This is a genomic window from Peribacillus sp. NPDC046944 (assembly GCF_050272735.1).
In the GTDB taxonomy this organism is placed as follows: Bacteria; Bacillota; Bacilli; order Bacillales; family DSM-1321; genus Peribacillus.
On record NZ_JBNNML010000002.1, the window covers coordinates 1 to 57,671 of the forward strand.

Annotated in this window: 63 protein-coding genes (1 of these 63 running past the window's edge); 3 read left to right on the forward strand and 60 right to left on the reverse strand. The window is 42.3% G+C overall.

Annotation, left to right across the window (positions count from 1 at the left end):
- Positions 1–242: 242 nt before the first annotated feature.
- On the reverse strand, positions 243–515 hold the full coding sequence (locus tag ACQKIC_RS02970; RefSeq protein WP_402954828.1) for a hypothetical protein: 273 nt from the start codon (positions 513–515) through the stop codon (positions 243–245).
- Positions 516–533: 18 nt separating this feature from the next.
- The gene (gene ssb, locus ACQKIC_RS02975; protein WP_402990445.1) at positions 534–899 is read right to left on the reverse strand and encodes a single-stranded DNA-binding protein; all 366 of its coding nucleotides are present in this window, start codon (positions 897–899) and stop codon (positions 534–536) included.
- A gap of 319 nt (positions 900–1,218) precedes the next feature.
- Here ssb and ACQKIC_RS02980 point away from each other — a divergent pair, with 319 nt between their 5' ends.
- A complete protein-coding gene (locus ACQKIC_RS02980) occupies positions 1,219–1,665 on the forward strand; it encodes a YwpF family protein (RefSeq protein ID WP_402870411.1) in 447 nt (148 codons plus the stop codon).
- A 64-nt stretch (positions 1,666–1,729) separates the two neighbouring features.
- Here the strand turns inward: ACQKIC_RS02980 and ACQKIC_RS02985 are convergent, their stop codons facing one another.
- From ACQKIC_RS02985 to ACQKIC_RS03020, 8 genes are all read right to left on the reverse strand, one after another.
- Positions 1,730–2,044, reverse strand: a complete 315-nt coding sequence (locus ACQKIC_RS02985; RefSeq protein ID WP_402990451.1) for a hypothetical protein — start codon at positions 2,042–2,044, stop codon at positions 1,730–1,732.
- A 274-nt stretch (positions 2,045–2,318) separates the two neighbouring features.
- On the reverse strand, positions 2,319–2,747 hold the full coding sequence (fabZ, locus tag ACQKIC_RS02990; protein WP_402870407.1) for a 3-hydroxyacyl-ACP dehydratase FabZ: 429 nt from the start codon (positions 2,745–2,747) through the stop codon (positions 2,319–2,321).
- Positions 2,748–2,876: 129 nt separating this feature from the next.
- Entirely contained in the window at positions 2,877–3,140 is a 264-nt protein-coding gene (locus ACQKIC_RS02995; protein WP_402870404.1) for a DNA-directed RNA polymerase subunit beta, read from the reverse strand.
- A gap of 180 nt (positions 3,141–3,320) precedes the next feature.
- On the reverse strand, positions 3,321–4,169 hold the full coding sequence (locus ACQKIC_RS03000; RefSeq protein WP_427591717.1) for a flagellar hook-basal body protein: 849 nt from the start codon (positions 4,167–4,169) through the stop codon (positions 3,321–3,323).
- A 54-nt stretch (positions 4,170–4,223) separates the two neighbouring features.
- Positions 4,224–5,060 (reverse strand): flagellar hook-basal body protein, encoded by an 837-nt coding sequence (locus ACQKIC_RS03005; protein ID WP_427591716.1) that lies wholly within the window; start codon positions 5,058–5,060, stop codon positions 4,224–4,226.
- A gap of 284 nt (positions 5,061–5,344) precedes the next feature.
- A complete protein-coding gene (locus ACQKIC_RS03010; protein ID WP_402870397.1) occupies positions 5,345–6,346 on the reverse strand; it encodes a rod shape-determining protein in 1,002 nt (333 codons plus the stop codon).
- Positions 6,347–6,644: 298 nt separating this feature from the next.
- Entirely contained in the window at positions 6,645–6,917 is a 273-nt protein-coding gene (spoIIID, locus tag ACQKIC_RS03015; RefSeq protein WP_402870395.1) for a sporulation transcriptional regulator SpoIIID, read from the reverse strand.
- Positions 6,918–7,303: 386 nt separating this feature from the next.
- Positions 7,304–8,203, reverse strand: coding sequence for a peptidoglycan DD-metalloendopeptidase family protein (locus ACQKIC_RS03020; protein ID WP_427591715.1), 900 nt, complete (start codon positions 8,201–8,203; stop codon positions 7,304–7,306).
- A gap of 152 nt (positions 8,204–8,355) precedes the next feature.
- On the opposite strand from ACQKIC_RS03020, the gene ACQKIC_RS03025 reads away from it, so the two are divergent.
- The gene (locus ACQKIC_RS03025; RefSeq protein ID WP_402954849.1) at positions 8,356–8,781 is read left to right on the forward strand and encodes a VanZ family protein; all 426 of its coding nucleotides are present in this window, start codon (positions 8,356–8,358) and stop codon (positions 8,779–8,781) included.
- A gap of 21 nt (positions 8,782–8,802) precedes the next feature.
- Here ACQKIC_RS03025 and spoIID read toward each other — a convergent pair whose 3' ends face one another.
- The 46 genes from spoIID to ACQKIC_RS03255 all read right to left on the reverse strand — a co-directional run bounded on the left by spoIID (position 8,803) and on the right by ACQKIC_RS03255 (position 52,999).
- Complete coding sequence (spoIID, locus tag ACQKIC_RS03030) at positions 8,803–9,837, reverse strand: stage II sporulation protein D (RefSeq protein WP_402954852.1); 1,035 nt, start codon at positions 9,835–9,837, stop codon at positions 8,803–8,805.
- Between the two features lie 207 nt (positions 9,838–10,044).
- Positions 10,045–11,343 carry a UDP-N-acetylglucosamine 1-carboxyvinyltransferase gene (gene murA, locus ACQKIC_RS03035; RefSeq protein WP_402990460.1) on the reverse strand — a complete coding sequence of 433 codons (1,299 nt, stop codon included), beginning with the start codon at positions 11,341–11,343 and terminating at the stop codon, positions 10,045–10,047.
- A 32-nt stretch (positions 11,344–11,375) separates the two neighbouring features.
- The gene (locus tag ACQKIC_RS03040) at positions 11,376–12,125 is read right to left on the reverse strand and encodes a YwmB family TATA-box binding protein (RefSeq protein ID WP_402990463.1); all 750 of its coding nucleotides are present in this window, start codon (positions 12,123–12,125) and stop codon (positions 11,376–11,378) included.
- Positions 12,126–12,285: 160 nt separating this feature from the next.
- Complete coding sequence (locus tag ACQKIC_RS03045) at positions 12,286–12,531, reverse strand: DUF1146 family protein (protein ID WP_402870379.1); 246 nt, start codon at positions 12,529–12,531, stop codon at positions 12,286–12,288.
- 149 nt (positions 12,532–12,680) lie between these two features.
- Complete coding sequence (nuoN, locus tag ACQKIC_RS03050) at positions 12,681–14,207, reverse strand: NADH-quinone oxidoreductase subunit NuoN (protein ID WP_427591714.1); 1,527 nt, start codon at positions 14,205–14,207, stop codon at positions 12,681–12,683.
- Positions 14,208–14,209: 2 nt separating this feature from the next.
- Positions 14,210–15,733, reverse strand: a complete 1,524-nt coding sequence (locus tag ACQKIC_RS03055) for an NADH-quinone oxidoreductase subunit M (protein WP_427591713.1) — start codon at positions 15,731–15,733, stop codon at positions 14,210–14,212.
- Positions 15,730–17,601 carry an NADH-quinone oxidoreductase subunit L gene (gene nuoL / locus ACQKIC_RS03060; protein ID WP_427591712.1) on the reverse strand — a complete coding sequence of 624 codons (1,872 nt, stop codon included), beginning with the start codon at positions 17,599–17,601 and terminating at the stop codon, positions 15,730–15,732. Before nuoL ends, ACQKIC_RS03055 begins: the two co-directional genes overlap by 4 nt.
- 42 nt (positions 17,602–17,643) lie before the next feature.
- Positions 17,644–17,958, reverse strand: coding sequence for an NADH-quinone oxidoreductase subunit NuoK (nuoK, locus tag ACQKIC_RS03065; protein WP_402870369.1), 315 nt, complete (start codon positions 17,956–17,958; stop codon positions 17,644–17,646).
- Positions 17,955–18,479: an NADH-quinone oxidoreductase subunit J gene (locus ACQKIC_RS03070; protein ID WP_402870366.1), complete on the reverse strand. Its 525-nt coding sequence runs from the start codon at positions 18,477–18,479 to the stop codon at positions 17,955–17,957. Before ACQKIC_RS03070 ends, nuoK begins: the two co-directional genes overlap by 4 nt.
- Entirely contained in the window at positions 18,476–18,895 is a 420-nt protein-coding gene (gene nuoI, locus ACQKIC_RS03075; protein WP_402870364.1) for an NADH-quinone oxidoreductase subunit NuoI, read from the reverse strand. The genes ACQKIC_RS03070 and nuoI overlap by 4 nt, the downstream gene beginning before the upstream one ends.
- Positions 18,896–18,928: 33 nt before the next feature.
- Positions 18,929–19,936, reverse strand: a complete 1,008-nt coding sequence (gene nuoH, locus ACQKIC_RS03080; RefSeq protein ID WP_402954873.1) for an NADH-quinone oxidoreductase subunit NuoH — start codon at positions 19,934–19,936, stop codon at positions 18,929–18,931.
- A complete protein-coding gene (locus tag ACQKIC_RS03085) occupies positions 19,937–21,037 on the reverse strand; it encodes an NADH-quinone oxidoreductase subunit D (RefSeq protein ID WP_402870357.1) in 1,101 nt (366 codons plus the stop codon).
- Positions 21,038–21,041: 4 nt separating this feature from the next.
- The gene (locus ACQKIC_RS03090; RefSeq protein ID WP_427591711.1) at positions 21,042–22,055 is read right to left on the reverse strand and encodes an NADH-quinone oxidoreductase subunit C; all 1,014 of its coding nucleotides are present in this window, start codon (positions 22,053–22,055) and stop codon (positions 21,042–21,044) included.
- Positions 22,056–22,532: a NuoB/complex I 20 kDa subunit family protein gene (locus ACQKIC_RS03095; RefSeq protein WP_427591724.1), complete on the reverse strand. Its 477-nt coding sequence runs from the start codon at positions 22,530–22,532 to the stop codon at positions 22,056–22,058. It abuts the gene before it with no gap.
- A gap of 26 nt (positions 22,533–22,558) precedes the next feature.
- Positions 22,559–22,933, reverse strand: coding sequence for an NADH-quinone oxidoreductase subunit A (locus ACQKIC_RS03100; RefSeq protein ID WP_402870349.1), 375 nt, complete (start codon positions 22,931–22,933; stop codon positions 22,559–22,561).
- 355 nt (positions 22,934–23,288) lie between these two features.
- Positions 23,289–23,690: a F0F1 ATP synthase subunit epsilon gene (locus ACQKIC_RS03105; RefSeq protein WP_402870346.1), complete on the reverse strand. Its 402-nt coding sequence runs from the start codon at positions 23,688–23,690 to the stop codon at positions 23,289–23,291.
- A gap of 24 nt (positions 23,691–23,714) precedes the next feature.
- Complete coding sequence (gene atpD / locus ACQKIC_RS03110) at positions 23,715–25,112, reverse strand: F0F1 ATP synthase subunit beta (protein WP_402870343.1); 1,398 nt, start codon at positions 25,110–25,112, stop codon at positions 23,715–23,717.
- A gap of 87 nt (positions 25,113–25,199) precedes the next feature.
- Positions 25,200–26,060, reverse strand: a complete 861-nt coding sequence (locus ACQKIC_RS03115; protein WP_402870340.1) for a F0F1 ATP synthase subunit gamma — start codon at positions 26,058–26,060, stop codon at positions 25,200–25,202.
- 37 nt (positions 26,061–26,097) lie between these two features.
- Positions 26,098–27,606 (reverse strand): F0F1 ATP synthase subunit alpha, encoded by a 1,509-nt coding sequence (atpA, locus tag ACQKIC_RS03120; RefSeq protein ID WP_402870337.1) that lies wholly within the window; start codon positions 27,604–27,606, stop codon positions 26,098–26,100.
- 24 nt (positions 27,607–27,630) lie between these two features.
- Complete coding sequence (locus ACQKIC_RS03125; RefSeq protein WP_402870336.1) at positions 27,631–28,167, reverse strand: F0F1 ATP synthase subunit delta; 537 nt, start codon at positions 28,165–28,167, stop codon at positions 27,631–27,633.
- Positions 28,164–28,685: a F0F1 ATP synthase subunit B gene (gene atpF / locus ACQKIC_RS03130; protein ID WP_402870335.1), complete on the reverse strand. Its 522-nt coding sequence runs from the start codon at positions 28,683–28,685 to the stop codon at positions 28,164–28,166. Before atpF ends, ACQKIC_RS03125 begins: the two co-directional genes overlap by 4 nt.
- A gap of 168 nt (positions 28,686–28,853) precedes the next feature.
- Entirely contained in the window at positions 28,854–29,078 is a 225-nt protein-coding gene (atpE, locus tag ACQKIC_RS03135) for a F0F1 ATP synthase subunit C (RefSeq protein ID WP_402870332.1), read from the reverse strand.
- Positions 29,079–29,141: 63 nt separating this feature from the next.
- Positions 29,142–29,837, reverse strand: coding sequence for a F0F1 ATP synthase subunit A (gene atpB / locus ACQKIC_RS03140; protein ID WP_402870331.1), 696 nt, complete (start codon positions 29,835–29,837; stop codon positions 29,142–29,144).
- Positions 29,838–29,859: 22 nt separating this feature from the next.
- The gene (locus ACQKIC_RS03145; protein ID WP_402870330.1) at positions 29,860–30,228 is read right to left on the reverse strand and encodes an ATP synthase subunit I; all 369 of its coding nucleotides are present in this window, start codon (positions 30,226–30,228) and stop codon (positions 29,860–29,862) included.
- A gap of 482 nt (positions 30,229–30,710) precedes the next feature.
- On the reverse strand, positions 30,711–32,936 hold the full coding sequence (locus ACQKIC_RS03150; RefSeq protein ID WP_427591710.1) for a S8 family serine peptidase: 2,226 nt from the start codon (positions 32,934–32,936) through the stop codon (positions 30,711–30,713).
- Between the two features lie 98 nt (positions 32,937–33,034).
- On the reverse strand, positions 33,035–34,174 hold the full coding sequence (gene wecB / locus ACQKIC_RS03155; RefSeq protein WP_402870325.1) for a non-hydrolyzing UDP-N-acetylglucosamine 2-epimerase: 1,140 nt from the start codon (positions 34,172–34,174) through the stop codon (positions 33,035–33,037).
- A 21-nt stretch (positions 34,175–34,195) separates the two neighbouring features.
- On the reverse strand, positions 34,196–34,825 hold the full coding sequence (upp, locus tag ACQKIC_RS03160; RefSeq protein WP_402870323.1) for a uracil phosphoribosyltransferase: 630 nt from the start codon (positions 34,823–34,825) through the stop codon (positions 34,196–34,198).
- A gap of 256 nt (positions 34,826–35,081) precedes the next feature.
- The gene (glyA, locus tag ACQKIC_RS03165; RefSeq protein ID WP_402870321.1) at positions 35,082–36,323 is read right to left on the reverse strand and encodes a serine hydroxymethyltransferase; all 1,242 of its coding nucleotides are present in this window, start codon (positions 36,321–36,323) and stop codon (positions 35,082–35,084) included.
- 350 nt (positions 36,324–36,673) lie between these two features.
- Positions 36,674–37,267: a TIGR01440 family protein gene (locus ACQKIC_RS03170; RefSeq protein WP_402990490.1), complete on the reverse strand. Its 594-nt coding sequence runs from the start codon at positions 37,265–37,267 to the stop codon at positions 36,674–36,676.
- 58 nt (positions 37,268–37,325) lie between these two features.
- A complete protein-coding gene (gene rpiB / locus ACQKIC_RS03175) occupies positions 37,326–37,772 on the reverse strand; it encodes a ribose 5-phosphate isomerase B (RefSeq protein WP_402870315.1) in 447 nt (148 codons plus the stop codon).
- Between the two features lie 127 nt (positions 37,773–37,899).
- Positions 37,900–39,189 (reverse strand): methyl-accepting chemotaxis protein, encoded by a 1,290-nt coding sequence (locus ACQKIC_RS03180; protein WP_402870312.1) that lies wholly within the window; start codon positions 39,187–39,189, stop codon positions 37,900–37,902.
- Between the two features lie 19 nt (positions 39,190–39,208).
- Positions 39,209–39,652 (reverse strand): low molecular weight protein arginine phosphatase, encoded by a 444-nt coding sequence (locus ACQKIC_RS03185; protein WP_402870310.1) that lies wholly within the window; start codon positions 39,650–39,652, stop codon positions 39,209–39,211.
- A 214-nt stretch (positions 39,653–39,866) separates the two neighbouring features.
- Positions 39,867–40,433 (reverse strand): manganese efflux pump MntP family protein, encoded by a 567-nt coding sequence (locus tag ACQKIC_RS03190; protein ID WP_402870307.1) that lies wholly within the window; start codon positions 40,431–40,433, stop codon positions 39,867–39,869.
- Positions 40,434–40,520: 87 nt separating this feature from the next.
- Positions 40,521–41,564 carry an L-threonylcarbamoyladenylate synthase gene (locus tag ACQKIC_RS03195; RefSeq protein WP_402870304.1) on the reverse strand — a complete coding sequence of 348 codons (1,044 nt, stop codon included), beginning with the start codon at positions 41,562–41,564 and terminating at the stop codon, positions 40,521–40,523.
- A gap of 292 nt (positions 41,565–41,856) precedes the next feature.
- On the reverse strand, positions 41,857–42,636 hold the full coding sequence (gene spoIIR / locus ACQKIC_RS03200) for a stage II sporulation protein R (protein WP_427591709.1): 780 nt from the start codon (positions 42,634–42,636) through the stop codon (positions 41,857–41,859).
- A 119-nt stretch (positions 42,637–42,755) separates the two neighbouring features.
- Positions 42,756–43,625: a peptide chain release factor N(5)-glutamine methyltransferase gene (gene prmC / locus ACQKIC_RS03205; protein WP_402870297.1), complete on the reverse strand. Its 870-nt coding sequence runs from the start codon at positions 43,623–43,625 to the stop codon at positions 42,756–42,758.
- Positions 43,618–44,688, reverse strand: coding sequence for a peptide chain release factor 1 (prfA, locus tag ACQKIC_RS03210; RefSeq protein ID WP_402870294.1), 1,071 nt, complete (start codon positions 44,686–44,688; stop codon positions 43,618–43,620). The genes prmC and prfA overlap by 8 nt, the downstream gene beginning before the upstream one ends.
- Positions 44,689–44,848: 160 nt before the next feature.
- Positions 44,849–45,301, reverse strand: a complete 453-nt coding sequence (locus ACQKIC_RS03215) for a hypothetical protein (protein ID WP_402870292.1) — start codon at positions 45,299–45,301, stop codon at positions 44,849–44,851.
- A 176-nt stretch (positions 45,302–45,477) separates the two neighbouring features.
- Positions 45,478–46,083, reverse strand: coding sequence for a thymidine kinase (locus ACQKIC_RS03220; RefSeq protein ID WP_402870289.1), 606 nt, complete (start codon positions 46,081–46,083; stop codon positions 45,478–45,480).
- A 137-nt stretch (positions 46,084–46,220) separates the two neighbouring features.
- Entirely contained in the window at positions 46,221–46,421 is a 201-nt protein-coding gene (gene rpmE, locus ACQKIC_RS03225; protein WP_034315847.1) for a 50S ribosomal protein L31, read from the reverse strand.
- 148 nt (positions 46,422–46,569) lie between these two features.
- Entirely contained in the window at positions 46,570–47,859 is a 1,290-nt protein-coding gene (rho, locus tag ACQKIC_RS03230; RefSeq protein ID WP_402870287.1) for a transcription termination factor Rho, read from the reverse strand.
- 314 nt (positions 47,860–48,173) lie between these two features.
- The gene (gene glpX / locus ACQKIC_RS03235; RefSeq protein WP_402870284.1) at positions 48,174–49,136 is read right to left on the reverse strand and encodes a class II fructose-bisphosphatase; all 963 of its coding nucleotides are present in this window, start codon (positions 49,134–49,136) and stop codon (positions 48,174–48,176) included.
- 97 nt (positions 49,137–49,233) lie between these two features.
- Positions 49,234–50,517 carry a UDP-N-acetylglucosamine 1-carboxyvinyltransferase gene (locus ACQKIC_RS03240; RefSeq protein WP_427591708.1) on the reverse strand — a complete coding sequence of 428 codons (1,284 nt, stop codon included), beginning with the start codon at positions 50,515–50,517 and terminating at the stop codon, positions 49,234–49,236.
- Between the two features lie 217 nt (positions 50,518–50,734).
- Complete coding sequence (gene fsa / locus ACQKIC_RS03245; protein WP_402870279.1) at positions 50,735–51,385, reverse strand: fructose-6-phosphate aldolase; 651 nt, start codon at positions 51,383–51,385, stop codon at positions 50,735–50,737.
- A 147-nt stretch (positions 51,386–51,532) separates the two neighbouring features.
- Positions 51,533–52,390: a class II fructose-bisphosphate aldolase gene (locus ACQKIC_RS03250; RefSeq protein ID WP_402870278.1), complete on the reverse strand. Its 858-nt coding sequence runs from the start codon at positions 52,388–52,390 to the stop codon at positions 51,533–51,535.
- Positions 52,391–52,627: 237 nt separating this feature from the next.
- Positions 52,628–52,999, reverse strand: coding sequence for a response regulator (locus tag ACQKIC_RS03255; protein WP_402870275.1), 372 nt, complete (start codon positions 52,997–52,999; stop codon positions 52,628–52,630).
- Positions 53,000–53,277: 278 nt separating this feature from the next.
- Here ACQKIC_RS03255 and ACQKIC_RS03260 point away from each other — a divergent pair, with 278 nt between their 5' ends.
- The gene (locus tag ACQKIC_RS03260; RefSeq protein ID WP_427591707.1) at positions 53,278–53,814 is read left to right on the forward strand and encodes a DUF2529 domain-containing protein; all 537 of its coding nucleotides are present in this window, start codon (positions 53,278–53,280) and stop codon (positions 53,812–53,814) included.
- A 56-nt stretch (positions 53,815–53,870) separates the two neighbouring features.
- On the opposite strand, the gene ACQKIC_RS03265 is transcribed toward ACQKIC_RS03260, so the two are convergent.
- The 4 genes from ACQKIC_RS03265 to icmF all read right to left on the reverse strand — a co-directional run.
- Positions 53,871–55,475: a CTP synthase gene (locus ACQKIC_RS03265; protein ID WP_402954908.1), complete on the reverse strand. Its 1,605-nt coding sequence runs from the start codon at positions 55,473–55,475 to the stop codon at positions 53,871–53,873.
- Positions 55,476–55,501: 26 nt separating this feature from the next.
- A complete protein-coding gene (locus ACQKIC_RS03270; RefSeq protein WP_407408635.1) occupies positions 55,502–55,720 on the reverse strand; it encodes a hypothetical protein in 219 nt (72 codons plus the stop codon).
- Positions 55,721–55,886: 166 nt separating this feature from the next.
- Positions 55,887–56,459, reverse strand: a complete 573-nt coding sequence (gene rpoE / locus ACQKIC_RS03275; RefSeq protein ID WP_402870265.1) for a DNA-directed RNA polymerase subunit delta — start codon at positions 56,457–56,459, stop codon at positions 55,887–55,889.
- 446 nt (positions 56,460–56,905) lie between these two features.
- Positions 56,906–57,671: the 3' end of a fused isobutyryl-CoA mutase/GTPase IcmF gene (icmF, locus tag ACQKIC_RS03280; protein ID WP_427591706.1), read on the reverse strand. 2,501 nt of this gene lie beyond the right edge of the window; 766 of the gene's 3,267 nt are visible here — the last part of the coding sequence; its start codon lies beyond the right edge, outside the window — the gene reads right to left on this strand; the stop codon is at positions 56,906–56,908.

Consider the following 57,671-nt stretch of genomic DNA (forward strand, 5'->3'; position numbering starts at 1 on the left):
TTTCAGTAAATTATTATAGAAATAGAAAAACAGGTGGAGAAAAACAACTCGTTTTTCTCCACCTGTTTTATTTTAGGGACTTATTAGACAGCCCCATTCCAAAAAGGGGAAGAATCAAGCTTTTGATTCTTTTTATGAGGGGATTCGGGGACACTTGCGGGGAAAAGCCAAGTCGGCTTGGGGAAATAGGAAAATAACAGGGACTTGCCACTATTAGTATACTTTTCGAAGGGTATCGCTTTTTATAATTCACCAACTTTCTCTAAATTTGTAACCCTTTTGTCTAATTTTTCATTATGTTCATGTAAATACTTGTTATACGATTCTAATTGGGCTACTTTTAACCTGAGGTGTTTCAACTCATCTTCATTCTCTTTTGTTTGGACATGGGTCTTGGCCACATGCCCAATTAAGTCACCAATGAGTTGTTCTACTCGTTGCTTATCCTGCATCGAACTGAACAGGAGTCGGTTTCGCTTCTGCCCGTTGGAAAGCATTCCACTTTTTTCACTCATGCTTCACCTCCAAGTAAGCTATAAACCAATATGTTCGAATTCCTTTGCCTTGCCATCATTCTGTTGCTTAGTCCCTATGAATTGAACCAGCTCGGCAATAACTTCGGTGACATATACTTTTTTACCCTCTTGGTTGTCATATCTCCTCGTTTGAATTCTGCCCGTAATCCCGACAATCGAACCTTTTTTACAATATTGTGCTGTATTTTCGGCTGTTCTTTTCCAAAGGGTACAGTGTACAAAGTCAGCCTCGTAATCCCCTGCATTATTACGAAAATTACGGTTCACAGCTAAAGTAATATTGGAAACCGCCTTGCCATCTGGCGTATACCTTAATTCGGGATCCTTCGTCAATCGTCCGACAAGGGTTACCTGATTTATCATCTTCTTCCTCCTTTCCTTTCATGATTTAATCATAAGATTTTCTTTTAAAAAGGGGAAATCAACAAAATGGACGAATGCCACTCATTTTGGCTTTAAAAACCGTTATATTACACCCATAACTCTTTTTTGCAGAAAATTGTTTACTAAAAAGCTTAAACCTATCAATTTGGACTTTTTTTTACTTTTAGCGTATTTTTAGGTTTATCATTTTAAAAAATCAAAATATTCTAGTATGATATAATTACCTTTAAAAGGAATTAACAGGGATAAATGGGCATTTGACTGTCTTCTTCATAAAGGCAAGGAATGGAGGTATTTAATGAAATCTTTCAAATTAATCTATCTACAGATTGTTACAGAGGATTCACGATTAATTGATATACCCTTAGCCGATGGACTCATCATTAATAAAGAAAATGATATCAGCTCGTGGCTCCTAGAAGCCTTTGTGGCAGAAAAACATTTTCATGAGTTTGCATCCTCACTTCCTGATATTGATGGAGAAGTGACCATTCAGGCTGTTATAACGAAAAAAGACAATGAACCCGCTTTATTCGATACCGTCCTGCGTACCATTAAAAAAGTCGATGGTCACTATAGCCTTTTATTTGTCGGCCATATCAAAAAAAACCACACAAAATATGCAGAACTTCTTCTTGAGGATTTAGTCTATAAAGGCTTGGAGGGCGAGGATTTAATCAGGGAATTCAAGAAAAAAATTAAATCCAGACCTAAACTGGCCACCTATAAGTCGTCCATAAAATAAAAAACTGGCTTAGCTGAAGGGAATTACACCCGCCATTGCTAAGCCAGTCCTCTTTATATGCCTTTTATTTGTTATCTTCGCCTTTTTTCTCAGCATCTTCAATTAAATCGTCAGAATCATTGTTGTTGTTCGTTGTATTGTTATTGTCATCGCCATTCATCGTATCATCATTTTCGATCATACCGTCGTTATCCGTATCAAGATTGTTATTATCGTTTCCAGTGCCTCCATTATCATCGACACCATCATTTTGATTTTCTTCGATCATGTTGTCATTCTCGGGTGCAGGATTGTTGTCATCATCATTTCCACATCCAGCAAGGAACATGGCAGACATCAAAGATCCCCCGATTAGCGCATAAAGTCTTTTCTTCATCATGAGTAGGTAACCTCCCTTCATTCTTTATCATTTAGTATTTTGCCCGAATGTAAAAATAACTTGCGCCTTATTTTTAATTAGTAAAATATGCTTGAACTTCTGCATATAAAAGATGCCGGACATAAATGTCCGGCATCAAAGGGAGAAAAAATGGTTGTAAACAACTAACTGCAATCATTGTAGCTTTCAGCTGCATCGTATATGTATTATGTACACCTAATTCGTTCTTCTTAAACATTCTTGCTCAAAATGGCCATATTTAGCCCTTTTAAGCTTATTTATCTCCAAAAGCGAACATGATTTCCGTTTCACAGGCAACTTCGCCATCTACTGTTGCGACCGCTTTTCCTTTACCAACCGATCCCCTTAACCGAATAATTTCTACTTCGAGGCGGAGTTGATCTCCCGGTTTTACCTGGCGCTTGAAACGACAGTTATCGATTCCTGCAAAAAAGGCCAGCCGCCCTTTAAATTCTTCTTGTTTCAATACAGCTACAGCACCTACTTGCGCTAACGCCTCCACAATCAATACACCCGGCATAACAGGGTAATCCGGAAAGTGACCATTGAAAAATTCTTCATTGGCTGATACATTTTTTAATCCTACAGCTCTTTTCCCATCTTCCACTTCAATAATCCGGTCAACTAATAAAAAAGGGTAACGATGGGGGATGATGTCCTTTATCTGCGTAATATCTAACATGGCTTTTCCTCCTAATAATGATATTGCCTACTTTTAACGAAAACTCGCCCCTCCCTTACATAGGGAAGAGGCATGTTGTTGCCAATTGAAATTTTCTAAAACGGTGGCAACTGCGTCGACAGACTATTTCTATGCATCTTCATTTACAATATCGATGATATGGGTCCATGTGGATTTCTTGAAAACATCCGTTGCCTGCCCTCCGCCAATCACACTATAGCCTATTAGTGAACCGGCAAGTAAAGCGATGAATATCAATCCGATGATCATAAGTAAACGCAGCCAGATCGGCAAAAGCCGGACCTTGATTCTTCGGTTCGGTTGCGTTGTTTTTGCTTCCTTGACCTCTTCACTCACTTCTTGTCTCATTACACTTTTTTGTTCCATACCCATACAAAAGCTCCTTTTTTCAGAAAACTCGCCGAATAAAAGCGTCTTGGCTTATACATAAATAGAAGCATCAAATCACATGCCATGTCAAAATGAATGAGCGTCAACGGTCCTCTTTGCTAAAGTATAATGAAAAACGCTTCAATATGAAACCTAAAGCCATGATTTTATACCCTATCGCGCTTACCGAATCCCATTAATCAGTCCACCCATTTGATCGGCCATCGTTATCGCCCGGGATTGAAATTGATATTGACGTTGGGCATTGATCAAATCCGTCATCTCTTTTGATAGATCGACGTTTGATGATTCAAGTGAACCTTGTTTCACTGCGATTTCCGTACGGTCATCCCCCGTCAATAGCGTCATGATGTCGTCTTCCGCAACACCCAATTCACCGAGGTTGCCCGGGAGCCCCAACAGATTCCCCCCCAATTGTTCCAGGAATTGCGGTTTTTTTACAGAAACGATACCAAGACCGAAGCTTCGCTCTCCATATTCTTCTGTATCCACATTCAATAAACCTTCTTCCGAAACCTTAATATCTTTGATGCTGCCATCAATTAGAATCGGATTCCCATATTCATCAAGGACTTGATGTCCGGCTGAGTTAACGAGCATCATTTGATCTGGGTTCGCCTCGTTAGGAGAAAGATAAAAAGCGCCATCTCTCGTTAAACGAGTGTTGGTCCCTCCGTCATCCTGTACGTTTACCGTGAAAAATAGATCTTCCTTCGTCAATGCCACATCCAGGTTGCGATCGGTATTCTTTAGCGAACCTTGTGTCAGCACGATTTGGGATGGATTTAATTTGGCACCCGTTCCCTGACGAATGCCCGGTGTGGTCAGTCTTCCGATTTCCTTCGTCTCACTCGGCTGATTATTAAAACTTTGGGTTAACATATCACTAAAGCTGGTTTGCGTCTTTTTATAAGCCGTGGTATCCACATTAGCAATATTATTGCTGATCTGATCAATTTGACTTTGAATTTGGTTGAGTGTATTCGTCGCGGATAACATCGTTCGATTCATAGACATTCCCCTTACTGTTCAAATTTCCTAAAGATTCCTTCTACAAATCCGTAATTAGAGTTTCCCCACTTCATTAACCGCTTTATCGAGACTCTTATCATAAGCTTGAAGTACTTTTTGATTCGCTTCAAAAGATCGGTACGCCGACATCATTTCCGTCATCGTCCTCGATTGATCGACATTAGATCCCTCAAGAAAACCTTGTTTCGTGGAGAAGGTCAATCCTTCTGCTGCATACGCATTGGGCAATTCATTATCGACAGCCCTATATAACCCTTCGCCATCTTTCACGAGCTGTTTAGTGGGGTCGTCTGCATAACCGATGCCAAGGCGGGCCGCTTGATTATTGCCTTCAAAGATCATTCCCTTTTCGGTCACGGTGAAGCGATCATTCTCAAGCTGTATCCGTTCATGGTTCTCGTCCAAAACATAATAGCCTTTAGAATTCGTCAAATAGCCTTGACCATCCAGAGTGAAACTGCCGTCCCTTGTATAACGCATTTGCCCGTCTTTATCTTGGACGGTATAAAGGACCGACCCGGCCTTCCCCGTTTCCTCATTGATGGGAAGATTTTCATCTGCTAAGGCAATATCGGTACTAAGCTCCGTTTCTTCAAGGGTCCCTTGCGTGAACAATGGACTCGCTTCTTGTACATAAACGCCTGTACTAAGACTGCCCACTTGCGATAACTTGGGCACGCTTAAATAGTTTTCGGTAGGTATTGCATTACGCTGCATATTGCCAAGTAACATTTCCGGAAAAGACCGTACACTGGTTTGATCGGCTTTAAACCCGGTTGTATTCGCATTGGAGATATTATTCGTTAGCATTTCTGTGCGTCTTTGCTGTGTAAGCATTCCAGAAGCGGCTGTATAAAAACCTCTTAACATTTTATTTCACTCCTCATTCCACAAAAGTATTCCGTTCATTTCCTATATGTATCTTATCGGATATAATCGTCTGTATTTAAGGGGAAAATAAATGCTTGGTCCAGAATCATTCATTTCTTGTTTTAGGATAGGTCAGATTTAAAGGAATAGTGTTAAAGTTCCAAACTAAAAGAATAGGGTCTATTGCTCATCAGTACTAGAACTGCACGGACTTTCACTATGCTTCATGTGTGTCTGAACCTTAGACCCTTATCTTATAATGCAGCTTTTTACGGCCGCTTTTTTTAATTGAATTTGCGCCTTGGCAACTTATCCATATTATCTAACATGATTCCCGTTCCAATCGCTACGCAATCCATTGGATGCTCTGCAACGAGTACAGGGACTTTAAGTTCTTCTGCTAAAAGCAGGTCGATGCCATGAAGCAATGCTCCACCACCTGTTAATATCACGCCACGGTCAATAATATCAGCAGAAAGTTCTGGTGGTGTCCGTTCAAGCACAGCTTTGGCAGCTTGTACGATAACGGAGACTTGTTCACGCAGCGCCTCCTCGATTTCTTCCGAGTTAACGGAGATTGTCCTAGGTAAGCCTGAAACCATATCACGTCCGCGTATATCAATTTCTTCGTTGCGTGAACCTGGGAATACCGTCGCAACCTGCATTTTGATATTTTCAGCTGTACGTTCACCGATTAGGAGCTTATACTTACGTTTAACGTAGTGTAAGATTTCATTATCGAATTTATCCCCGGCCATTTTGATTGAAGAAGACGTAACGATATCTCCCATTGAAAGAACCGCGATATCCGTTGTACCACCGCCAATATCCACGACCATGTTACCGCTTGGTTGGAAAATATCCATGCCAGCACCGATTGCAGCCACTTTAGGTTCTTCTTCAAGGAATACTTTTTTCCCGCCACTTTTTTCAGCAGCCTCTTTGATTGCCTTTTGTTCAACACTCGTGATGTTTGTTGGACAGCAAATCAAAATCCGTGGCTTAGAAAGAAAGCCTTTCACATTTAACTTATTTATAAAATGCTTAAGCATCATTTCCGTTACATCGAAGTCAGCAATGACACCGTCTTTTAGAGGGCGAATTGCAACAATGTTTCCTGGTGTCCGGCCTACCATTTTACGAGCCTCATCACCAACAGCAAGAACACGGTTCGTATTCTTATCAATGGCTACTACCGAAGGCTCATTTAACACTATTCCTTTACCTTTGACATGTATTAGAACATTGGCTGTTCCAAGATCTATCCCAATATCTCTAGCAAACATTTCTTAAATCCTCCTTGAATATCCTCACATAAAACCTAATTCTGTCCTAATTGTTTATTTTACCATATCGCCTTGTCAAGAAGAAGTATGAAATACAAATAAAAACGAAACCTGCCCCGGATTATCCTATTTAACATAGATATATAAAGGATTTCCATATTAACAAAATTAATCCATAAAAAAATTCCGGGTTGGAGGTTCCTGACTTAGGTGTAGAAAAGGACATGTTTATATGCCATCCTTTGTCTTTACCCTAATCCCTTGGAATCATTTCCAATTTCCGGAATGGATTTGTGGTTTACTTAGCGATTTCTTCTTCTTTTTCTGACCGTTTATATTTGAGCTTGGTCGCTTCCCCACCCCGAAGGTGACGAATGGATTTATGGTAATCCAATATATCCTTCACTTCGTTAGCCAATTCAGGATTAATTTCCGGAAGCCTCTCCGTTAAATCTTTATGGACTGTACTTTTAGAGACACCGAATTCTTTTGCAATGACGCGGACCGTTTTTCTAGTTTCCACGATATACTTGCCTATCTTGATAGTTCTTTCTTTGATGTAATCGTGCACACCACTCGACCTCCCCAAATTGGATGTGAGAAGTGTGAAATGAGATTCGTATTTTTCGAATCGAATACCCCTGTCTTATAAACAATGAAAGATAGAATGATCAACTATTAGATTATTTGTAATAAACGACCCCTCACCTCAAACACTCTCTTTGCATGGTTTATAACATCTTATTAGCTTGGTTAAGAATATATGCCTAATGGACAGGGTGTTTCGTTTTATTTATCAACATTCTGCCGTTCCTTTTCCAGTAACTGCATTATTTCCCGAAATTAAAAAAGGGAGCCGTTCAAATTGAACGGCCCTCTTTTTACCAAATTTTCAGTTGTTGTACTTCTTAACGCTCATGGTTTATGTTTTGATTGTATTTGAATTTTTTATTGTGATTAATTTGCTTCCTTTAATGAATCTTCCAAAGAATCGCTTTTCTCGGTAGAATCTTCAACTGGGGTGGAGTTATCATCTTCAGTGCCACTTTCTAGCTCATTGCCTGCATCAGATTCGCCCGTTGCTGGTGATTCCTCTGTCCCTTTTTCAGAACCCTCGGAAGCAGGTGCTTCTTCTTTGCCTGCTGAATCATCCTTGTTACCTTCTGTTTCTTCAGTTGCTGTTTGTATAGCGGATGCTTGCTTTTCAATAAAATCAACTGGATTCAACGCGATGTCGTCTTTTCTGATTTCGAAGTGAACGTGAACGCCTGCCTCTTCATTGATTTGGCTTTTGCCTGAAGTTGCGATAGCTTGTCCTTGTTTCACTTTGTCCCCAACGGCAACCTTGATATCCTTAACAGATTGATAACGAGTAACGACGCCATCTTCATGCTCAACTTCAATCAAATTGCCAAGTAGAGCGTCTTCCTGTACTTTCGATACATTACCGCTCAATGATGCTTTCACATCGAAAGATTTTCCATCTTCCATTGCAATGTCGATCCCTTTATTCTGCTCATATCTATTGTTGTAGAAGACCAACGCATCTTCTTGTGCCTTCTCATCTGCATTCACGTCATAGAATTGTTTTTTGATGACCGTTTTATCGGCATTGGCTACAGGCATCTTAACGGTTTCCAGATCACTATTCACTTCGACTGAAGGCTGATCATAGTTTTTTCCTGTTTCAGCTGAATCCTTTTTCTCGTCCTTAGCTGAATCATCAAAACTATTTTGTAATAAAAAGGCCGCGGCTAAGATTAAGGCTGCACTTGCGATATAGATTGCTGATAATGCCCAACGCTTTTTGAGTATTCGTTGGATTTTGGAAGTTGGTCTTTTTTCTTCCTCTCTCATATTAATCACCTCAGCAACCATTCTGAACATTTTGCCAAGATTATATACATCCGAGTGAAAAAAATTTTAGATTTATTTTATGAAAAAGAATCCGATTTTATTCGTAGAATGGTAAAATGTTTGGTATCTTGCTATTGAAGGATGTTTAATTGATGAAAAAGACCATTAAAATCTTAGTAACGATTCTACCTTTTCTTTACATGATTGCTATTTGGATAATGTCGAGTAAACCTGACGACATCATTCTTGACCTCCCGTCCTCAACAGTGGATCGATTCATTAAAGAGGCGCTCCATTTAGTCGAATTTGCGATTTTGTACATATTATTCGTTTCTGCACTTGCTGTTAATCATAAGCTGAAGCCTGGATTTAGTTTGGTAGCCGCATTCGTTGCCGGTCTATACGGTATCGTTGATGAATATCACCAGTCATTCATCCCATACCGCTCTGCATCCTTGATTGATGTGGCGAAGGACATCATTGGCGTGCTCGCTGTCTATTTTCATGTGCAGTATCACTACTTCAAGCATAAACGAGGCTTTCTGACCCTACTAGAAAAATTCGGCGCAAAAAAATGAGAGCTGGGAAAACCCCTACTCTCATTTTTTTGCTGTCATGGTATTGATCCACTTACTTGAGGACTGTACTTTGACGCCTTTGTAATAATACTTCACGATGTCTTCATAGTTTTTCCCTTCCCGAGCCATCCCATTGGCACCATACTGACTCATTCCCACTCCATGACCATATCCTTTTGTCGTAATGACGATTTGATTCCCTTGACGCTCCCAATCAAAGTCGGAGGAATTCAACCCGAGTTTTTCCCGGATTTGCATACCCGTCAATTTCTTCCCTCCAATTTCAACTAGAGCCACTCGATTTCCGGTTGTCCTTTGAACGACTGTACCGATTGTCGTCCCCGATGATAAACTCACTCCTAACTTCCTCTCGAAATCTCCCGCATCGACCACCATCTTATTATAGAATTTCGGCGATTCTTTATCCCATGGGCTAGACACGCTTTTCAAGTAGGGAAACTCTGCTTGCCAATATTCCTCGGAGTTCTCCGTATACCCATTGCTTGTCGAAAAGAAGGTGGCGGTGATCGGTTTTCCATCATAGGTCAATATCTTGCCTTCCGTTGCCTTAATGGCTTTATCTATCTTTTTCATTTTCCATTTATAATCAGAGCCCCACTGCTTCTTCAGCTCGTTATCATTCTTATACACTTGATGCATTACCGTATCCCCTACATCAGCTCCTTTTGGCAACCCCCGGCGATTATTGCTCATCAACTGATTCACGATGTAGGTCCTTGCCGTCAATGCTTGCGCCTTCAACGCTTCTTCCTCAAAGTCCGCAGGCATCTCTGCTGCCACAACACCAGATAGATATGTTTCAAGTGGAAGCTTTTGAATCTTTTGGGTAGCCGTCCGGTACACGGCCACATCAATGGAACTCATTTTATTTGCAGCCACTTCTTTTCCTTCTTCCTTCTCTTTTTTCTCTAATTGTTCAGCTAACTCCCCACTTGTTACATCATTGGAAAACGGAAGCACAAGCACTGCTGGAATCATGATAATGACGAATGCTACAGCTATGGATAGTACAATCACAGGTTTCATTGCTTTCAAATTCCTGGGCCTCCCTAAACTTGTTCTCTGCTTTTTTACAAACTAAATCCAGCAGGTTTCTCTACATGATAAATGTATGTCGAAGGACAAGCTTTTATGAATAGAAAAGTGTCAGGTGCCCAGGTTAGCTTTCTTTATCCCAGCACACAACAAAAAACCCATTCGGGCTTCAATGAATGAAGCCCGAATGGGTTTTAATAAGTAATCTTAAGCGTTCAAATCCGCTATTTTCGTTTCTGCTGGAACCTCTTCATTAATACGTTCCACATCAGCACCCAATGATGCTAATTTACCATGGAAATTCACGTATCCTCTGTCAAGATGCTTTAATTCTGTAACACGGGTAACGCCCTCTGCAACCAATCCAGTCAGGATAAGCGCAGCAGCAGCACGCAAGTCAGTGGCAGAAACTTCTGCACCTTGAAGGTTGGTTGGCCCGTTAACAATAACAGAACGACCTTCTATTTTAACATTGGCATTCATGCGACGGAATTCTTCAACATGCATGAAACGGTTCTCGAAGACGGTCTCCGTGATCATACTTGTTCCTTCAGCACGCAATAATAATGCCATCATCTGTGATTGCATATCAGTCGGGAAACCAGGATGGGGCATTGTTTTAATATCAATGGCTTTCAAGGTTTTAGGACCAATTACACGCAATCCATCTTGTTCTTCGATGATCGTAACACCCATCTCTTCCATTTTGGCAATGAGGGACGTAAGATGTTCAGGAACGGCACCTTGAACAAGAACGTTACCACCAGTAAGTGCAGCAGCAGTCATAAATGTTCCAGCCTCGATGCGGTCAGGTATAATTGAATGTTCAGCACCATATAATTTATGGACACCTTCGATTTTCAATGTACCCGTACCAGCGCCCTTAACTTTGGCACCCATTTTATTAAGGAAGTTAGCTAGATCCACGATTTCAGGCTCTTTCGCCACGTTTTCCAGAATAGTCGTACCTTCAGCAAGTGTCGCTGCCATCATGATATTTTCAGTGGCACCTACGCTTGGGAAATCAAGATACACTCTTGCTCCCTTAAGTCTGCCATCTACCTCAGCGTCAATGAAACCATTGCCGACCTTCACTTTTGCTCCCATCGCTTCAAAGCCTTTTAAATGCTGATCGATAGGACGGGAACCGATGGCACAACCACCCGGTAAAGCAACGCGGGCCCGGCCATTCCTTGCTAATAATGATCCCATTACTAAAACGGAAGCTCTCATTTTACGTACATATTCAAATGGTGCTTCGTCTAATAACTCTCTTGATGCATCTACAGTTACTTGATTATCATGAAAGGCAACATCTGTGTTTAAGTTGCGCAATACTTCGTTGATTGTATATACATCGGAGAGCGTAGGAACGTCTTTAATGATACTTTTCCCATCACTTGCTAATAATGTTGCAGCGATAACTGGCAAAACGGCGTTTTTAGCACCTTCTACTTTAACTGTCCCGCTAAGCCTGTTGCCGCCGCGGACGATGATTTTTTCCAAAAGTATTCCCCTCCGCGTCCATTTTCTCTATATTAATATTCAAACGTTATGATTGGTGTGCCAATTACAAAGTTCGTCCGGTCACCCAATCCTTCTGTCCGTAGCCCAAACTGCAAATTTAATTTTTCTTTAGTCAAAGGTTGTTTAAACAAAGTTGAATGTGCAGATATAGATGTAAAGTTTGTTTCATGCACACTCTCAATTTCCCTCGCTTGGAACTTATCTAACAGGCTTTCGGTTTTAGAGTTTAAAATCGAATCCATATTATCATTGATAGACCCCGTAATACAAGAAAAAATTGAAGGAGTTCCCTTAAATATGTCTTTCACTCTATTTTGGTACGTACTGGTAAAGTAAGCAGGGTAGCCTTCCTTCCATTCTTGTCCCTTGACTTCGTAAATGACATAGGTAACTTTATCAGATTCATCCTCGGTTGTCATCAATTTAATAGACTCCGTCAGGCCCGAATCGGCATGGTAAAGTAACGCCTCAGCCTTCTGTGCGGAAGCGCCGTCTTCCCGGTTCCAATCAAATTGAGGATATTTTCGTTTTAATGCGATCACTTCTCTTTCAAACTCTTGTTTAGTTGTGATCTCTTTATTTTTCTCGCGCGCGTACACAGACCAATCTCCTATGTTTACCGCTTTATCTTGTTGCAGTAGCTCCACCAATTTCACTATATCGGCTTTGCCTTTTGCCACAATTGTACTATTCCCAATTAAAAACACCGTCAAACCAAGAATTACTATGTATAATAACATTTTTTTACTCTCTGCAAACATGTTAAATCCCTCCCCTTTAAAGCATTATTTCCAAAAAAGGAGAGTTCATACTTTTCATTTCCTGACATTTGATGATGCTTTCTGCTAATGCTATAAAAATCAGTAGAATAATGGCGAATACAAGAAGAATCATATTTTGCTATACATGAAATCTTATAGCTTATTTATCATCGCTAAACATATAAGGAAGTTGGTTAGCAAGTCCTAGGTAGTCAAGGAAGAAATCACTCACAACAGAACCAATGGCCACCGTCAATAAAATATAAAGTACCCTAGCCTTAATGACCGAATTGGATCTTAATATCTTATCAAAATGTAAAGCCTGCAGAGCCCACCATGTAACTGCGATGAAGAACAAGTGGGAAACGATACCCAGCAAGGCCTGCTGTCCCATTGTTGAAAACATGTACATACCTCCTAAAAGACACCCGTCTTTCATTCTATCACAAATCCCCTTTAGATTTGGAATTTAAAAGGAAAAATCGTGAAAAATCTTTCAGAATTGAAAGACAGAGACTGTATCCATTGGAACCAGCCTCTGATAAAGGCATTATATCACTCACTTGAAATAAAGTCTTTAAAATCCCCAAAATGGTTATGCAGGAAATCAAAGGCAATATTAGGAGCTAATCCAAATAGGATCGTGCCGCCTATACAAACCATTATAACGATGGACAAACCCGAACGCACCTTTATTAACTTACCGGAATGGTCCGGCCGGAAAAAGACTTGGACCAATAATCCAAAGTAATAGACATAGGACACGATTGTTGCCGCAATCATGATCCCTGCAAGGACATAATGTCCCGGTTCCGTAATGAAGGCGCCGAGAAAGATATTCAGTTTGCCAATAAAGCCTGCCGTTCCCGGGATGCCTGCCAACGAGAGGATAAACACGGTAAAGGCTATGGCCAGATATGGTGACTTCTTCCCTAGCCCCGCAAGGATACTGATGTCCTCTGAACCGCTTCGGATCGAGAGCACTTGAATAATTGCAAAAGCACCAATGTTCATCAGTGTATAAGCAAGTAAGTAAAACCAGACTGTATCCATCAAGAAGTACCCGCCGCCCAATGTGGTTACGGCTACAAGAAGGTATCCTGCATGGGCGATACTCGAATAAGCGAATAACCGTTTTAAATTTTGCTGTCTTAATGCAATCACATTCCCTACGATCATCGTCACCGCTGACACTAAAGCGATATATCCACTGTTTTTCTCGAAAAAGTCGAATGCCCCGAGAGTATCCCCAGGTGCAGTCAGGAATAAGGAGAGAAAAATACGCAGAAGGATTACAAAGCCAGCTGTTTTCGAGATGACGCTTAAAAAGGCAGTGACGGGCGTAGGTGCCCCTTCGTAAACATCCGGAGCCCACATGTGAAAGGGGGTAGCGGCAATTTTAAAAGATAAACCGATGAAAACCATGAAGAAAGCGAGCCCCGTAATGTAGAGCAGTTGACCATCTGTCATGCCTGCCATCGTTCGGCTCATTTCCCCCAGATTCACCGACCCCGTCACACCATACAAATAACTCATGCCAAACAGAGTGATGGCTGTAGAGATTCCTCCATTAATTACGTATTTCATGGCCGCTTCATTTGACTTCGTATTTTGTTTACGTATGCCCGATAATATATAGGAAGAAAGTGATAGCAACTCCAGGCCAACAAATAACGTGATCAAGTCCCCACTTGATGTCATGATCATTGCTCCAAGCAACGCCGCCAGGAACAGATAATAAAATTCCCCGCGATGCTCCTTCAACCCTTCCTTGGGCTCATAGCTCTCTGCAAGCAGGATGATTAACCCCGCTCCTAACAGTAAGATTAGCTTAAACGCTTTTGCAAAAGAATCTAACCGAAAAGTATCGGATAAGATACTTACCGTTTCAAAAGAAAACAAACTTATCAAGGAGAAAAAGGCCAGTATGATACCGGTAAGGGCCAACCAGGCCAGCTTTCTCCGATTAAAATGCTTCGGCCAGAATAAGTCCAATATGGAAAGGGCCATCGCTGTTCCAAGGATGACGAATTCCGGCATCATCGCTCCCCAATGATATGAAAGCATCGTATTCCAATCCATCTTCATCGCCCCCCTACGGCTAGCATGATTGCGTCAATCGTTCCTTGAAGAGGCCTGCCGAGTAGATTCGGATATACACCGATCGCTATAATTAAGCCGAGAAGCACTGCCGTCGGGACCATTTCCTTACCCTTAAGATCATATATCTCTTTCTCTATTAAGCTATTATCCTTGCCGAATGTCATCGTCAGGACAGCCCTCAAGACGTAGATAGCTGTTAAGATGAGACCGATGGCGCCAATTGCAGCAAGCACCGGCTGGCTCTTAAATAGGCCAAGGAAGACCATGAATTCACTGATGAATCCGGACATGCCCGGCAAACCAAGAGAAGCCATCCCCCCGGCCAGCAGGAATCCGGAAAAGAGCGGCATCGACTTGGCTAGGCCTCCAAGCCGGTTAAGCACCGTCGTACCTGTCCGTTCATACAACAAAGCAACCAAAAAGAATAGGAAAGCGGCAATCAACCCGTGTGATACCACTTGAAAAATAGCCCCCTGCAAACCCGCTTCATTCAAGGCACCAAGCCCCATCATCACGATTCCCATATGTGAAACGGACGAATAGGCTAAAACAAGCTTGAAATCTGTCTGCACTAACGCTAAGAAGGCACCATACAACAAGCTGATGACCCCAAAGAGAACAATGATGGAGGCAAGCGTTTGATATTGGTCTGGAAAGATTCCCATTCCAAACCGGATGATTCCGTAAGCGCCTATCTTCAAGAGAATCCCTGCATGGATCATGACAATCGACGGTGGCGCCTCGGCATGAACCCGCACCATCCAAGTATGGAAGGGAAACACAGGCAGTTTAATGGCAAAAGCAATCAGAAGGGCCAAGCATAGGCCATATTTCATCGAGCCGGAAACCGGTGCGAATAGAGAAACACCACCCATTGTCATCATCTGTGTCAAAGCCGCGATATTCGTCGTACCTGTCCGGGCGAACAATATCAGAATCACCACCAATAAAATGGCCGATCCTATTCCGTTATAGATCAAAAACTGATAAGAAGCTTTTTCTTTCTCAAGATATCCCCACTTGCCAATCAAGAAGAACGTCGGGACCAAGGTCATTTCAAAGAAGATGAAAAACAAGATGAGGTTTTCCGCCGTAAAGACGCCAAGCATCCCAATCTCTAAAAGTAAAAATAATAGGTAATACCCTTTCCACTCCCTCTTTATGTAAAAGGATGCCAGGGCCGCCAAAGAGGAAATGATTGTCGTCAACAATAGAAAGACGAGGGTTAAACCATCCAGACCCAATTCAAAATTCACCGCGAATAAATTTGGGTCATACATCGAAAGATTCCCAAATCGAATCCAGTTCACCTTGATGTCAAAAGAAGAGAGTGCTATCCCCGAATAGTACTGTACAAGTAAAAATAACGTCAGTATAAGGGGCGGCAGTGTCCCAAAGAAACCAAATTGCTTAATGGTCCTTTCCTCGGTTCTAGGCATGAGGGCCACCATCACCATACCAAGCAGCGGGGAAAACACCAACAATGTGAGTAAGTATACGTTCATCTTAAATACCCCCCAGTGAACGCAAAGATGGCCATCAGAACCGCAAGCCCGAGAAAGGCTATAACGCCATATTGCTGTACCTGTCCCGTTTGAAGTTTAGCCCCCATTTTCCCTAAACCTTCTATGGAGTTACTCACTGTGGACACCAATCCTCCGATAATGAACTTTTCCATATAAGATAGAAACAAGCTAAGGCCTCTGGTAAGATAGCCTACGGTAAAGTAGTACATCTCATCTATGAAGTACTTATTATCTAAAACTCTATATGTCATGGAGTCCTCTCCCACCAGCCAACTCCGTGATAGCGCCCTTTTTACGTAGATGAGATACGCCAGGAATATACCAGCAAGTGAAACGAGAATGGCTAACAACATGATCCAAACCGGTCCCTCATGATGACTGACGCCTAACAGCGATTCATTTCCATCGATGAGCCAGTCTCCAAGAAAGGCCCCAAACCATGGAGTTTGTATATATCCGCTGAGCACGGCAAGCACCGCAAGGACCATCATTGGAACCAACATGAAAGAAGAAGGATCTTCGACTTGATTGGCAGGACCTCTTGATTCTCCGGCGAAAATCATGAAAAACAAACGGAACATATAAAAGGCCGTCAAAAAGGAGGCAATCAAAGCGAGCGTGAATAGAAAGTAGCTCCCATTCCCCCAGGCCGACATCAAGATTTCATCCTTACTGAAAAATCCTGATAAAAGGGGAAATCCCGATATCGAGAGCGTACCAATTAGGAACAACGGACCCGTTACCTTCAACTTCTTCCATATTCCACCCATTTTTTCTACATCTTGTGTATGTAAAGCATGAATAACACTACCTGCTGCCAAGAACAGCAAAGCTTTAAAGAAAGCATGGGTCATTAAATGAAACACCCCTGCGACATACCCCGCCGTGCCCAACGCCAGCATCATGAATCCAAGCTGGCTGATGGTTGAGTAGGCCAGCACTCGCTTCACGTCTTTTTGGACGAGAGCAATGCTAGCGGCGAAGATCGCGGTAAAGCCACCCGTCACGGCTACAACCTGCATAGCTGCCGAACTTGCAAGAAACAGAGGAAACATCGTGGCTACCAAGTAAACGCCTGCCGCTACCATAGTTGCCGCATGGATCAAAGCGGAGACCGGTGTGGGCCCTTCCATCGCGTCAGGAAGCCATGTGTGAAGTGGAAACTGTCCGGATTTTCCGACAGCCCCGATAAAAATCAGAATGGCGATTAGCGTCAACCTTCCCATCGAGATTTCCCCCGTTTGAACAGCTGAGAAAATATCCCCATATTCGAAGCTTCCAGTTTCCCAGAATAATAGAATAATTCCAATGAGAAGCCCCACATCGCCAATCCTGGTCATGATAAATGCCTTTTTTGCAGCGAGCTTCGCTTCCTGTTTATGAAAATAAAATCCGATTAATAGGAATGAGCCAACTCCAACAAGCTCCCAGAAGATATATAGCTGCAGTAAATTCGGTGCTATGACAAGCCCAAGCATGGAAAAGGTAAAGAAACCAAGGTAAGCATAGAAAGTGGAAAACCGCTCTTCCCCTTTCATGTATTCCACCGAATAAATTTGAACAAGCAGACTCACCAGAGATACGACCACAAGCATCAAGGCATTCAGCTGATTGATTTCAAATCCTGCCGTGAGTTGCGTCCCACTGATAGAAAGCCAATCCATCGCCATCTTATAAGTAGGTCCCTGCAGCCGTTCCACCAAAACGATTACAGATAAAATGAACGATGTGAGTGTGAACAGTATTCCAATATAGGCGCCTTTTTCCCGCCACCGTCTACCGTATAAAAGCAGTAACACGAACGAGACGAGTGGAAGGATCGGTATGACCCAAGCATTCTCCATCATCGTATCAAATCCCCTTCTTCATACCTTCATTTGTATGAACCGTCAATGCTTCATCGTATCCATTTCATCCACATTGACTGTTTTTCGATTTCGGTACAGAGCCATTAAAATGGCTAGCCCCACAGCCGCTTCGGCTGCAGCGATTGTAATCGTAAATAATGAAAACACCTGACCCGTAATAGACGGAGTTACCCCAAATTTACTGAAGGCAACCAGATTGACATTCGCGGCATTCAGCATCAGTTCAATCGATATCAAAACAATAACTGCATTTCTTTTCGTCAAGGCACCGTATAGCCCGATGCAAAATAAAACGAGTGCCAAGACGAGGTAAGCAGACAAGGGAACACCTGTCATAACTTTCCTCCCTCCTCTTCCTCATCATCTTTTTTTGCCAAGACTATGGCACCGACCAAAGCGACGAGCAGGAGCACGGAAAGCACTTCAAATGGAATCACATACTTTGAGAACAGCTCGATTCCGATTTGTTTCGTATTTTCCTCATGCAGGGTTGATGGCTGAACCGGTATATCCAGGTTGTAAATGCCTAGATAAACCACTAAGGCAAAGCCGGCAATCCCTAAGATCAAAAAGAACTTTCGCCAACCGTCCTTTGCCGGTTCCTCCTTTTCATGATGGCGCGTCAGCATGATTCCAAACAGCATCACGATCGTAATCGCCCCGGAATAGATGAGGATTTGTACGACAGCGACAAATTCCGCCGATAAAAGCAAGTAAATGCCTGCAATGCTTAGGAATGTAAAGACCAGTGCAACCACCATGTGCACCACTTTCGTTAACGTAATCAGCAGTACCCCGCCCACTATCGCGACGGTTGCCAAGCCGATAAAAGCAAGTAATTCACCAGACACACTCATACCTTATTCACCTTTCGAATATTCTCATCATTCTCATCCAACCACTCCAGATTTTTAAATAACTGATCCCGGCTATACTCAGCCAGTTCAAATTCGTTCGTCATCACGATTGCTTCGGTGGGACAAACCTCCGTGCATAAATCGCATAAAATGCATATTTCAAAATTGATGTCATAGGTATCGATGATTTTTCCTTTTTTCGTAGGATCTGGATGTCTTTTTCCCGTTAACTGAATGCAATCCGTCGGACAAATCGTCACGCACTGATTACAAACAATACACTTTTCAGGATAGAATTTTTGAATTCCCCGGAACCGATCAGGGAGTGGCAGTGGCTCATTCGGATAGTCATACGTCACCTTTTTCCGGGTCAGGTTCTTCAGCGTGTACGTTAGACCTTTTGCTAACCCCAGCATATGGATCCCCCACTTTCTGAAAATCTTTAACGTCTAAAATAGTTTGAATAGTTCTTTGAAAAGCGCAGTCAAAAATATATTGGCTAACGCTACGGGCAACAAGACCTTCCAACCAAACTCCATCAATTGGTCCACTCTTATCCGTGGAAACGTAACGCGAATCCAAACCAATACGTAAAAGACAAGACTAAACTTCAAGCCAAACCAGATGGCTCCCGGAATAAAATCCAGAAACGGTATAGAATTCCATCCACCTAAAAATAATACAGTGGTTAACGTAGCCATTGCAAACATATAGACATATTCCGATAACATAAAGAAAGCCCAACGAAAGCCGGAATACTCGACATGGTAGCCTGAAACGAGCTCTGATTCCGCTTCTGGAAGATCAAAAGGTACCCGATTCAACTCGGCCACCGATGCGATAAAGAATACGAAGAATGCAATGGGCTGAAGGAAAATGAACCAAACTTTATCCTGAGCGGCAACTATTTCGTTCAGGTTCAGACTCCCCGTCAAAAGGACGATTCCCACTACTGACATGACAAGCGGGATTTCATATGAAATCATTTGTGCCGCCGCGCGCATCCCGCCAATCAAAGAATACTTATTGTTGGATGCCCATCCAGCGGTCACGATGCCAATCGTCGATATGCCCGATACCGCCACATAATAAAGGAGGCCGACACCTATATCCGCAAATTGAAAAGCTTCTGTGAAAGGCAAGGTCGCCAGGACCATGAAAGCCGGAGCAAAGGCGATCACGGGAGCTAATATATACAGCGGTTTATCCGCTTTTTTCGGTATGGTGTCTTCCTTGATCAAAAGCTTTAAAACATCGGCGACGGTCTGTAAAAGCCCCCATTTACCCCCAAGTTGATTCGGACCCACCCGCATCTGCATGAACCCCATGATTTTTCGTTCCGAGAGGATGCCATAGGTGACAAACCCTAACACTACGAATAGGAGCAGGACCGCCAAGCCAAAGAAGATGCCAAAGTTGAGAAGGCTAGGAGCTGATTGTAGTAGATTGTGGATCATCTAGCCATCCACCTCCCCTAAAACGATGTCAATCGCCCCAAGTATCGTTATCAGATTCGCCATATTTTCCCCTTCGAGCAATTTGGGCAGGATTTGCAGATTATAAAAGGATGGTCGCCGGAATTTCAAACGGTACGGCTCCTTTTTCCCTTCACTCGCAATATAGCAACCTATTTCCCCTCTTGGCGATTCGATTCGGACGAACGCCTCCCCTTTCGGGACCTTGATGATTTTCGGGACCTTGGCAAGGATCGGTCCCTCAGCAGGAAATTGCTTCACGGCCTGTTCCAGGATTTTCAAGGACTCTTCTATTTCTTCCATTCTGCAATGATAACGGGAAAAGGCATCACCTTCTTCACGGGTGGGTACATCGAATTGGAACCGGTCATAAATGGAATAAGGCTCATCTTTTCTTAAATCAAATTTCACACCCGTACACCTTAAATTAGCGCCGCTCAATGAATAGGAAAGTGCATCTTCCTTTGAATAAACGCCCACACCCCTGACCCGGTTCATAAAAATCTCATTTCCTGTAACCAGTTGGTGGTACCCAGCCAGTTGCTCCCTCATGTAGGGGACAAACTCTGCCACCTTTTCTATCCAATCCTCCGGAGCGTCCCACTTCACGCCGCCAACCCTCATGTAATTAAACGTCAGCCGTGCCCCCGACAATTCGGTCAATAAATTGATGATCATTTCCCGTTCACGAAAGGCGTATAAAAAGGGACTTGTCGCTCCAATATCAAGTAAGTATGTTCCCCACCACACAAGGTGGCTGGCCACACGGCCCAACTCCATCGCGATAACACGCAAATATTCCGCGCGGTCAGGTACCTCCACCCCCATCATGGTTTCAACTGCATGGCAAAGTACATAATTATTAGTCATTGCCGCTAAGTAATCCAACCGATCGGTATAGGGAATGATCTGTGTATATTGCAGATTTTCTGCCAGCTTTTCCGTTCCCCGATGAAGGTACCCAATGACTGGGGTGGCCTCTTTAATGATTTCACCGTCGATTTTGATGATAAGCCGGAACACGCCATGCGTACTGGGATGCTGTGGTCCGACATTAAGCAACATCTCTTCCGTCCGTAACATTGAGCTACACCTCCACGTCATAGGGCTGATAATCTTTACGAAGCGGATATCCAATCCAATCTTCTCCAAGCAAGATCCGCTTTAAATCCGGATGCCCTTGGAATACGATGCCGAGTAAGTCGTATGCCTCACACTCCGGCCAATTTGCTCCCGGCCATAAGGGCACCAATGACGGGACAGAAGGAGTATTCCTATCAAGTTTCACCTTCAGTGCAACTGAATGATTTATTAGAAAGGAGTACAGCTGTACATACATTTCCATATGGGTCTCAAAGTCGGTGCCATGCAACTCTGATAAGTACTGAAAACTTAACGTTTTATCATGGCGTAGAAAGTCTGCAATTTGGAAATATGTATCAGGTTTAGCTACCAAGGTGGGAATATCTTTGGAAAGGGTATTAATATAGTAATCTACTAGGACATCTTCTCCCAAATGCCGTTCAATGGCCTGAATAAGTTGATCGAGGATAGGTTGGTTGGGTGAAGGTGCTTCTGGGGTCGCTTCGGGACTTTCTTTTACAGTATTCTTTGCCTTTGCGGCCGCCGCTGCCTTTGCTTTTGCTGCAGCGATAGCTTTGGCCTTCGCCTTTTCGGGATCTTCTTCTTTATTGGTCGCTCCTTTCTTTTTGGCTAGTGCAGCAGCCTTGGCCTTCGCTACGGCGGCTGCCTTCTGCTTCGCTATATCTAAGTTGTCTCCTCCTCCTTCTGTTCCGCTCTCTTTCGCCTGTTTTCGTGCCAGGGCTGCTGCTTTCGCTTTTGCTGCTGCGGCTGCCTTCTGCTTCGCTATATCTAGGTTGTCCTCTTCTCCTCCTTCTGTTCCGCTCTCTTTTGCCTGTTTTCGTGCCAGGGCTGCTGCTTTCGCTTTTGCTGCTGCGGCTGCCTTCTGCTTCGCTATATCTAGGTTGTCTTCTTCTGCTTCTGATTTACTCTCTTTTGCCTGCTTTCGGGCCTGGGCTGCTGCTTTCGCTTTTGCTGCAGCCTCCTTTTTCTGCTGAGCTAAGTCTTGCTCATCACTCATTTAAATCACCCGCTTTCCGGTTTTGGCTTCATATTTGATTTTTTCTTTCAATTTATTGATTCCGTAAATAAGGGCTGCCGGATTAGGAGGGCACCCAGGAATATAAACATCAACGGGCACAATCTGGTCTACCCCTTTAACCACTGAATAGGAATGGACATATGGGCCTCCAGCCGTTGCACAGGATCCCATTGCAATCACCCATTTCGGTTCTGGCATTTGGTCATATAGGCGCCTTAAAATAGGGGCCATTTTTTTCGTCACTGTGCCAGAAACGATCATGACATCCGATTGTCTCGGTGAAGTACGAAAAAAGGAACCAAATCGATCCAAATCATAATGGGAGGATCCCACCCCCATCATTTCAATGGCACAACATGCGAGCCCGAAAGTCATTGGCCATAATGAATTGCTTCTAGCCCACGCCTTTACTTGCTCAAGCGTGGATAAAAAGACACTTTGACGCATTTCTTCCATTTCTTCACGGGTAAGGTTATCTAATTTCAATTCCACTTTAACACCTTCTTTTTCCAAGCATAAATTAGGCCTAACAATAGGATAAGGACAAAAAATAGCATCTCAATCAGAGCAAACAATCCCAATTCATCATATGCAACCGCCCAAGGATAAAGAAAAACGGTTTCTACATCAAAGATGACGAACATCAATCCAAATAAATAATACCTGACATTGAACTGAACCCTGGAGTCCTGAAAAGGTTCCACTCCACTTTCGTAGGTCGTATATTTCATCTCATTCGGTTTATTTGGTCTAAGAAGCTTTCCAAGAAATAGTGCCACTAGTGGAAGTAAGATTCCTAAGCTGAGAAAAACGAATACAATTAAATAATTATTTTGGTAAATATGCAGCTGTCCCATGTCCATCACCCTTTATAGAAGAATCATGTTTAAATGGTACACTTGTCTTCATTTTAGGTAAGTAACCCCGTTTTAAAAAAGTATGCGGGTACACCTTTTTTTAGAAGCAATCTGATATTCCGAGACTACATCCAATAAATGTAAGCGTATACATTATAACATTCCGTAAAACGCAGTGTCATGGCTCAGCGAATCAAATAGGGAAATACTTTTCCTCCAAATCCGATAATTTTTTATACTTGTCAACATCATACTACATGATGTGACAACCGATTAATTCAATGTGGCCTTTTGCTAAAACATAAAAAAGCACCCCACTTTCCAAGTGGAAAGTGGGGTGCTTTTTCTTTGAAATTTATCGCATTTCTGCAATTTGAATCCGGTTTACAGCCCGTTTAAGTGCTAAATTAGCTCTTTTCGAGTCATTAGATCCATCATTGTTCTGCAATCTTTGTTCTGCACGTGTTTTTGCTGCTTGAGCACGTGCAAGATCGATAGTTTCAGCTCTTTCAGCAGATTGAGCTAAAATGGTTACCACATCAGGGCGAACTTCTAGGAAGCCACCATTTACAGCTACATAGTCTGTGTTGTTTCCATTTTTAAGACGAACAGCACCGATAGTAAGGGGAGCTACGGTTGGAACGTGTCCAGCCATAATTCCCAGCTCACCACTTTTAGCTTTCGTGCTTACCATTTCAACTTCTGCTTCATATACTGGGCCATCGGGAGTAACAACATTGACTTTAATGGTCTTCATTTCATTACCTCCTAGTTCCCTTAATTAAGCCATTTCTTTTGCTTTAGCAATAACTTCTTCGATACGGCCAACTAAACGGAATGCATCTTCAGGAAGCTCGTCATATTTTCCAGCTAGGATATCTTTGAATCCTTGAACTGTTTCTTTTACTGGTACGTAAGAACCTTTTTGACCAGTAAATTGTTCAGCCACGTGGAAGTTTTGTGACAAGAAGTTTTGGATTCTACGAGCACGAGCAACGATTACTTTCTCGTCTTCGCTTAATTCATCCATACCCAAGATTGCGATGATATCTTGAAGTTCTTTATATTTCTGTAATGTTGATTGTACTTGACGAGCAACATTATAGTGCTCTGCTCCAACAACCTCTGGGCTAAGCGCACGAGAAGAAGAAGCCAATGGATCAACCGCAGGGTAGATACCCATTTCAGAAAGTTTACGTTCAAGGTTAGTCGTTGCATCTAAGTGAGCGAAAGTTGTAGCTGGAGCCGGATCCGTATAGTCATCGGCAGGTACATAAATTGCTTGGATAGATGTAACAGAACCTTTATTAGTTGAAGTGATACGCTCTTGTAATTGACCCATTTCTGTAGCAAGGGTAGGTTGGTAACCAACCGCTGAAGGCATACGTCCTAGTAGGGCAGAAACCTCAGAACCTGCTTGAGTGAAACGGAAGATGTTATCGATGAAGAAAAGAACGTCTTGTCCTTGTTCGTCACGGAAATATTCAGCCATTGTCAAACCACTAAGAGCTACACGCATACGTGCACCTGGTGGCTCGTTCATTTGTCCGAATACCATCGCTGTTTTCTTAATAACACCAGAGTCAGTCATCTCGTAGAAAAGGTCATTCCCTTCACGAGTACGCTCACCTACACCAGCGAATACGGAAATACCACCGTGTTCTTGGGCGATGTTGTTAATAAGTTCTTGGATAAGTACAGTTTTACCAACACCGGCTCCACCGAAGAGACCGATTTTACCACCTTTGATGTAAGGTGCAAGTAAATCTACTACTTTGATACCAGTTTCAAGGATTTCAACTTGTGTTGAAAGTTCCTCAAAAGTTGGTGCTTGTCTGTGAATTGGATCACGACGTACATCTGCTGTAAGTGGATCAAATAGATCGATATTTTCCCCTAATACGTTGAAAACGCGACCTAGAGTTACATCACCTACAGGAACGGAAATCGGTGCTCCTGTATCAAGTGCTTCTGCACCACGAGTTAAACCGTCCGTGGAAGACATTGCAACAGTACGAACTGTATTATCACCTAGTTGAAGGGCTACTTCGAGAGTTAGTCCTGTACCAGACGCTTTATTTTCGATTCTTAACGCGTTATAGATCTTAGGAAGTTGTCCGTCTTCGAATTTCACGTCAACAACCGGACCCATAACTTGAGTAACGCGTCCTATATTCATCGTTTTCCCTCCTTACGTTGCTTATAACGACTATCATATTTATGGAACGGCCAAGCATCGTCCGCCGGACCGCCCCCATCATTACATCTATTCTAAAGCAGCTGCGCCACCGACAATTTCGGTAATTTCTTGAGTGATTGCGGCTTGACGTGCACGGTTATATTGCAATGAAAGTGAATCGATCAATTCTTTCGCATTGTCGGTTGCATTTTTCATTGCTGTCATACGTGCAGAGTGCTCACTTGCTTTACCATCTAACAATGCACCATAAATTAAACTTTCAGCGTACTGAGGAAGTAAAACCTCAAGAATTTCTTCCGCATTCGGTTCAAATTCATAGGATGTCAATTGAGCATTGGAAGTATCAAAGTCCGATAACGGAAGGACTTGCTTTTCCGTTACGTCCTGTTGGATTGGGCTGACATAATGGTTATAGTACATATAAAGCTCATCACACAGTTCATTTAGATACAAATTCACTGTTGATTTAGCAAGTGTGTTGATGTCAGCGAAAGACGGCTGATCAGGAACACCGATTACTTCAAGCTCTACATGCATGCCACGGCTGACAAAGAAATCACGGCCAACCCTTCCGATTGCGATAATGACAAACTCATCATTGGATTTATGGCGTTCAAGAATTGTTTTATGAACTTGACGAAGGACGCTACTGTTGTATGCCCCTGCCAAACCACGGTCCGATGTGATCACCAGGTAACCGGTTTTCTTCACTGGACGCTTGGCAAGCATTGGATGAGATGCATCCGCGCTTCCGTTCGCAATACTAGATACTACTTCTTGAATTTTTTCCATATATGGAACATATGCTTTAGCATTAGCTTCCGCACGGTTCATTTTTGAAGCGGATACCATTTGCATCGCTTTTGTAATTTGACTCGTCTTTTTCGTTGAAGTTATCCGAGACTTAATATCGCGTAAAGAGGCCATTCATTCTCACCACCCTTTAAAAATTATTTAGACCTTATTATTCAGAAATAACGAAGTTCTTTTTGAATTCGTTAATAGCAGCAACCATAGCAGCGTCTTCAGGAAGACCTTTTGTTGTGCGAATGTGATCTAATAATTCTGGATGAGAACGATCTAGGAACACATAGTATTCTTCTTCGAAACGAAGGATATCCGAAACCGGAATATCATCTAGGAAGCCTTTTGTTAATGCGTAGAAAATCATAACTTGTTTTTCTACTTTAATTGGTTTATTCAAATCTTGTTTAAGAACTTCAACTGTACGAGCACCACGGTTAAGTTTAGCTTGAGTAGCAGCATCAAGGTCAGATCCGAATTGAGAGAATGCTTCTAATTCGCGATAAGAAGCCAAGTCAAGACGTAATGTACCGGCAACTTTTTTCATCGCTTTAATTTGCGCAGATCCACCAACACGTGATACGGAAAGACCAGCGTTAATCGCAGGACGTACACCTGAGAAGAACAAATCAGATTGTAAGAAGATTTGTCCATCAGTGATGGAAATAACGTTTGTTGGAATGTATGCAGAAATGTCGCCTGCTTGTGTTTCAACAAATGGTAGTGCAGTGATTGAACCAGCACCTAAAGTGTCGTTCAATTTAGCAGCACGCTCAAGTAAACGTGAATGCAAGTAGAATACATCCCCTGGGAATGCTTCACGACCTGGAGGACGGCGAAGCAGCAAGGAAAGTTCGCGGTATGCAGATGCTTGTTTAGAAAGATCATCGTAAACCACTAGAACGTGCTTGCCTGAGAACATGAATTCTTCAGCCATAGTTACACCAGCATAAGGAGCTAGGTATAATAGTGGAGCTGGTTGAGAAGCTGATGCAGATACAACGATTGTGTAATCTAGAGCACCATTCTTACGTAGTGTTTCAACTGTTCCACGAACTGTTGATTCTTTTTGACCGATAGCTACGTAGATACAGATCATATCTTGGTCAGCTTGGTTCAAGATTGTATCGATTGCAACTGATGTTTTACCAGTTTGACGGTCACCGATGATTAACTCACGTTGTCCACGTCCGATTGGAACAAGAGCATCGATTGCTTTAATACCTGTTTGTAGTGGTTCATGAACGGATTTACGGTCCATAACACCTGTAGCAGGACTTTCGATTGGGCGAGTTTTTGTAGTAGCGATTGGACCAAGACCATCAATAGGTTGTCCAAGCGGGTTTACAACACGTCCGATTAATTCTTCTCCAACTGGTACTTCCATGATTCTGCCCGTACGGCGTACTTCACTGCCTTCTTGAATATCTCTGAAAGGTCCAAGAATAACAACACCTACGTTATTTTGCTCAAGGTTTTGTGCTAATCCCATTGAACCATTAGAAAATTCTAAGAGCTCCCCAGCCATTGCATTATCTAAACCATGAACGCGAGCGATACCATCACCAACAGTGATAACTGTACCTACATCGCTTACTTTAATTTCCGACTGATAGTTTTCAATCTGCTTTTTAATCAGCGCACTGATTTCTTCAGCTTTGATGCTCATGAATTTCACCCCTATCTGTGAATATTAACCTAATAGTTGTTTGCTTAGGCGATCAAGCTTACCGCTAATCGTTCCGTCGTAAATACGGTTACCGATTTGAAGTTTGATGCCGCCAAGAATATTGCTATCCGTAACATTAGTGATGCGTAAATGTTTTTTGCCGATTTTTGCAGCAAAAGATGAAGACACAGCTTCCATTTCGTTTTCAGTTAATGGACGTACTGTATAGACTGTAGCGTCTGCCACTGAATTTTCTTCATTCGCAAGTTCTATAAACTCTTGTGCCATGGCAGATACTTCATCTGTACGATGACGTTCTACCATTAACAGTACAGTGTTTAGAATGGAAGGAGAAATGCTTGTAAAAGCATTGATAAGTACAGTACGCTTAGCATCTTTAGTCATTTTAGGATGAGCTAAAAAGCTTAATAGCTCATTATCGTTTGTAAAAACTTCATTCACTACGCGAAGTTCAGCTTCAAGTTGGTTAATGAGATTTTGCTCTTTCGCAATTTGGAAAAGGGCAACGGCATAACGTTTTGCTACTGTTATATCGCTCATTTACCTTCTCCTGCCTCTTGAATGTATTCATTAATCAATTGCTCTTGATCAGCTTCAGATAGTTCTTTTTCAATTACTTTAGAAGCAATAAGAACGGATAAAGATGCCACTTGCTCGCGTAATGCATTGATGGCTTTTTCTTTTTCCTGTACGATTTCACGCTTCGCTGATTCTTTCACACGATCAGCCTCAAGACGTGCTTGTTTCACGATATCTTCACGCTGCGCTTCACCTTGAAGTTTTGCATTTTCGATAAGTTGTCCAGCTTCAGTGCGAGATTGCTTAACGATCTCACGTTGTTCTTCTAAATATTTAAGTGCTTCTTGTCTGCTAGCTTCAGCTGCTTGAATTTCATTTGCAACGTGTTCTTCACGTTGAGTCATGATGCCCATTAGAGGACCCCATGCAAATTTCTTCAGCAACGCTAACAAAATAATAAACATAACTAATTGGAAAATCATATCTCCGCCATTGAAGCCGGCAGTTGATGACCCAAGTACAAAGCTGCTTGTTAACACGCTTGGTTCACTCCCTTCACGAGTTTCACTTCTTAAGCGTTCATTTATAAATGAACTTTTAGAAAACTGTGCTCTTAAAATGTATTAAAACAGGATTGTGGACATAAAGGAAAGGCGAAGGTTCACATGGAACGAACTTCGCCATTTTTGAACTTTTTAAAGGTTCTATTAACTACCGTATACCATGAATGCGATAACTACTGCGATGATAGGCATCGCCTCAACTAAACCTACCCCGATGAACATTGTAGTTTGAAGCATACCGCGAGCTTCTGGTTGACGAGCGATACCTTCTACTGTTCTTGAAACGATAAGACCATTACCAATACCAGCACCTAGTGCTGCTAAACCAATTGCGATTGCTGCTGCAAGAAGACCTACTGAACCTGTCATTATAAATATCCTCCTTAAAATTGTATCAAAATTTTATTATTTCAGTTCAAAATGAACTTATAATTAATGGTCGTCACTGACTTTATGAGACAGATAAACCATTGTTAACGTAACAAAGATAAATGCTTGGATACTGCCGACGAAAATACTATAGCCTTGCCATACTAAAGTAGGAACGATCGCTCCGACAAAACCTAGAGCTCCACTCATAGCTAAAGAACCAGCTAATAGACTTAATAAAACCTCACCAGCATAAATATTACCATACAGACGCAGACCAAGTGTCAAGGAATTGGTAAATTCCTCTACAAAAGTCATTGGGTTTTTATAAGCTTTGAAATAACCCTTCGCGCCTTTCATTTTTATAGCATAATAATGCGTTAAACCTAGGACCATGACTGCAAGAGTCAATGTGATAACTGGGTCGGCTGTTGGTGATTTCCACCAAAGGACACCATCGTAACTAATTGCAAATGGAAGACCGAGCATATTGGACACAAAAATGTACATCAGCAAAGTCATACCAAGCAGTTGAAACTGACCACCTGTTCTCCAGTCCATGTTACTATTGATAATACCCTTAACGAAATCCATAATCCATTCCATGAAATTCTGCATGCCAGTTGGCTTCATCGCAAGTTTGCGTGTGCTAATTACTGCAAGGATAAATACAACCAGGCTTGCTATCGTTATCATTAGGACATTACTTAAGTTAAAGGTTAGACCCATAAATTCATGTAAGGGTGCTTCATGATTCAACTATATTCACCTCTCTTCCCCGCTATCGACGTATTAATTGGATGAAAAAATCTATAAAAATGACAATATAAGCTGTCATTAATCCCCATACAACACTAATCAGATGAAAATGCTCCGGATATTCCAATGCAACGAGTACCGCAAAACCTGCGGATGCCATTCGTGTCAATGTACCAAGAGATTTGACTTTTTTGCCCTCATCAAGCGCTCGACTGAATTTCTTGATTTTTTGATTGATCAGCCATAAATTATATAAACTCAAAATCGTACCCAGTATAAGCCCCGCAAACACGGCTTGGTAACTCGTAAGTCCCCATCCAACAACATAAACCGCCAGAAGATAAACTATATATTTACTCTGCCTGTTGAACATGATTTTTATTTCTGGCATTTTACATTTAATCTCCTGAGAAATATTTTCGTACTGAATGGAGCATTGCTTGTAAACTAACTGACGCAAGTTCACAAAGAAGGCCAATTATTATAATTGCAGCGGTTCGAATCATAGTTCGTCCATTCATTTCCCTTAGAAGGTGAAATGGATTGACAAAAGATCCGACTAGTTGAGAAAGAATCGCTGACATCAAAACAACAGCCCCTGCCATAAAGGAAGGCAATTCTTTTGATGCAAAGTTGCATCCTCGCGGTTGAATTTGGTGGAGGATAGAAAAAAAATCCATGCTGTAAAATTCTGCATGTCGGGCATTTGAAAACCCTCTCATTTTACATCCTTAGTTAGCATACAATAGGCTAGAATCAATGTCAATGTGTCGTTAGTGAAATTTGTCACAGGTTTGTAAATATTACTGAATTGTTCACAGAATATCTTTTTTTGACTATTGACATCAGTTTTATTTTACACATCTGTCATGTTCACTCAATAAGTAACGTCTTTTCTATCCGATCTTCCCTTCCTCCCCTCCTCGCAAAGATAATCGCTTTATACACTCCATTGGGTGGTAAATCCTTTTTGAAAATGGTTTTTTTCGTCATACCGGATGAAGCTGGTCTGGACCAATCCATGAACCCCGCAAATCTCAGACTATCTGCCTCATAGAGTGCAATCCCGAATTCCTCTGCTCCACGAGGGAGATACATTTCATAACGGTACGTGCTGGCTTGATCTCCTTTTCCGAATTCAAATCCCATCACCCTTGGGTAATCGGGCTCTTCTTTTACATATAAATAAGGGAGCGATATTTTCTTATTACCTTCCATTATGAAGAGATAGCCATCATACACACCCTTACTAAGTTTCTCTGGACTTACTTGAAGCCCCAATTGCACTTCCTTCTTTTCCCCAGGGTTTAAAGTAAGGGATTGTGGCAAATCCCAATTCAGCCCTTTTTCTTGTAAAGGAACGATCATCGTGTACCGTTTTTTATTCTTTCCTGTATTTTCAAGAATCAATGCTTGTTGGTGCTCCTCGATACCATCCCTTTTAGTGTACATTCCAAATGATAAGGAACTCGGGTATAAGAGTGTATCCGCTTTTATCGCTTCATCAATTTGGATTCGCCCTGCCCCTTGCTCATAGGTATGATACAAATGCTGAACGGATTTACTTAATGGCTTGGACGTGCTCATCAATGCAGACTTCACTTGTTCGGGTGTCCAGTTCGGGTGCTTTTGCAAGATAAGTGCACATGCTCCGGCTACATGCGGAGCGGACATGCTCGTTCCCGCTAGAGCCATGTACCCTTTTGGAATTGTGCTCGTGATTTCCACTCCTGGGGCAAGCACATCTGGCTTAATATCCCATGACACCGTCACAGGACCTCTTGAGCTAAAATCAGCCAGCCTATCTTGTTCCTTCTTGTTTACAAAGTGAACTTTTCCATGTGCTTGACCTTCCAAATCCTTTTTAAGGCGTAACCCATGTTTTCTTTTAATAGAAGCAACTGGTATTCTCATCTCTTTCTCCAGGCTACCTGTGAACATACCATTTGTATTATTAAAGATGATGACGCCCTTGGCCCCAGCCTTCTCAGCATTGGTCGCTTTTTCTTGAAAAGTGAGTACTCCGCGCTCCATTAAAACAATCTTATCCTTCGCCCTCTTTAGGTCACTTTCCTCCCCAATACCCCCATACATGATATCTTCCGAAAAGGTCAGATTCCATTTTTTCGACCCTTGCAACAAGGTTAAATCTGATTGATAGTGGTTTGAACCAAGCCCGTATTCCATAACAGGCACTTTCAAAGGAGGAGTCGAGGCCCCGACGGATATCGCTTTCTCCGCCGTTCCGGGTGATCCGACCGTCCATACGGCCGGACCTGAATTACCATTGGATGTGACAGCAACAATTCCGGATTCCACCGCCTTATTTAGTGCAAGTGAAATCGGTAAATCAGGTCCGTTAATATCATTCCCAAGAGAAAGATTCAAAACATCGACTTTATCCTTGATGGCCGACTCGACGGCCGCCAAAACTTGCTCAGTATCTCCTGCCCCGCCAGGTCCTAATGCACGGTAAGCATAGATTTCAGCTTCCGGAGCCACTCCCCTCATCTTGCCATTTGCGGCAATGATGCCAGCCACATGAGTTCCATGAATCGTGTTCATTTCCCCCTGATTCGTTGTCTCCATCGGGTCAGAATCGTCATCCACTAAGTCCTTTCCGCCTCTGTACGCATGCTGTAAATCCGGATGGGTATAATCCATTCCCGTATCGATAATACCGACCTTCACTCCTTTTCCAGTTATACGACGATGTTTCTGATCGAAAAAGCTCCTTACCCGATCGCCGCCAATATATGGGACGCTTTCATCAAGCGCCGGATGATATTTTGACACTTCCGAAACAGCTTGAATATGATCCTCCTTCCAAAGCCGCTTAACCTCCTCCCTGTTCCCCTGTACGGAAAATCCGTCAAGGGCGACCGTAAAAACATTGCGCAGATTCAATGATGGATATTTAGAAAGTACCTTTATAATCTCCCTATTGCTTAGCGGTCGATCCGTCGTGACAACAGCCCTAACTTTTTTGGATTCAGCCGTTTTGGGTAGGGGGGGCAGTATGACAGACGCCACTCCCCTTTCAATCGGAAGGGGGAATGTGGATAAAAAAATAAATATACCTATAATGATTGCTCTCATTTTTGTGCACCCTCCTTCCCCATTATCTTCTTCTCAACGATTGAGGAGTATACAATAAAAAAAGGAAAAGCCCTTGGATATTGGCTTTTCCTTTTTTATTATTCAAATCTTGTTGGTGGTTCACTTATTTGCTTGAAATAGTATCGGACCGCTTCAGCAATCCGGGCTGATGCGTTGCCGTCACCATATGGATTTGAGGCCTTTGACATTCTTTCGTGCTCTTCGGGATCGTTCAGCAATTCATGCGCCATTTGTACAATTGTCCGCTCGTCCGTTCCTGCCAGCTTCAAGGTACCCGCGTTGATTCCTTCAGGACGTTCAGTCGTATCCCGCAATACAAGGACAGGGACCCCTAGTGAAGGGGCCTCTTCTTGAATCCCGCCGGAATCCGTCAGAATCAAATACGCTCTGGAAGCAAAGTTATGAAAATCCAAAACATCCAGCGGTTCAATTAAATGGACACGGGGATGATCGCCGAGAATCTCATTGGCAAGTTCTTGTACAGCAGGATTCAAGTGTACTGGATAAACCACTTGAACATCTTCATGGTCCGCCACGATTCTTTTAACGGCCCTGAAGATATTGCGCATCGGCTCTCCTAGATTTTCCCTACGATGGGCCGTCAGTAAAACGAGCCTGTCTTTGCCCAACCCAGTTAAAACCGGATGGGAATACGTGGAGCGAACCGTCGTTTTCAAAGCATCCGTTGCCGTATTACCGGTCACGAAGATATTGCCTCTCTTGTTTTCATTCAACAAGTTCTCTTCCGCTTTGGCAGTCGGTGCGAAATGAAGGTCAGCCATCGTGCCCGTTAATTGGCGGTTCATCTCTTCAGGGTAAGGGGAATATTTATTCCACGTACGCAACCCCGCTTCCACATGTCCAATGACGATTTGATTATAAAAGGCGGCTAAGCTCGCAACAAAAGTTGTGGTGGTATCACCGTGTACCAGAACAATATCGGGTTTGGCTTCTTTCATTACGGAATCAAGCCCACTTAAAGCCCTGGTTGTAATATCCGCTAACGTTTGCCTTTCCTTCATTATATTCAAGTCATAATCGGGAACGATGGAAAACAAGTCCAAAACTTGATCTAGCATTTGTCGATGCTGTGCCGTTACAGCAACTATAGGTTCGAAAAATTCTGGGTGCTTTTGAAATTCGAGTACTAAGGGAGCCATTTTGACAGCTTCCGGCCTCGTTCCGAAAATCGTCATGACCTTGATCGGTTGTTTCATTCGTGACACCTCAGTTTCTTTCTATTTTGTGCCGAATAAACGATCTCCTGCGTCACCTAGACCTGGAACGATATATCCGTGTTCATCCAACTTCTCATCAAGTCCTGCAATGTAAATATCAACATCCGGATGTGCTTCTTTTAATGCTTCCACTCCCTCTGGAGCCGCAATGAGACACATGAACTTGATATTGATTGCCCCACGGTTCTTAATCGAATTGATCGCTTCAATAGCAGAACCGCCCGTAGCTAACATTGGGTCAACAACAATACATTCTCTTTCAGCCAAATCGCTTGGCATTTTCACATAGTATTCAACAGGTTTTAATGTTTCAGGGTCACGGTATAGACCCACATGTCCTACTTTTGCAGCTGGGATCAACTTAATGATTCCGTCAACCATCCCTATTCCCGCACGTAGGATCGGAACGATGCCCACTTTCTTACCGGCAAGCATTTTCACCTTCGCCTTGCTTACAGGTGTTTGGATTTCAACTTCTTCAAGTTGCATGTCTCTAGTGATTTCAAATGCCATCAATGATGCCACTTCATCCACTAGTTCACGGAATTCCTTTGTTCCTGTATTTATATCGCGTATATAAGCTAATTTGTGTTGAATTAACGGGTGGTCAAAAACAAAAACTTTTCCCATTTTTCATCTCTCCCATTCCAGTGCCTGATTTTGTTTATATTTCATACTTGCCATAGTCATCTAAAGTCTTTTTATGCCCTTTAAATTTCACTTCTACTCATTTTACAGAAAAAAGATTCAATCTTCAATAAGCCTTTAGATGTCAGACCTATTTTTAGTATTTAGATTTTTCGGAACACGATGACTTATATATCTTTTTTCCATCACGTGCACTACGTAAAAAACCACTTCCCCAGAAAGGAAGCGGCTCTACATATTAGAATGAAGGATACAAATCGAATTTACTTGTCAAAGCTTCAACGCGTTGTTTCGCTTCTTCAAGTTTCGCTTCATCTTCATTATTTTTCAAAACAAGACCAATGAGTGACGCAATTTCATCCATGTCTTCTAACCCGAAGCCACGAGAAGTCACGGCCGCCGTTCCGATACGGATACCACTTGTAACGAATGGTTTTTCCGGATCATAAGGAATTGCGTTTTTATTGACGGTGATTCCGATTTCATCCAATGCTTTTTCTGCAATCTTTCCTGTAAGTCCTGTTGAACGAACATCAAGTAAGATTAAATGATTATCCGTACCGTCAGATACAAGTGTGAATCCTTCTTTCTTAAGACCTTCACCCAAGCGTTTAGCATTATCGATGATTTGTTGAGCATATCCTTTAAAATCATCTTGAAGCGCTTCACCGAATGCCACTGCCTTAGCCGCAATAACATGCATTAACGGGCCGCCTTGAATACCAGGGAAGATAGATTTATCGATTTTCTTGCCGAACTCTTCTTTACAAATAATCATTCCGCCACGTGGTCCGCGAAGTGTTTTATGGGTTGTTGTCGTTACGAAATCAGCATATGGAACTGGGCTTGGATGCAAACCTGCAGCCACTAAACCGGCGATATGTGCCATGTCCACCATTAAATATGCTCCAACTTCATCGGCAATTTCACGGAAGCGTTTAAAGTCAATTTCACGTGGATATGCGCTAGCACCCGCTACGATCAATTTCGGTTTATGCTGACGGGCTTTTTCCAATACATCATTATAATCGATACGGTGATCTTTTTCGTCCACACCATATTCAACGAAGTTATAGTTCACTCCACTGAAGTTAACAGGACTGCCGTGCGTTAAGTGGCCACCATGGGAAAGGTTCATCCCAAGCACTGTGTCACCTGTTTGAAGAACAGTAAAGTAAACGGCCATATTCGCTTGGGCACCAGAGTGAGGTTGTACATTTACATACTCGCCACCAAATATTTCCTTTGCGCGATCGCGTGCCAAGTCTTCTACGATGTCGACATATTCACATCCACCATAGTAACGTTTCCCAGGATACCCTTCAGCATATTTATTCGTTAGAACAGATCCTTGAGCCTCCATGACAGCTTCACTAACGAAGTTCTCAGATGCAATAAGCTCAATCTTGCTTCTTTGTCGCCCTAATTCCAGTTGGATTGCGTTAAATACTTGTTCATCTTGTTTTGCCAAACGATTCATTCCGTAACTCCTCCTCAAATTGTGCGGGATTATTCGCTTTTTCCATTATGTACAACATGCCCTCAAAAGGACATGAAAAAGCCTCAGCTATAATTGTTTGAAAATTCTACTCTATTTTAACATGTCTATTTTAGAAGTGGTAGTTTATTTTTATCGAATATTCCTTCTATAATATTAAAATATTGTTCGTATTTTATAGAGTTTTCCCGAAAAAACCCTTAGTATCCTTAGATTTAATCAGCAAAAAAAACATTTTCCATACAATCAATTTGCGATTATTTAAGATTGTTCCTCTGTTATTTGAAAACAGCATCCCCTCATTAAAGGAATGCTGTTTGCCTTTTTAATTATCATGTACAACTCTTATTTATAGAAGCAGCTTGATAAACGGCCCGTTCCCCACCAATTAGTTTAGGACGGGTTCTAGCCATTGTCACATGGGCATGGCCTATTTCCTTAATGGATGTTCTAACTGGAACAGCTACATGTTTCAAATGCATGCCGATAAACGTATCGCCAATATCAATCCCTGCATCCGCCTTGATGTGCTCGACAACTACAGCATCATCCCATTGCTGATAAGCGTGGGTGGCCATTGACCCTCCAGCTGTGCGCACGGGTACAACCGCAACTTCTTCATAGCCTCGTGAATCCGCCGACTCCCTTGGGAGGACGAGCGCCCTATTCAAGTGTTCACAACACTGATAGGCAACCTGCACTCCGGTTTCTTCTTGAAATTCCTTCACTACAGAAAAAAGCATGCCCGCCACATCAACCGATCCTTCGGTACCAATCCGTTTCCCGGCCACTTCACTTGTAGAGCAACCAATTACAAGTAGCTGGCGCTTCCCTAAAGCGGCGGTTTCCTGGAACTCCTGTAACAGTTTTTGAAACTGGTTTTTCCATATCTCAAGCTCTTCTGATAATAAAGCATCACTTGTCATGAAAAACGCATCCTTTCATTGTGGATACCTCGCATTAGCATTACGGATGATGAATGACTTAGTTACTTTTGTCCTCATACTCTGCAATCTTGCCAATCCGATTTTGGTGACGACCGCCCTCAAATTCATAAGTCAACCATGTTTGGGCTATCTCCCTTGCAAGACCAGGCCCAATGACACGTTCCCCCATCGCTAACACATTGCTGTCATTATGCTGACGGGTCAATTTTGCACTATACACATCATGAACCAGCGCACAACGTATCCCTTTGACTTTATTGGCAGCAATGCTCATTCCGATGCCTGTACCACAGATTAGGATGCCTCGATCAAATTCGCCTTTCGCCACTTTTTCAGCAACCGGCAGGGCAAAGTCGGGATAATCCACGGATGTACTGCATTCACAGCCGAAATCCTCATATGGAATATTCAACTCATTCATCAAGTTCTTTATTTCTTCACGGATTTGAATTCCTCCATGGTCTGAAGCAATTGCAACTTTCATAATAAAGTCCTCCTAGATGTTCTCATTTATTTTTATTGTGTCACAAAGTTATGAAAAGATAAAGGGAAGCAGGTCCCCTCTATACAAAAGCAGGAAATCAGCGACTGATTTCCTGCAAGGAAGCGGTTTACGTATGAAAACGGGTGATGGTCTGCTTAAGTTTGTCGGCTTGATCCTTAAGTTCCATGGCCAACTTATCTACATTTTCCATAACGGAAGCCTGTTCATGGGTTGCAGCCGTGACTTCTTCTGCACCAGCGGATGTCTCTTCAGCAATGGCAGCGACTTCCTGTGACTGCCTGGATGTTTCCTCCACACTTTCCATCTGACGATCAACAAGCTCGGTAATATCCTTGACCGCTACGACAACGTTATGTACCGTTTTTGTCATGCCTTCGATCGCTATGTCTGTATCGGTCCCTTTTTGCGCTTCTTTATTCGCCGATACCACCTGCTCACTGATTTGTTTGACGACCGCCTGAACTTCAACTTGAATGTTTTGGATAAGACTTGAAATGCCCTGAACAGCTTTCGCGCTCTCATCCGCCAAGAGACGGACTTCCTCTGCTACAACGGCAAATCCTTTACCGTGTTCTCCGGCTCGGGCTGCTTCAATCGAGGCATTCAAGGCCAAAAGATTGGTCTGAGCTGCGATATCACCGACGAGTTCAATGATTTGTTCTACCTTTTTCGCATTTTCCTCCAAGCGCTTCACCGTTTTGAGTGACTCTTGGTTTTCTTGAGCCAATTGTTTAATACCGGAAACCAAGGAATTGACGACTTCCTTACTCTGAAACAGTTCTTCCGCCATTTCACTTGACAGTCCAACTGATGCCTTCGCCTTGCTTTGAACCTGCTGCGCAATCATGATGACATCATCGATGGATTCAGCCGTATTCATGATGGAGACTGCCGAGTTGTCGGCACCTTTGGATATTTCCTCAATGGTCCTTGCTATGTTCTCAGCCTGGTCCGAAGCTCTCGAAGACTCTTGGGAGATATGAATGACTTTATTATTGGTCTCTTGAAAGTTCTCTTCAATGCTCTGTACCATTTCCCGGAGGTTAAACAGCATCAAGTTAAAAGCCATGCCGAGTGAACGTATCTCATCATCCGCCTTCGATAGGACCACTTCTTCGTTAATGCTTCCTTGTGCTGCACTTAGAGCAACTTTTTCTAACCTTTGTAGTGGTTTAGTAATGACACCGGCTGCAAAAAAGGCGAGAAGGCCCGACCACATTATGCCTAGTAACAACGTAGCAATGCTAAAACTTATCGAACTGATATTTTCAAAAAACATTGGGTGTACAACGAAAATGAAAAATGCCGAGGTTGAATACGTGATTAAAGCAAGGACTGTAATGAAGACAACCAATTTCTTTCGTAAACCAAACTTATAATGTGCTCTTTCTGCCATTCTCTTTCCCCCTGTAGACTTACTCTTTGAGCCTTTTAACCAATTCTACAATTAAACCATGAAGCTCCTTGAACGTTTCCCGATACAGGTTTTCCGAACCGCCAAACGGATCTAGTATGTCTTTATCATATTTATCGTCCTGAATGAATTCTTTTAAAGTGAAAGTTTTGTGATCTATGGTTGGGAATGTATTCAGAATGACCGATTTATGTCCTTCCGTCATCGTAAAAATATGTGTGGCCCAGTCTAAATCCTGCTGGGATAATAGTGTGGAGCGATGGTGATTCCACATATCATTTTCGTCCAATACTCTTTTGGCATATTCTGATGCGTCCTGACCAGGTGTAGCATATACGCCTGCGGACCTCACTTCGATGCCCGATATGTTCTTACTTTTTAAAATTGCTTCAGCCATGGGGCTCCTGCACGTGTTACCGGTGCATACAAACAATACTCGGATCATATGTAACGCCTCCTTTTTTATTCATTATAAGGCATAGATCCGATTTGAATAGTCCATCTAAAAGCCTACTCTTAATTAAAATAACATAAAAAACATCGATAATTTGAATAAAATAAGGCGATTTCATAAACCTTTTTACCTAGTCCTAATAAAAATAAAAACCGCTCCGGCATTCGGAACAGTTTGATGATGAAAAGATAGGATATGAATATGTCTAAAAAGAGAATAATAGCTTTAAGCCGAATGCACATAGAATACTTCCACCAAGGATCTCACTGTATACTCCCAAGAGTCCCTGCATCTTTCTCCCAAGCAGAAGTCCCGCCCACGTTAAAAGAGTGGCGGCAAGGCCAAAGCATAAAATGGTCACGAGCGTTTTCGCCCCATAGATTCCGAGAGTCAAACCCACTGAAAAACTATCCAGGCTCACCCCAAGCGCAAATATGAGCAACCCTTTTCCCACCGGGGCAAGTAGTTTTTGATCTCTGCTCCCTGATTCATTCACCTTCCCGGGTAGGAACATCTGGATGCCAAGAAAAATCAACAAGAGGCCGCCCGCATATGTTGCAAAAGTTCCGAATTTATCAGAGATAAAACGCCCCGCCCCCATTCCAAGCAACGGCATCCATACATGAAAAAAACCGACTGTCAGCCCGATGAAGAAAATCTGCCTGAGCCTTAGCTTGAACATGCCCATTCCCAATCCCACAGAAAAGGCGTCCATGCCTAACGCAAAAGCCATGATCAATAAGGTGATGATTTCCCCAGAAACCGTATTCATTCCAACCCCCCTCGGACGTGCCTACTACATGTTATGCATGTCCGAAAAGAAATAGAAGGAAAAATCCTGTGTTTTAGCTGTGATTATCTATCCCTCGATAGTTTGGTGACCGGCAGCTTTAACGAGCCTGTTCATGATGGCAACGCCAATCCCGGACTCCGGAAACATTTCGCTAAAGATGATATCCGTATCAAGGGCATCAAATTGTCTTAACGTATCGTACAACCCGGCTGCAACCGTATGCAAGTCTGCCAATGATCCAGGCGCTATGACATAATCCGCTTTATATTCAGGTTGATGCTCAGTAGAACATATGACGCCAACTTTCAACCCATCTTTTCTTTTTTCATCCACAAGTCTTTGAAGAAAAGCTTGATTGCCCTTCACTAAAAAAAGTGGCGCTTTCGGTGCATAATGTGTATATTTCATTCCCGGTGCTTTTGGGGCCGCATCTTTACTTTTCAAAGCGACATCATGCCTTACCGTACCGATGACCGCTTCGATTTGTTCGAGTGTAATCCCACCGGGTCTTAATATAACCGGGGTTTCTACGGTACAATCAAGCACTGTGGACTCAACGCCTACCCCTGTTGCCCCGCCATCGACGATACCTGCAATTCGACCTACCAAATCATCTTCGACATGCTTAGCGGTAGTCGGGCTCGGTTTCCCCGAAGTATTTGCACTCGGTGCCGCTATCGGCAAGCCACTCGCCTTAATAAGGGCCAAGGCAATCGGATGATTCGGCATCCTGATTGCAACGGACTCCAAGCCAGCTGTCACTATGTCCGACAACTTTCCAGGTTTTCGTTTCATAATGAGAGTCAATGGCCCCGGCCAAAACTCATCCATCAGTTTCCTTGCTTGTTCTGGGACCTCTTCAACTATCTCGTTTAATTGCTTCTCAGAAGCGATGTGGACAATTAATGGATTGTCACTTGGTCGCCCCTTTGCTTCGAACACTTTTTTTACCGCTTCATCACTTTTTGCATTAGCTCCCAAGCCGTAAACGGTTTCAGTAGGAAAGGCTACCACCTGATTGGCCTCTAATAATTCGGCCGATTGTATGATCTGGGGATAACTTTGTAAATTATCCACATCTTTATCCACTAACCAGACTTTCGTTTCCATTATTAACACCTTCACTTTTTTACTTATCTTATTTTTGATAATTGCTTATATATGAACGGTTTTTCAGCCGTTTTAGATGGTTTTTGCTTAAAAGATACTTTGAAAGTATAAAAGAAGTATACACAATATTCAAGTGTTATCCACAAATTGTGGGTAACTACAAGTAAACTGTGGATAATATTGTGGATATTGGCCATTAAAGACTGACTTTTTCGATATTTTGTTAATATGCCTGTGGATATGTACGGTTTTCCCTTTCTAAACCTGAAAATTGGGGACAGTTGCCCCCATTTCAAAAAATCTCATGGAAAATTTCCGCAAAAAGTGACTTCACTTCAACTTCGGATTCATCTTCTCCGTCGTACACTTGTTGTCCCTTATCGGCAGAGGCCGTATATTCGGCATTCTCTACTTCTTCATCCTCTTCTCTAGCCTCCTCCTTCACCCCTTCTACTATCTTATCCTTCGCTTTTGCTTTCGTGTCCTTTACAGCCGCGGACACTTTTGCCTTTTCCACCGTCACCGTTTCCTTTTCTTCATCCTCTACAATAGGACTTTGGCTTACTGCCGTACCGTTTGAAAAATCAAGGAAGCATAATGGAGGAAACAACACACACCACCAGTTAGCCCCTTCCCCTTCACCAAGCGTAATGATCACCGCTTCGTACTCACCTGCAGGGTATAAATACTGGCCATAAAGCTTTGTGGGAAACTCCGCTTGTCCAAAATCCACGGAAACGGACTGCTCCAAACCATTCTCCTTTACCACTTCCATGGCCGTGGCCTCAATATCACCCAAATGGGATTGAATTACTTTTCTCGCTTCATCTAATGAGGTAAGATCTTTTACCCACTCGGTAATATCGGCATTCACTTCGTCACGGATCAGGCGTTTAACGGATTGGTCCGCTTCCTTATCGCTGTTAGCCAAAATCCTAAGACGAATCGCCTCATCCGGTATGACCATGGTCGCCTCGGTTCCGACCGCTTCCGCTTTCGGCATGTATATACTTATAATCGTTCCTATTGTTAAGATTAATAGATAAATAATGGCTAAATGTTTAGTTTTCATTACTCTCGCCCCCCTCATACAAACTAGTCTCGCCAATACCCGGCTATCTTAAACTAGTAAATATGATTTAAGGTTCACGATTTTCCAAAAGGAAAAAATCCGTCCCCAACGGAGACGAATCAACTCAATATAGCAAAGACCATCCGATCTTTCCCATTAATATCATGTTCAACGGAAACATCCGCGTGCACAAACGTTTCTTTCAGTAATCCAGCCACAGCTTTCCCTTGTCCTGCCCCCACTTCAAAACCGATGAAACCAGGCACTTGCATGACTTGCGGCAATTGTTCCATAAACCGGCGGTAAAAATCGAGTCCATCGACACCTGCAAATAAAGCACGATGGGGCTCATGATCCGTTACGACCGTAGACATCGTCTTTTCATCTTCATCCGGGATATATGGAGGATTCGATAAAAGGATGTCCACCTTCTTATTTTGCTGGATGAAGGGCTGAAGTAAATCACCTTGGATAAATTGCACATCCGCATCCAGTAATCCAGCATTCCTTCGCGCCACCTCAAGTGAAGGTGCTGCAATATCCGTAGCCGTCACGTGCAGTCTTGGTTCCTCCAGTTTCATCGTTATGGCAATTGCTCCACTACCCGTCCCGATATCTGCCATATTCAGCTTCTGGGCCCCTTTAAAAATGCCGGGAAGTTTTCGAAGCGTATAGTATATCAATTCTTCCGTTTCCGGTCTGGGAATCAATACTTCTTCATTCACAAGGAAGGTACGGCCATAAAACTCCTCGCTTCCGATTATATACTGGACCGGTTCTCCTTTTACGTGTTGCGCCACTCCCGACTTGAATTGTTCAAGCTGTTCTGGACTGAGTTCTGTATGCAGATTGGCCAAAAGTTGCGATCTCGTCTGTTTTAAATAATGTTGCAGCAAAATCTCTCCCGCATTGGCATCGCGACCATTCTCCATTAAAAAAGAAGAAGCCCACTTCAGGGCTTCATATACTTTCACAACCGGATTATTCATCTGCATTTTCCAGCCTTGATGATTGATCTTCCATGATCAAGGCATCCACGACATCATCCAGCTTTCCTTCCATGATTTGATCCAGCTTTTGAATCGTTAAGCCAATCCGATGGTCGGTAACACGGTTTTGCGGGAAATTATACGTGCGGATTCGTTCTGAACGGTCCCCTGTACCAACCGCAAGCTTCCGGTTCTGGTCATATTCTGCCTGTACTTCGCGATTGATTTTGTCATATACCCGAGCCCGTAATACTTTCATCGCTTTGTCTTTATTTTTGATTTGTGATTTTTCGTCCTGACAAGACACTACCGTATTCGTTGGTATATGTGTTAAACGTACGGCCGACATGGTCGTGTTAACACTTTGCCCTCCAGGTCCGCTGGATGCAAAAGTATCTACACGTACATCCTTATCATGGATTTGTATTTCCACTTCTTCGGCTTCTGGTAAAACGGCGACCGTTGCCGTTGATGTATGAATTCGTCCACCCGACTCCGTTTCAGGGACACGTTGAACACGATGGGCTCCATTTTCAAACTTCAACTTGGAATAAGCACCATTCCCATTGATCATGAAAATGATTTCCTTATAACCGCCAAGCCCGGTAGGACTCGCTTCAATGACCTCAGTCTTCCAACCTTGCACCTCAGCAAAACGGCTGTACATGCGGTAAAGACTTCCTGCAAATAGCGCCGCTTCATCTCCGCCTGCCGCTCCACGTATCTCCATGATAACGTTTTTGTCATCATTAGGATCTTTCGGAATCAGCAAGATCTTCAGCTTTTCCTCGAGTCGTTGTATTGTGGATTCGAGTTCACTGATTTCTTCCTTAACCATATCGCGCATATCCGCATCCAATTTATCCTCAAGCATTGCTTTAGCTTCCTTGTGTTGATCCCGGACCTCTTTGTATTCCTTATAAGTGGAAGCCGTTTCCTGAATACTAGCTTGTTCCTTCGAATATTCCCTTAGCTTATTCGTATCATTGATGATTTCAGGGTCACTCAATAGTTCATTCAATCTCTCATATCTATCTTCTACTGCTTGCAGTCGATCAAACAAGTTATTCACCTCTTAAGTTATCCAACACCTACTTGGCATGATGTTGAAAGGATCTTTTTATTTCTACATATAATTAATTCAGTGCCCCATTCGAGTTCACTTCTAAGGTTAATTATAGTATAGGTGAATAATCAACGTCAAAGCTGATTCAAATATGTGGTTATTTCTTTACTTTCACATCTATATTATATTGGGGAACGGCCCGTAAGATAAGATCCTCGATCCGTCTCTTTTCCTTTTCTCTTTCCTGATCCGTCTTTATTTTGCCTTTGGCAAGGACGGTCACATGAATCGTATTGCCATTATGCCACACCATCCCAGTATCATAATCGGTTTCCGATTTAATGACCGCCCGGATTTTATCTACTTCTTGTCCCATTGAGGGTGAATTATTACTTGTATGATGAGGTGTATTCAGCAGCTGATCAGACGGGCGTTCCGTTTCATTGTCCCAATCAGGAGTGACATTTTTCATATGATTACCAACAAATTCTTGACCATTTCTAGTTTGATCTCTGTATTCTGAATCATTATCAATTGCATTGTCATTTTGACCGCAAGCTGTCAATATACTAAGAAAAACAGCCGCCAAAAAAGGCAAAGTGATTTTCATGTTTTTACCTCCATTAGGTTATGTCTTATTAGAGTGCTTCCTCTTCAGCATTCCCAAAATGAAGGTAAAAGTTTCTTTAATTCTCTTCCATGTATTGGGATGACCTTTCTTCTATATGTTCCCTTTACCTAATAAAAAATGCCCTAGGATCGGAATCCTAGGACATCGTTTTACATTCATATTTGTTCTTTTACTTCCACCGCTTGTTTACCTGGAACTTCGTGATGATGACGGCAACGGGGCTCATATGACTCCGATGCACCAACAAGAATGATGGGTTCATCATAGGAAGCAGGCGAACCATCAATCAAACGCTGAGTCCTACTCGCAGGTGACCCACATACTTCACATACAGCTTGCAGCTTCGTAACGGATTCAGCAAGTGATAATAAAGTAGGCATGGGGCCGAATGGTTCACCTCTGAAATCTTGGTCCAGTCCAGCCATAATCACTCGATAACCGCTGTCCGCAAGATGCTGGGCAACCCCGATAATTTCAGGATCAAAGAATTGAACTTCATCTATCGCAATAATATCCAAGGGCTGATCCAGATACTTAAATATATCTGTTGAATGGGCAATCGGCTTTGCCATCACGGAGGAACCGTTGTGTGATACGACAGCCTCTTCCGCATAGCGGTTATCTATAGCTGGTTTAAAAACCGCTATACTCTCTTTTGCAAATTGAGCACGGCTGACCCGTTTTATCAATTCCTCAGATTTACCTGAAAACATGCTTCCGCAAATAACCTCGATCCAGCCTGTTTGTTTCATTACATACATGGAAACAGCTACTCCTTCCACCTGTCGATCCCTTGGCCATAATTTTTTTGGACCCGGTTTTATATAAAATCTCATTAATTTTCAGAAAAGAAAAAAACAGGCAAGAAGAATACTTGCCTGTTTTTTGAAAGTCCGGCTTATTTAATACCGTATTTTTTGTTGAAGCGATCAACACGTCCGCCAGCTTCAGCGAATTTTTGACGACCAGTGTAGAATGGATGGCATTCTGAACAAGTCTCAACTTTGATTTCTTCTTTAACTGAACCAGTTTCAAAAGTATTCCCGCAAGAGCAAATTACTTTTGATAGTTTATAATTTGGATGAATTCCAGTTTTCATTCTTTTCAGCTCCTTCTGCCCTGAATCATTCGAAACAGAGTTATATACTTCAAGATGAGGAAAATGCATCCTCACATTTATTGTAAAAACACATGACCTCATTATAGCAATTTAAAACTCGTTGTGCAACATTTTGTTTTCAACCTGTTTAAGAGCGCTTTAAACTCGATGATCCTTTTTTCATTTCAAGCATCTCTTCGTCCAACTTACTGAAAAATTCCTCATTGCTTTTTGTCTGTTTTAGACGGCGAAGGAATTTCTCTGCAAAATCTGGGGAATCGGACATCGTTTTACGAATGGCCCAAAGCTTATCCAAACGGTCTTTCGGAATTAATAATTCTTCTTTACGGGTGCCTGAACGGCGAATGTCAATCGCAGGGAAAATGCGTCTTTCAGCAAGTGAGCGGTCTAAGTGAAGCTCCATATTCCCCGTACCTTTAAATTCTTCATAAATAACATCATCCATACGTGATCCAGTATCTACCAAAGCTGTAGCAAGAATCGTTAAGCTACCGCCTTCTTCGATGTTCCTGGCTGCTCCAAAGAAGCGTTTCGGCCGATGGAATGCAGCTGGATCAATCCCACCCGATAACGTTCTACCGCTTGGGGGAATCACTAGGTTATAAGCACGTGCCAAACGAGTAATACTATCCATTAGAATGATGACATCGCGTTTATGCTCAACTAGGCGCATTGCCCGTTCCAATACCAGTTCAGCCACTTTGATATGGTTCTCCGGCACTTCATCGAATGTCGAACTAACGACGTCACCAGCCACTGAACGTTCAATATCCGTTACTTCTTCGGGGCGTTCGTCAATGAGTAAGACAATTAATTCCGCCTCGGGATGATTCGTTGTTATGGCATTGGCCATTTCTTTAATCAACATCGTTTTACCCGCCTTAGGGGGAGCCACGATTAACCCACGTTGGCCAAACCCGACAGGAGCAAGGACATCCATAATTCTTGTTGATAAATTCTTCGTCGTTGTTTCTAATGTAATCTGTCTATTTGGATACAACGGAGTCAACCCAGGGAAATGGACACGTTCCTTAGCAGACTCAGGATTGTCGCCATTAACGGCTTCTACATGTAATAATCCATAATAGCGTTCGTTTTCTTTCGGCGGCCTAACCTTTCCGGATACCTTATCACCATTACGCAAATCAAACCTGCGGATTTGGGAAGCTGAAATATAGATATCCTCCGAGCTTGGAGAGTAATTAATCGGACGCAGGAAACCAAATCCCTCTGAAGGGATAATCTCTAAAACACCTTCCATGAATAGAAGGCCATCTTGTTCGGCTTGAGCTTTTAGGATCGCAAATATAAGTTCTTTTTTCGACAGCTTGCTGTAATAAGAAACTTTATATTCCCGTGCATGCTCATAGAGATCTTTTAATTTCATGTTTTCTAAATTGGAAATCGTTAAATTCATCATGACACCACACTTTTATTAATTAAACGTTTTCACCCATACTGAAAAAGGATTGGTTTGTTAAATGGAAGAGAATCCACAATCCATGTACCTGACCAGAGTTTTCGTAGAAAGGATGATACATTTTACATGTAAAGAAGAAAATTATTTGAAGGCTTCTTGAAGTTTGGAGTGAAAGGGCAGAATTAAATCAATTAGTAGAACAAGCTTTATTTTACTTTTTTTAATTAAATTATTCAACTTAATTTTTTAAAAGAGAAAGCGTGCATGAAACACGCGCGCTTTCCCTCATAACTATTCAAGAGTAAATGGTCTTATCTAATCAAGCCGTTTGGCTTCATTTTCAGAATATGGCGTCCATCGATGAAACGGACCGTTCCTGATTTGGCACGCATGACCACGGATTGTGTCTCGCCATGATGAGCCTTAAATTGTACACCACGAAGAAGTTCACCATCCGTAACGCCAGTCGCAGCAAAAATCGCGTCATCACCACGGACAAGGTCTTCCATTCTCAAGACTTTACCAAGATCAAGTCCCATTTTCCCACAGCGTTTCACTTCTTCTTCATTTTGAGGAAGAAGCTTACCTTGGATTTCTCCTCCAAGACATTTTAATGCTACAGCTGAAATGACTCCCTCAGGAGCTCCACCAGATCCGAATAGAATATCAACACCTGTATGATCGAAAGCCGTATTAATGGCACCGGCTACATCTCCATCGTTGATCAACTTGATACGGGCACCCGCATCGCGAAGTTCTTCGATGATTTTAGAATGGCGTTTACGGTTCAAGACCGTAGCTACCACGTCTTGAATATCCTTATTTTTCGCTTTGGCAACTGCCTTAAGGTTATCTAATACGGATGCATTGATATCGATCAGACCTACCGCTTCAGGACCGACGGCAATTTTATCCATATACATATCAGGAGCATGCAGCAAGTTCCCTTGATCGGCAACAGCCAAAACTGCTAGTGCATTCCATCCGCCTGATGCAACGATATTCGTTCCTTCTAAAGGATCGACTGCAACATCCACTAGTGGTCCAAGGCCTGTACCAAGTTTCTCACCGATATAAAGCATGGGTGCTTCGTCCATTTCCCCTTCACCGATAACGACCGTACCTTGCATGGGTATGCTATTAAAAACATCCCTCATCGCCGTTGTTGCCGCATCATCTGCTTCTTCTTTCTTTCCTCTACCCATCCAACGCGCAGATGCAAGAGCAGCCGCTTCCGTTACACGGACAAGCTCCATCGACAAACTTCTTTCCATTTTTCGTTCCCCCTCAATGTGCAAACATGTTTTATTTATATAATAGTATAGCACATTAAAGCATATAACGTAACACAATAAGGCAATAAGAAAGGGATCAGCTTTTCAGCTGCTCCACTTCTTCTTCTGTCATTTTTTCACGCCAGATCGTTGCACCTAAGCCAGAAAGTTTCTCTACAAGATGACTATATCCACGGTCTATATGTTCAAGACCCGTCACTTCCGTTATTCCTTCTGCCATTAAACCTGCAATTACCAAAGCTGCTCCTGCACGCAAATCGCTCGCTTTGACCTTTGCCCCATGAAGTTGGACCGGGCCGCTAATGATACCCGTCCTGCCTTCCGCTTTAATCTTTGCATTCATGCGGCGTAATTCGTCTATATGCTTAAAGCGTGCTCCGTAAATCGTGTCAGTCACCATGCTTGAACCGCTTGCTTTTGTTAATAACGACGTAAAAGGCTGCTGTAGGTCAGTCGGGAACCCCGGATAAACCAAGGTCTTTATATCAACAGACTTCAGGACCTGACCAGGAGCCACAAATACTTGATCGTCCCCCGCTTCAATTCCGACGCCCATTTCCCGCATTTTGGACGTGAGTGACTCTAAATGTTGGGGAATGACATTATCGATCAATATGCCCTCACCAACAGCAGCAGCTAGAATCATGAAAGTTCCCGCTTCTATCCGATCGGGGATAATCGTATGTTTGCACCCATGAAGGCTATCCACACCATCAATCCGAATGATATCCGTTCCGGCTCCCTTGATTTTCGCTCCCATATTGGTCAACAAGGTAGCCACATCAATAATTTCTGGCTCTTTTGCGGCATTTTCAATTACGGTCCGCCCTTTAGCCAAGACAGCAGCCAACATGATATTGATCGTTGCCCCGACACTGACTACATCCAAATAGATACGGGCACCACGTAGCTCGTCCGCCCTTAAATAAATGGCGCCTTGTTCATTCGTCACTTGTGCTCCTAGTGCTTCGAACCCTTTAATATGCTGATCGATTGGACGAGGTCCTAAATGACATCCTCCAGGCAGTCCAATTACAGCTTTTTTAAATTTCCCTAGCATCGCACCCATCAAATAATAAGAGGCACGCAATTTTTTCACCTTTCCGTTAGGTAGAGGCATAGAAATCATTTTGCTGGGATCTACAGTCATTTCACCATCGTTAAAAACAACAGTACCGCCAATTTCCTCCATTAATTCTTTTAGCATCTGTACATCAGAGATATCCGGCAGGCCTTCTATCGTGACTGGGGAATCTGCCAAAATCGTTGCAGGAATTAAAGCGACAGCACTGTTTTTCGCACCACTGACCCGAATGGTCCCCTTAAGAGGATAACCACCGGCAATTTTAAGTTTTTCCATAATGAACTCCCTTCCACGCTAAGCACTCAAGAAGCTGTATTTTAAATAAAAGTAATATTTTACCACAAGAAAATTGCGTAATCCGACATCATTCACTATCTAGTTTCTTAGTTTACACAAAAATAGAAAAGTCATGTAGAAAAATGAGAAAAATTTCTAATTTTTTTCTTTTTCATCCAATACTCAGCATTCTTTTGCAACTTAGCGGTAGGATTCATTATGCTTCTGTACGAGAGTTCCAGTCTTTCAAGAATGCTTCGATCCCTTTATCCGTTAAAGGATGGTGGAATAATTGCATTAACACTTTATAAGGAATTGTTGCGATATGAGCTCCGTTTAACGCAGCTTGTGTGATATGCATCGGATGGCGAATTGAAGCCGCGATGATTTCTGATTGGATGCCATGGATTGTAAAGATGTCTGCGATATCGGAGATTAAGTCCAATCCATTTTGACCGATATCATCTAAACGTCCTAAGAATGGAGACACATATGTCGCTCCTGCCCTAGCAGCAAGTAACGCTTGGTTGGCACTGAAAATAAGGGTAACATTCGTTTTAACTCCTTGTTTTGTTAAAGCTGCAACAGCCTTCAAGCCATCCGGTGTCATTGGTACTTTGATTGTGATATTTGGTGCAATGGCAACTAGTTCTTTTGCCTCTGCCATCATTCCTTCAAAATCAAGGGAGATAACTTCTGCAGAGACAGATTCCTTTACAAGGCTTGTAATCTCTTTTAGACGATCATGAAAAGAAACGCCTTTTTCTCTTGCTACAAGAGATGGGTTAGTCGTAACCCCTCCTAAGACACCAAGTTCGTAAGCTTGTTTAATTTCTTCCATATTAGCTGTATCAATAAAGAATTTCATGAAAAGTTCCTCCATATGTAAATGAATTTTACGTGCTTGTACACTGCATTTTAATGGTTTGATGAACGAAGGGCAATACCGCCTTGTTCCTATGTGGCCATCAGAGAACAAAAAAATCTCTGATGGACAAACTTCCTTTTAAAAAAATTAAGCTTTGTTATTGGAACCGAATTCGCGAATTTTACCAATGACCGTTTGTTTGATTGCTTCCCGACCAGGTCCTAAGAATTTGCGTGGATCATATACATCCGCATTACTATTTAAGACTTCTCGAACAGCTTTAGTGAAAACGATTTGGTTTTCCGTATTCACATTTATTTTTGATGTTCCCAGTGAAATGGCTTTTTGGATATCTTTTGTCGGAATACCAGTGCCACCATGAAGAACAAGCGGTTTTTTAGTTAGATCACGAACCTCTTCCATTTCCTTATACCCAAGGTTCGGTTCTCCTTTATATGGACCATGGACAGAACCCAATGCCGGAGCAAAGCAGTCTACATCCGTTTCCTTAACAAGAAGTTCACATTCCTTAGGATCAGCATAAACGACACCATCCGCGATGACGTCATCTTCTTGTCCACCTACTGTTCCTACTTCAGCCTCAACGGACACATTGCGGGCGTGAGCGAATTCCACAACCTTCTTAGTCGTTTCAATGTTCTCTTCAATCGGGTGATGGGAAGCATCGATCATTACTGAGGTGAAACCAGCCTCGATAGCTTCTTTACACTTATCAAAGCTAGAACCATGGTCAAGATGAATGGCCACAGGTACGGTGATTTTCATATCTTCCATTAAACCTTGAACCATCATCACAGTTGTTTTGAATCCACCCATGTGACGGGCAGCCCCTTCAGAAACACCAAGAATGACCGGCGATTTTTCTTCTTCTGAAGCAGCCAGAATAGCTTGCGTCCACTCCAGGTTATTAATGTTAAATTGACCTACTGCATACTTTTCATCAAGAGCTTTATTCAGCATATCTTTCATGGAAACTAAAGGCATTTGATTTCCTCCTAATAATGAATGTATTGTTGAAAGTTGTTTCTATCTAGATATTCCCGAAAACTAAAGCATCATACACATAATAAACAGAATATCTCTACTCGTTTAGCATATCAATACATGAAAAAAACAGCAACAAATTGACCATATCACTTAAGCTTCACACTAAAAAAAACACGGCTATCTTAAAGAAGATGCCGTGACGCTTCTTTATTGAGAAAAGATCCATAAACCTAGTTAACTAGATTGGATGGGTAAATATTCACGGACAGCATTTCTAATATCATCGATGTCAAAAGGCTTTGCAAAATGAGTCATCGCCCCTAAGTCCTTTGCTTCTTGTATCATGTCAAGTTCTCCATACGCCGTCATGATGATGACCCGAATATCGGGATCGACCGCTTTCATCCGCTTCAAGATTTCTATTCCATCCATACCGGGTATCTTCATATCCAACAATACAAGATCAGGTGAATCATTGTTAAGAACTTCTAAAGCCTGAATGCCATTCGCAGCTTGAAACGTTTCATACCCTGCTTTATGTAAGACCTCGTTCAATAAAATTCGAATCCCAAACTGGTCATCGACAATTAATATTTTCCCTGACATTTAGCCACCTCTGTTCTCTATTTGTAATGTGAAAATGAATCAGATAATAGATCCCCCTTATGGGTAATTAATTTGGCTTGCTGCAAAACTTCTTTGGAGTTCTATGTCTCTATGTTCATATTCAATAATTGTAACAAAATTCCTGCTATAAGAGTAAATTGATTTTAATTTTTCGGATGACCTTTCTGACAGATAATGACTCGAATGACTGGAAATCTGTTAAAGGAACAAAAAGTCCTTTATAATAGGGGTACTATTTTTTAAAGGAGTTCCTAAATATGTTGAAGATATTTTCTACACAGTTAAGTGGTGTATTTAAGAAGATCATGGAAAAGGATTCTTTCGAAATGGAGGATGCCGGACGCCTATTAGCTCAGGCCGTGGTCGGAGATGGGTCCGTTTTCATTCATGGATTCGGGGAAATGCAAGGAGTTGTTGCGGAAAGTCTCGAGGGGGAGGAACCTTTTCCAAAAGCTAAAAGATACACAGATGATAGTAGGATTTCCCACGAGGATCGGCTTCTGTTATTCAGTCGTCACTCAGATGATCCAGAAGCCATCAAATTTGCTGAACGACTTCATCAGGAAGGCATACCTTTCGTTGCCGTTTCAACCGTGGTTCCATCCGAACGAACCACACTGGTGGAGCTAGCGGATGTCCACATTGATTTACGCATCCAACGTGGATTAATCCCGGATGAAACGGGAAATCGTTACGGTTACCCGACTCTCATCGCTGCCCTTTTTGCTTATCATGGGATTAAGTTCACGGTCGAGGAAATCATACAGGAATATGTTGATGAATCCGAAGGTTGACCCGACTTCTAGACCAAAACAAAAAAAACAGCCAAACGGCTGTTTTTTTGTTTTTATTATTTTTCGTTATGTTTCAAAGACATACCCACAAAGTCACGGAAAAGTGGTTGTGGACGGTTTGGACGTGATATGAATTCCGGATGGAATTGTGATGCCACGAACCAAGGGTGATCTTGCAATTCTACGATTTCCACTAAACGGCCATCTGGGCTTGTACCAGAGAAGATGAATCCTGCCTCTTCCATGGCTTGACGATAATGGTTGTTGAATTCATAGCGATGGCGGTGACGTTCATATACGACTTCATCGTTATATGCCTCATATGCTTTTGTACCTTCGATAAGCTTACATGGATATAGACCAAGACGTAAAGTACCACCCAAGTCTTCCACATCTTTCTGTTCTGGTAGAAGGTCAATGATTGGGTCTGGTGTATCTGCATTGATTTCTGCTGAATGCGCTTCAGACAAACCTAGAACATTGCGTGCAAATTCGATGGATGCCAATTGCATACCCAAGCAAATACCGAAGAACGGCGTTTTCGTTGTACGTGCATATTCGATTGCTGCGATTTTTCCTTCGATTCCACGATCTCCAAATCCACCAGGGACAAGGATTCCATCTGCATCTTTAAGCAATTCAGCAACATTTTCTTTCGATACATCTTCGGAATTGATCCAATCCACTTCAACGTCCGCATCAAATGCGTATCCTGCATGTTTAAGTGCTTCGACAACAGAAAGGTATGCATCTTGCAATTCAACATATTTACCAACAAGGGCAATTTTCGTTTTCTTCGTCAAAGAAGTAACTTTTTTAACAAGTTCTTTCCAATCTTCCATTTCTGCCACTCCACAATCTAGTTGTAGGTGGTCGCACACAATCTGATCCATATTTTGCGCTTGAAGGGCAAGCGGGATTGAATAAAGTGTATCCGCATCAAGACACTCGATTACTGAATCTTTATCGATATCGCAGAATAAAGCAATCTTATCCTTCATATCTTGTGATATCGGTCTTTCAGTACGTGCTACGATGATATTCGGTTGAATACCAAGACTGCGTAATTCCTTAACACTATGCTGTGTTGGTTTTGTTTTCATTTCACCGGCAGCTTTAATGTAAGGAACAAGAGTACAGTGAATATACATGACGTTATTGATTCCAATGTCACTTTTGATTTGACGAATGGCTTCAAGGAATGGAAGAGATTCGATATCGCCGACTGTTCCACCGATTTCAGTGATTACGATATCCGCATTCGTTTCGTTTCCTGAACGGAAAACCCGTTCTTTGATTTCATTGGTAATATGAGGGATAACTTGAACAGTTCCGCCTAAGTAGTCTCCGCGACGTTCTTTTCGTAAAACGGTTGAATAAATTTTACCTGTTGTCACATTGCTGTGTTTACCAAGATTGATATCGATAAAACGCTCATAGTGACCTAAGTCCAAATCCGTTTCGGCGCCATCATCCGTTACGAACACTTCACCATGTTGGTATGGGCTCATTGTTCCTGGGTCCAAGTTGATATATGGGTCGAATTTTTGAATCGTTACATTTAACCCTCTATTTTTTAAAAGCCTTCCTAGAGAAGCTGCTGTTATCCCTTTTCCCAAAGAGGAAACTACTCCACCCGTTACAAAAATATATTTAGTCATCTCATATCCTCCTATGAATGTTTTCATCAACTGCCGTTCTCTTGATTCCATTGAACCTTCTGCCTTTGTTTATTCCGGCAGATATAGACGAACAAACCAGGTCTTACAATCTTATCTCTTAGAAGTAACCAAGAATTCGGACGGTAAGATGGGGTATGCCTGGCATGCCAATTAGATAAGTTCCCTGTGTTTAACATGAACTTTTTACTGATATCTATAGTTTTTACCACTTTACGCGTATTCATTGTAAAAATAAAAAAATGATGTCATTTTAACATTCCATCATCAAAAACAAAAACGCTCCTCTTACAAAAAAGTAAGGGAGCGATATAATTTTAAGATTGTGTCCTTTTTTAAGGAGCCCAAAAATGATTCTACAAATTTCGCCTTAAAAAGTCAAGGGGCGATTATTTATTTCTCTTTTTCGTCGTCTTCTTCATCTTCGTCTTCATCTTCGTCGATTTCGAAAACTTCATCTTCAATAATTTCCTCTTCTAAATCGTCGTCATCATCCACGTCGTCTTCTAAAAGTACTTCGTCGATAACTGCGCCGCCTAAGATTTCATCATCGTCGTCATCGTCATCATCTTCATCCAAGTCATCAATATCTTCCTCGAAATCAAGATCTTCGTCTTCAATATCATCGAAGTCTTCAACGACCACTGCAGCTTTCTTCGCTTTCTTTTTCTTCTTCACTTTTACAACGTGCACAACTTCTTCTTCAATTTGGTCAACCGGGTACCAAGTTTTCAATCCCCAACGGTTTTCCCCAAGTGAAGTAAATCGGCCATCTACATTCAAATCCGTATAGAACTGGGCAATTCTCTTTGCCACTTCCGCTTTTGATAAATGCTGAAGTGAAGCTATTTCACTCATTAAGTCTTTAAATAGAATGGGTTCGTTTTTTTCAACCAACACTTCATATGCGATTTCTATCAAGGACATTTCCATAATTTGCTCTTTCGAGTATTTTTTCAAACTCAAGTTCCGCACTTCCCTTCTCTATTCGAACACGACTAGTCATGTTTTTTCACATAAAAAAATAATCTAAAACAGTATTTCGGTAAAATAACGACAATTCCTGCTAGACATATTATCCATTATAAACAATCTAAATGGGTTTATGCTAGTTCTATCTGATACTTTCACAGATTTTCCCTACTGGCTTATAAAAACTAAATCTATTTCAAGGAAGGTATAAGGGAAAAAGCAACCACAAATAACGTTAAAAAAGATTTGAGATTGATGTGCGAATTAATCCTTATTTTTTAACATCAGTATCTTCGAGTTGATTCTACCAATCACAGATAGGGGTGAATCATCATCTTTGCCCCTTTTCAAGGAATTTATAAGGTGAATGTTTCATTTTCCGAAAAATGATGAAAATTGGTTCTGAAAAAGGAGCATCCCTTAAGGATACCCCTTCCCTTTTACATATTTCTTCTGTATTGTCCGCCAACCTCATATAATGCACTTGTTATCTGACCCAAGCTCGCGACTTGCACGCAAGCCATAAGTTCGGCAAAAATATTTCCTCCGTTCATTGCCGTGTCCTTTAATCGGTTCAAGGCTTCCTCAACACTTTCCTTGTTTTCTTCCTGGAATGCACGAAGATTCGCGATTTGCCCTTCTTTTTCCTCTTTTGTAGCTCGGGCAACCTCCATGCTGTTCACAGCTTCTTCTGTTGGGGGATTCGGATTCAAATACGTATTCACCCCAATGATTGGGAGTTCCCCTGTATGTTTTTTCATTTCATAATGCATGGATTCATCCTGAATCTTCCCACGTTGATACTGGGTTTCCATGGCGCCCAACACACCGCCTCTATCATTAATGCTATCGAACTCGCTCAAGACGGCTTCCTCGACTAGTTGAGTCAACTCTTCAATAATGAAGGCACCTTGCATCGGATTTTCATTCTTGGATAGTCCATGTTCTTTCGTAATGATCATCTGAATGGCCATGGCACGGCGTACAGACTCTTCTGTAGGCGTAGTGATGGCTTCGTCGTATGCATTGGTATGAAGCGAGTTGCAATTATCTTGCAGGGCCATTAAGGCCTGTAGCGTTGTCCGTATATCATTGAAGTCGATTTCCTGTGCATGCAGGGAACGTCCCGACGTCTGGATGTGGTATTTTAGCTTCTGGCTGCGTTCATTGGCACCATATTTATCACGCATGACTGTCGCCCATATT

Bases quoted from the DNA above. Each gene is read 5' to 3' on its own strand.
- ACQKIC_RS02970 (WP_402954828.1), bottom strand. From the start codon at position 515: ATGAGTGAAAAAAGTGGAATGCTTTCCAACGGGCAGAAGCGAAACCGA.
- ssb (WP_402990445.1), bottom strand. From the start codon at position 899: ATGATAAATCAGGTAACCCTTGTCGGACGATTGACGAAGGATCCCGAA.
- ACQKIC_RS02980 (WP_402870411.1), top strand. From the start codon at position 1,219: ATGAAATCTTTCAAATTAATCTATCTACAGATTGTTACAGAGGATTCA.
- ACQKIC_RS02985 (WP_402990451.1), bottom strand. From the start codon at position 2,044: ATGATGAAGAAAAGACTTTATGCGCTAATCGGGGGATCTTTGATGTCT.
- fabZ (WP_402870407.1), bottom strand. From the start codon at position 2,747: ATGTTAGATATTACGCAGATAAAGGACATCATCCCCCATCGTTACCCT.
- ACQKIC_RS02995 (WP_402870404.1), bottom strand. From the start codon at position 3,140: ATGGGTATGGAACAAAAAAGTGTAATGAGACAAGAAGTGAGTGAAGAG.
- ACQKIC_RS03000 (WP_427591717.1), bottom strand. From the start codon at position 4,169: ATGAATCGAACGATGTTATCCGCGACGAATACACTCAACCAAATTCAA.
- ACQKIC_RS03005 (WP_427591716.1), bottom strand. From the start codon at position 5,060: ATGTTAAGAGGTTTTTATACAGCCGCTTCTGGAATGCTTACACAGCAA.
- ACQKIC_RS03010 (WP_402870397.1), bottom strand. From the start codon at position 6,346: ATGTTTGCTAGAGATATTGGGATAGATCTTGGAACAGCCAATGTTCTA.
- ACQKIC_RS03020 (WP_427591715.1), bottom strand. From the start codon at position 8,203: ATGAGAGAGGAAGAAAAAAGACCAACTTCCAAAATCCAACGAATACTC.
- ACQKIC_RS03025 (WP_402954849.1), top strand. From the start codon at position 8,356: ATGAAAAAGACCATTAAAATCTTAGTAACGATTCTACCTTTTCTTTAC.
- ACQKIC_RS03040 (WP_402990463.1), bottom strand. From the start codon at position 12,125: ATGTTTGCAGAGAGTAAAAAAATGTTATTATACATAGTAATTCTTGGT.
- ACQKIC_RS03045 (WP_402870379.1), bottom strand. From the start codon at position 12,531: ATGTTTTCAACAATGGGACAGCAGGCCTTGCTGGGTATCGTTTCCCAC.
- nuoN (WP_427591714.1), bottom strand. From the start codon at position 14,207: ATGGATTGGAATACGATGCTTTCATATCATTGGGGAGCGATGATGCCG.
- ACQKIC_RS03055 (WP_427591713.1), bottom strand. From the start codon at position 15,733: ATGAACGTATACTTACTCACATTGTTGGTGTTTTCCCCGCTGCTTGGT.
- nuoL (WP_427591712.1), bottom strand. From the start codon at position 17,601: ATGATGGAGAATGCTTGGGTCATACCGATCCTTCCACTCGTCTCGTTC.
- nuoK (WP_402870369.1), bottom strand. From the start codon at position 17,958: ATGACAGGTGTTCCCTTGTCTGCTTACCTCGTCTTGGCACTCGTTTTA.
- ACQKIC_RS03070 (WP_402870366.1), bottom strand. From the start codon at position 18,479: ATGAGTGTGTCTGGTGAATTACTTGCTTTTATCGGCTTGGCAACCGTC.
- nuoI (WP_402870364.1), bottom strand. From the start codon at position 18,895: ATGCTGGGGTTAGCAAAAGGTCTAACGTACACGCTGAAGAACCTGACC.
- nuoH (WP_402954873.1), bottom strand. From the start codon at position 19,936: ATGATCCACAATCTACTACAATCAGCTCCTAGCCTTCTCAACTTTGGC.
- ACQKIC_RS03085 (WP_402870357.1), bottom strand. From the start codon at position 21,037: ATGTTACGGACGGAAGAGATGTTGCTTAATGTCGGACCACAGCATCCC.
- ACQKIC_RS03090 (WP_427591711.1), bottom strand. From the start codon at position 22,055: ATGAGTGATGAGCAAGACTTAGCTCAGCAGAAAAAGGAGGCTGCAGCA.
- ACQKIC_RS03095 (WP_427591724.1), bottom strand. From the start codon at position 22,532: ATGGAAGAAATGCGTCAAAGTGTCTTTTTATCCACGCTTGAGCAAGTA.
- ACQKIC_RS03100 (WP_402870349.1), bottom strand. From the start codon at position 22,933: ATGGGACAGCTGCATATTTACCAAAATAATTATTTAATTGTATTCGTT.
- ACQKIC_RS03105 (WP_402870346.1), bottom strand. From the start codon at position 23,690: ATGAAGACCATTAAAGTCAATGTTGTTACTCCCGATGGCCCAGTATAT.
- atpD (WP_402870343.1), bottom strand. From the start codon at position 25,112: ATGAATATAGGACGCGTTACTCAAGTTATGGGTCCGGTTGTTGACGTG.
- ACQKIC_RS03115 (WP_402870340.1), bottom strand. From the start codon at position 26,060: ATGGCCTCTTTACGCGATATTAAGTCTCGGATAACTTCAACGAAAAAG.
- atpA (WP_402870337.1), bottom strand. From the start codon at position 27,606: ATGAGCATCAAAGCTGAAGAAATCAGTGCGCTGATTAAAAAGCAGATT.
- ACQKIC_RS03125 (WP_402870336.1), bottom strand. From the start codon at position 28,167: ATGAGCGATATAACAGTAGCAAAACGTTATGCCGTTGCCCTTTTCCAA.
- atpE (WP_402870332.1), bottom strand. From the start codon at position 29,078: ATGACAGGTTCAGTAGGTCTTCTTGCAGCAGCAATCGCAATTGGTTTA.
- ACQKIC_RS03145 (WP_402870330.1), bottom strand. From the start codon at position 30,228: ATGCCAGAAATAAAAATCATGTTCAACAGGCAGAGTAAATATATAGTT.
- ACQKIC_RS03150 (WP_427591710.1), bottom strand. From the start codon at position 32,936: ATGAGAGCAATCATTATAGGTATATTTATTTTTTTATCCACATTCCCC.
- wecB (WP_402870325.1), bottom strand. From the start codon at position 34,174: ATGAAACAACCGATCAAGGTCATGACGATTTTCGGAACGAGGCCGGAA.
- upp (WP_402870323.1), bottom strand. From the start codon at position 34,825: ATGGGAAAAGTTTTTGTTTTTGACCACCCGTTAATTCAACACAAATTA.
- glyA (WP_402870321.1), bottom strand. From the start codon at position 36,323: ATGAATCGTTTGGCAAAACAAGATGAACAAGTATTTAACGCAATCCAA.
- ACQKIC_RS03170 (WP_402990490.1), bottom strand. From the start codon at position 37,267: ATGACAAGTGATGCTTTATTATCAGAAGAGCTTGAGATATGGAAAAAC.
- rpiB (WP_402870315.1), bottom strand. From the start codon at position 37,772: ATGAAAGTTGCAATTGCTTCAGACCATGGAGGAATTCAAATCCGTGAA.
- ACQKIC_RS03180 (WP_402870312.1), bottom strand. From the start codon at position 39,189: ATGGCAGAAAGAGCACATTATAAGTTTGGTTTACGAAAGAAATTGGTT.
- ACQKIC_RS03185 (WP_402870310.1), bottom strand. From the start codon at position 39,652: ATGATCCGAGTATTGTTTGTATGCACCGGTAACACGTGCAGGAGCCCC.
- ACQKIC_RS03190 (WP_402870307.1), bottom strand. From the start codon at position 40,433: ATGAATACGGTTTCTGGGGAAATCATCACCTTATTGATCATGGCTTTT.
- ACQKIC_RS03195 (WP_402870304.1), bottom strand. From the start codon at position 41,564: ATGGAAACGAAAGTCTGGTTAGTGGATAAAGATGTGGATAATTTACAA.
- spoIIR (WP_427591709.1), bottom strand. From the start codon at position 42,636: ATGAAAACTAAACATTTAGCCATTATTTATCTATTAATCTTAACAATA.
- prmC (WP_402870297.1), bottom strand. From the start codon at position 43,625: ATGAATAATCCGGTTGTGAAAGTATATGAAGCCCTGAAGTGGGCTTCT.
- ACQKIC_RS03215 (WP_402870292.1), bottom strand. From the start codon at position 45,301: ATGAAAATCACTTTGCCTTTTTTGGCGGCTGTTTTTCTTAGTATATTG.
- ACQKIC_RS03220 (WP_402870289.1), bottom strand. From the start codon at position 46,083: ATGTATGTAATGAAACAAACAGGCTGGATCGAGGTTATTTGCGGAAGC.
- rpmE (WP_034315847.1), bottom strand. From the start codon at position 46,421: ATGAAAACTGGAATTCATCCAAATTATAAACTATCAAAAGTAATTTGC.
- rho (WP_402870287.1), bottom strand. From the start codon at position 47,859: ATGAATTTAACGATTTCCAATTTAGAAAACATGAAATTAAAAGATCTC.
- glpX (WP_402870284.1), bottom strand. From the start codon at position 49,136: ATGGAAAGAAGTTTGTCGATGGAGCTTGTCCGTGTAACGGAAGCGGCT.
- ACQKIC_RS03240 (WP_427591708.1), bottom strand. From the start codon at position 50,517: ATGGAAAAACTTAAAATTGCCGGTGGTTATCCTCTTAAGGGGACCATT.
- fsa (WP_402870279.1), bottom strand. From the start codon at position 51,385: ATGAAATTCTTTATTGATACAGCTAATATGGAAGAAATTAAACAAGCT.
- ACQKIC_RS03250 (WP_402870278.1), bottom strand. From the start codon at position 52,390: ATGCCTTTAGTTTCCATGAAAGATATGCTGAATAAAGCTCTTGATGAA.
- ACQKIC_RS03255 (WP_402870275.1), bottom strand. From the start codon at position 52,999: ATGTCAGGGAAAATATTAATTGTCGATGACCAGTTTGGGATTCGAATT.
- ACQKIC_RS03260 (WP_427591707.1), top strand. From the start codon at position 53,278: ATGTTGAAGATATTTTCTACACAGTTAAGTGGTGTATTTAAGAAGATC.
- ACQKIC_RS03265 (WP_402954908.1), bottom strand. From the start codon at position 55,475: ATGACTAAATATATTTTTGTAACGGGTGGAGTAGTTTCCTCTTTGGGA.
- ACQKIC_RS03270 (WP_407408635.1), bottom strand. From the start codon at position 55,720: ATGAATACGCGTAAAGTGGTAAAAACTATAGATATCAGTAAAAAGTTC.